We start from the raw sequence: 57421 nt of genomic DNA, 5'->3' as shown, positions 1-57421 counted from the left end.
GCACCCGCGACGTCGTCCGCGGTGAGACCAAGGCCGACAACAAGATCGTCACCCGCACCGTCGCGCCGGACCCCGAGGTGCAGGCGATCATCGACCTCGCCAAGCAGAAGTCGGGCCCGATCGCGAACAAGAAGATCGGCGACATCAGCTCGGACGTCCTCCGCGCGCAGAACCCCGCCGGTGAGTCGCCGCTGGGCAACCTCATCGCGGACGGGCAGCTGGAGGCCACCAAGGGCAACGGTGCCGTGCTCGCGCTGATGAACCCCGGTGGCGTGCGCGCCGACCTCACCTACAAGTCCTCCCCGGCCGGTGAGGGCGACGGCGTGGTCACCTACGGCGAGGCGTTCACCGTCCAGCCGTTCGGCAACATCCTGCAGACGGTCACGCTGACCGGCGCGCAGCTCAAGAACGTGCTGGAGCAGCAGTTCACCGCCGCCAGGACGTTCGTGCTGCAGCCCTCCGCGGGCCTGAAGTACAGCTGGTCGAAGACCGCGCCGTTCGGTTCGAAGGTCTCGGGCGTCACGCTCAACGGCGCCCCGCTCGACCCGAACGCGAACTACCGCGTGACGATCAACAGCTTCCTGCAGGGCGGCGGTGACGGCTTCAGCGAGTTCACCCTCGGCAAGGACATCACCGGCGGTGGCATCGACCTGGACGCGTTCTCCGCGTACCTGGTGGCCCACCCCGGTCAGGGCGCCCCGGCGCTCGACCGCATCACGCAGCTCCCGTAAGGCACGGCCGAAGGCCCTCCCGGTGGCGATCACGCCGCCGGGAGGGCCTTTTCGCGGGCCGCCCAGAAATCAGTCCTGATCATTTCCTGATCCTTTTCCGGCTGCGGCCGATTGCGGTCCGCAGTGTCGATCTCCGCAGGTCACCCGTCCGACTTCACCAATTCAGGTTCGTCGTGAGGTGTTGAGAAATGCGGCGATCAAGCGCATAGTCGAATATGAGCTGGCAGCCGGTACGTGAAGATCTGAACCGGAGGCCACGCCCAGAAGGGGTAGGTGGTGCTGTGCAGGTATCTCCTCGCTGTGGCGAAACGCGGTCTGTTGCATCCCCGCGAGCGGCCCGGCCGTAACCGGACCGATCGCGACCGTGTAGCAACTCCGAACGGGGTTTCGGGTGCCCAGGCACCATTCAGGTGTCGCTCGGCGCATCTCGACGCTGTTGAGCTCGACTTCGGTTTCGTCTCATGGCGTCACCGGTCGGGCGCCACGCCAACCGCCGTAGGCCGTAGTCGCTGCAACCACATGGGAAGTCCTCGGTGCGGTGCCCCGATGTCGGGCGCCGCACCGAGGCACGTTCAGCTCCTGGGCGCGTAAATCCCCCGAGCACGCCCGGTGCTCTATCGTTTGCCGCGTCACGGGGTCCTTGTCAGGAGGCGCGCGGTGCAGTTCAACGAAGGTGCGGAACTCGACGCTTCGCAGGTTTCCGACCAGCGGGGGGTGGGCGGCCGCGTCGCCGGCGTCGGCGGTGGCCTCGGGGTGGTCGGCCTGATCGTCTTCTTCCTGATCCAGCAGTTCACCGGCATCCAGCTGCCCACGAGCGGTCTGGAGGGCGGCAACGTGAACCCCGGCACGCAGGTGGAGTCGGGTCAGCTGGCGGAGAAGTGCAAGACCGGCGCCGACGCGAACCGCGACAGCGACTGCCGGGTCCTGGCCACGATCAACTCGATCCAGGCCTTCTGGACCGACCAGTTCTCCCGCTCCGGCCGCACCTACCAGGTCACCAGGACCAACTTCTTCCGCAGCAGCGTGAACACCCGCTGCGGCAACGCGACCTCCGCGGTCGGCCCGTTCTACTGCCCCGCGGACTCCCAGGTGTACATCGACCTGGACTTCTTCAACGAGATGCGCACGACCTTCGGCGCGAAGGGCGGCCCGTTCGTCGAGGCCTACATCCTCGCCCACGAGTACGGCCACCACGTGCAGAACCAGCTCGGCACCTCGGACCGGGTGAGCACCCGCACCGGCCCGACCTCCGACTCGGTGCGCCTGGAGCTGCAGGCCGACTGCTACGCGGGCGCGTGGGGCAACGCCGCCACCAAGACGCCGACCGCCAACGGCCAGCCGCTCATCACGAACATCACCCAGGAGGACGTCGACGCCGCGCTCGACGCGGCCGGTCGCATCGGTGACGACTTCATCCAGCGCGAGCTCGGCGGCGGGCAGGTCGACACGACCAAGTTCAGCCACGGCAGCTCCGAGCAGCGCAAGAAGTGGTTCACGACCGGCCTGCAGACCGGCGACCCGGCCCGCTGCAACACGTTCGACACCAACAACCTGGGCTGAGCTTTGCAGAAGCGCTTCCTCGTCCTGCACGACTACGGCATGGGTGGCCTGTCGTGGTGGATCTGGGCGGACTCGGCCGACCAGATCGTGCGCACGCTCGCCGAGGTCGAGGTGATCACGAACCCCGACGCGGTGCGGCAGGCGGAGGAGTGGGGGCTCGAGGAGTTCGAGCTCAGGGACGTGGACGGCGACCCGGTGCTGCGCCGCATGCGGGACGACCGCCTGCGGCAGCGCGACCAGCCGGGGTTCGGCGTGCTGGCCGGGCGAGAGCGGGTGTACCTGCGCACGTTCGACCAGGGCACCGCCTACCTGCTGGAGATCGGCGAGGACGGCCGGCAGCTGCGGCAGGTCGAGGTGAAGGCGGACGGCACGCTGCTCAGCTCCACGATGGAGGGCTGGCCGATCAACCCGCCGATCGACCTGCACGACCCGCAGTACGTGCCGATGGAGATCCCCGAACGCGAGTTCGAGGACGCGTGGTGCAGGGCGGTGCCCGACCCCGCGTACGAGGACTGAGCACCGCCCCGCTCTGGTTCAGCGGCGGGCCACCGCCAGCAGGCGGTGGTCGCCGAGGCGGAACGCGCTGCCGTCGACGTCGCCGCACAGCTCGACCGACGAGAACCCGGCCGCGTGCAGCATCCGGGTCAGCTCGGCCGCGGTGTAGACGTGCTGGACCGCGGTCGAGCGCTGCGTCCGCTCACCCGAGGTGAAGGTGAAGTCGATCAGCAACCGGCCGGAGGCCACGTCGTAGGTGTTGACGGCGACCATCTCGACGCCGTCCGCCGCGAGCCGGATCTCGCCCGGCAGAGACGGCAGCAACGACTCGGCCGCGCAGCTGTAGTCGACCACGAGCACGGGCGCCACCCGGCCCAGGTCGGCCAGGAACCGCGCGTTCTCGTCGTGCTCCAGGTACCCGAGGCTGTTGCCCATGCAGAGGGCGAGGTCGGCGACCACGCCCTCTGCTGCCAGGTCCCGCACGTCGCCCAGCCGCCAGTCCACGGCCGTGGACGACGAACGGGCGTGCGCGATGGCCTCCGCGGAGATGTCGAGCCCGGTGACCCGGTAGCCGCGGCCGGCCAGCTCGACGCTGTGCCGCCCGCTGCCGCACGGCGCGTCCAGCACCCGTGCGCCGGCCGGGGCGAACCGGGTCACGAAGTCGATCTCCGCGGTGGTGGCGGAAGGGGGAACGGCACCGCGCCAGAAGGTGTTGGCGAGATCGGTGAAGAAGGTGGTGTACCACGTCAAGGTGATGCTCCTGGTGATCGCACGGAAGATGAGCGAATGTCACCGGGCACTGCGGAGCGGCCCGGTGTGTCCGGGGCTGCCCATGGCATCGACCTTGTCTCGTAGAGCTCGTGGAGTGACCCCACCCAACCACGTCCGCGCCGTGAAGCGAAGCGGTTTTACCGACCGGCGCACGGCTCCGGGTGCGCATGGCGGGCCGTGTCGTGGCGAACACTTCCCACCACACCGGACGTTGGGGTACTTTCCCGTCGTCCTGCGGGCGCGTGCGGGGGCTCTGACGCCGGCGGACCACTCATCACATGGGGTCTTGGGGGATCCATTGTCCGAAAGATCGGTCAGCCGTGCCCTGCTCAGGTTCACGGCGCTGACCACCGCAGCCGTGCTCGCGTTCGGCGGTTCGGCCGCCACCGCGTCCGCGCAGGACGAGCCGACGAGCACCGCTCCGACCCAGTCGGAGACGACCACACCGCCACCACCTGCCGAGACGACCACGCCGTCGTCGACGCCGAGCGAGACCCCGCCGTCGGAGCCGGCCGCGAAGCCGGAGCCGACCGAGAAGCCGGAGCCGACCGAGAAGCCGGAGCCGACCGAGAAGCCGGAGCCAGTGGAGGCACCGTCCGAGACGGCCACGCCGCCGTCGAGTGACGCGCAGCCGCCCGCGGTGCAGCCGCAGGCCGAGCAGAAGGCCGAACAGGCCGCGGCCACGCCGGACCTCAAGCTCACCGTGGACTTCGACCGCGACGAGTACGAGCTGGGCAAGCCGCTCGCCATCACGGTGACGGTGCGCAACTCCGGCACCGCGCCCGCCAACCAGGTCCGGTTCGCGAGCGAGCCCGGCGAGATGTGGCTGACCACCGGCGTGGACGAGCTGGTCTCCCGCCCGAACCTGGCGCCGGGGGAGACGAAGACCATCAAGCTCGGGGCCACGGCGCAGTACAACAGCACCCGGGTCCGCCTCGGGATGCGGACCTACGCCGAGGGCACGACCGACCCGACGCCGAACGACAACTACGCGACCGACACCGCGAGGATCGCGGTGAACGGCGGCACGGCGACCGGCGTCGTCTACGAGGACAAGAACGGCAACGGTGTCGCGGACGCGGGCGAGGGCCTGGCGCACAAGCAGCTGAAGCTGACCGGCGCGACGTCCCTGCCGTTCCCGACCTTCTCCACGGACCAGAACGGCCGCTTCTGGATCTCCGGCCTGCCCGCAGGCACCTACCAGGCGAGGCTGAGCAGCAACGACATCAGCGGCCAGCAGCTCAAGGCCGGCCAGACCATCGTCGTGAGGTCCGGTCAGACCACGGAGACCGCACTCGTCACCGCGCCGCCGCTGTCGCGGTCGCTGCGGCTCACCGGCTACCGCTTCGACAAGCCGAAGTACGCGAAGGGCGAGCAGCTGGCCGTCTCGGTCACGCTGACGAACTCGGGCACCGCGCCGATCGAGCACCTCGTCTGGGTCTGCGACCCGGAGAACGACCCGACCGTGCTGGACGGCACCGGCCCCGGCTGGGCCGAGGTCTCGCCCGACGGCCAGGGCATCTCGATCCCGGCCGGGCAGAGCAGGACCGTCACCGTCACCGACGTGGTGCCGGACGCCGCCTTCCAGGCTGGCAAGGTCTACTTCGCCTGCGCGTTCAGCGTGGACGGTCGCAACGTCGACGTCCCGTCCGGCGGACCGGTCGCCGGCGACCCCGGTCTCACCTTCGGCGCCGAGGTCGTGGGCGCGTTCGGGTCGGTCAGCGGCTGGCTGAACCGGCCGGGCAACGACTCGGTCAAGCTCGTCGCCGTCGACCCGGCGAACGGCCGCGTGCTGGGCACCACCCTGACCGGTGGCTCCTACACCCTCCCGAACCTGCGGCAGGGCCCGGTCGCGATCCGGGTCGTCGGCCCGTGGTCGTTCGCCGACGGCGGCACGAGCAAGCCGGTCACCGTGGTCGGCGGCGAGAACGTGGTCGTCGACCTCACCGTCGTTCCCGGCCCGCAGGTCGCCGACCCGTCGGTCGACGCCCAGGACCTCAAGGTCTCAGTCACCTTCGACAAGGCGACCTACGACTTCAGCGACCCCGTGCAGATGACGATCAAGGTCGAGAACGCCGGCACCGGAACGAGCCCCGTGCCCGGCTGGCTGCTGCACGACTGGGCCCAGGGCGAGCCGAGCTTCGACCACATCGCGCTGCCGAAGTTCCTGAACGAGCGCTTCAGCCTGTGGCCGGGTGAGAGCAGGCAGATCACGCTCACCGGCACCATCAAAGACTACGGCCAGAACGGCCCGGCCGACCGGATCGCGTTCAAGGTGCGCGTCGCCAACGGCTGGTGCTGCGACAAGAACCCGGCGAACAACGAGGCGGAGGCCTCGGCCGCCGTCACCTGGGCGACCGGGTCCGCGACCGTCACCGTCTACGGCGACCGGGACCTCAACGGGCAGCTCGACGCGGGCGAGGAGCTCGCGGGCAGCAACGTCAACGTCGGTGGCGGCAAGCCGTACCGCAACGTGCAGGGCACCACCGGCGCCGACGGCCGGGTCCGGTTCACCGGTCTGGCAGCCGGCCGGTACAACGCGAGCAACCGGTTCAACAACGAGACCGACTGGGTCGTCGCCGACGGCGACCCGGACTTCGTCGTGAACCCCGGTGACGAGGGCACCGCGCAGATCAGGATGGTCCGCCCGCTGTCCGACGCGCTGAAGGCGTCGATCACGTTCGATCAGCCGTCCTTCCAGCGCGGCGAGCGCGTCGGCCTCACCGTGTCGCTCACGAACGAGGGCACGCAGGCGCTCCAGGTGAAGGCCTGGTGCTACGGCGGTTCGAGCCCGTACCTGGGCAACGCCACCGCGGACTGGGGTGTGCTGGCCGAGGGCGCGGCGGGCGTCGCGCTCGCGCCGGGAGCAACGCAGCAGGTGCACGTCAGCACGCCGATGCCGGCCGGGGCCGAGAACCACGGCCAGGTCGCCACCAGCTGCTCGTTCGGTCCCGAGCAGGCCCAGGGCAACCCGTTCGTGGGTGCCTCGGTGAAGGTCGTCGGCGAGACGAACACCTTCCGCGGTGTCGTGGTCACCGGCCAGTACCCGGACCAGAAGCCGGTGGCGAACGTGAAGGTCGTCCTGCTCGACCCGTGGACGAACCAGCCGGTCGCCCGCGCCACCACCGACGCCGAGGGCGGCTGGGTGTTCCCCGACCTGCCCGTCGGTCCGTACACGCCGGTCGTGGTCGGCCCGTGGCGCCTGCTCAACGACTGGTCGGAGAGTCCGCCGTTCGCCAACGTCAAGGGCGAGGAGTACCCGGCGTGGCTGTGGGTCGAGCCGGGGCAGGAGGTCGCCGACCCCGACCTCGCCACCACCACCGGTGGTGACGGAACGGGAGCCGGCGCCGGTCCCGGTGCGGCGACGGGTGGGAACGCCACCGCGCTGCCTGCCCGCAACACCGCCGCGCTCGCCGACACGGGCGTGAGCGTGCTCGGCCTCGTGCTGTTCGGTGCGCTGCTCGTGCTCGCCGGTGCGGCGCTGCGGCGCAAGCCCGCCCTGGGCTGAGCCGGGCGTTCTGACGCGGAACAACGGGGCGGTGCTCTTCGGAGCACCGCCCCGTTGTCGTGAGAGCCACAACGCGTCGTCCGGGACGGAGTGTTAGCGTCGCTAAACGTTTCTGATCCTGGGGGTGGCATGACGGTCTGGGAAGCAGTCGTGGTGGTCATCGCGGGTGTGTTCGCAGGCGGCATCAACACCGTCGTCGGCAGCGGCACGCTCGTGACGTTCCCCGTGCTGCTCGCCGTCGGGTACCCGCCGGTGGTCGCCAACGTCTCCAACTCGCTCGGCCTCGTCCCCGGCTCGCTGTCCGGTGCCTGGGGCTACCGCGAGGAGCTCAAGGGGCAGAGGTCCCGCATCGCCCGCCTGCTCCCGGCGTCGATCCTCGGTGGCGTGGTCGGCGCGATCCTGCTGGTGACGCTCCCCGACAAGGCCTTCGCCGCCATCGTGCCGGTGCTGATCGTCATCGCGCTGGTGCTCGTGGTCATCCAGCCGTGGCTCAACCGCAAGCTCGCCGACCGGCGCGGCAACGGGGACGGCGGCGTCCTGCTGTGGCTCGGCGTCTTCGCGGCCGGCATCTACGGCGGCTACTTCGGCGCGGCGCAGGGCGTGCTGGTCATGGGCATGATGGGCGTGCTGCTCAACGAGCACCTGCAACGGATGAACGCGCTGAAGAACGTGCTGACCGCGTTCGTGAACCTGATCGCCGGCGTCCTGTTCATCTTCATCGCCGACGTCGCCTGGGAAGCCGTGCTGCTGCTCGCCATCGGCTCCGTGGTCGGCGGTCAGATCGGCGCGAAGGTGGGCCGCAAGCTGTCGCCGACGGTGCTGCGCGGCGTGATCGTCGTGGTCGGCGTGGCGGCCATCGTGCAGCTGCTCACGAAGTAGCCACGGGCCCCCGCCGGACGGCAGGAGCCCGTGGCCCGGTCAGTTCAGGCAGCTCACGCCACGAACGCGCGTGCCGCGGCCAGGAACGCGTCGTTCTCGTCCGGCTCACCGATCGTCACCCGAGCGCCCTCGCCGACGAACGCGCGCACGACGACCTTGTGCGCCAGGCAGTGCTCGTTGAACGCGGCCGTGCGCTCGCCGAGCGGCAGCCACACGAAGTTCGCCTGCGACTCCGGCACGTCGTAGCTCATCGCCAGCAGCTCGCCGCGCACCCGCGTCCGCTCCGCCACGATCGCCCGGCAGCGGATCATCAGCTCGTCCTCGGCGTCGAGCGACGCCATCGCCGCCACCTGGGCCAGCGAGTTCACGGAGAACGGCACGTACACCTTGCGCAGCACCTCGGCGACGGCCGGCGGCGCCACCGCGTAGCCGACGCGCAGACCGGCGAGACCGTAGGCCTTGGAGAACGTCCGCAGCACCGCCACGTTGTCGCGGCCCTGCGCCCACTGCTGCTTGGCCAGCTCGACGCCGTCGGGGATGTGCGCGTCGTCGACGAACTCCTTGTAGGCCTCGTCGATCACCACGAGCACGTCGGAGGGCACGCGGTCGATGAACGCCTCGATCTCCTCGGTGCGCAGCGCCGTGCCGGTCGGGTTGTTCGGGTTGCAGACGAACACCATCCGGGTGGCCGGGGTGATCGCCGCCGCCATCGCGTCCAGGTCGTGGACGTGCCCGGCGGTCAGCGGGACCCGGACCTGCCGCGCGCCCGCGACGTGGGTGACGATCGGGTACGCCTCGAACGACCGCCACGCGAACAGCACCTCGTCGGACGGGGTGCAGGTGGCCTGGATGAGCTGCTGGCACAGGGTCACCGAGCCGCAGCCGATCGCCAGGTGGTCGGCAGGGACGCCGAGCTTGTCGGAGAGGCGGCCGGTGAGCTCGACGCAGCCGGAGTCCGGGTACCGGTTGATGCCGGTGGCGGCCTCGGCGACGGCCTTGACCACGCTGGGCAGCGGGCCGGCGGACACCTCGTTGCTCGCGAGCTTGATGGCGCCGGGGATGGTCCTGCCGGGCACGTAGGAGGGCAGGGACGCCAGGTCAGCGCGGGTTCGCACGGTCATGCTCCCGATCCTCGCATTGCTCCGTCCGATTGGTCACGTTGACTGGAGTTCACCCCGTCGTGCGAGGGTGGGTTCATGACCACTACCCGTGTCGAGACGCTTGCCCTGACCGACGGCCGTGAGCTGCGGGTGACGATCGCCGAACCCGACGGTGCCGTCCGGGGCGGTCTGGTGGTGCTGCACGAGGCCCGCGGCATCACGACGCGGGTGAAGTCGCTCGTCAGCGGTCTCGCCGCGGAGGGCTGGCTCACCGTCGCACCGCACCTGTACGAGGCCGACCGCGTGCACGGCGACGACATCAGGGACCAGGTCAGCAAGCTCTCCGGTGACCGGCTGCTGGAGGACACCGACGTCGCGTTCGTCTGGCTGGGCCAGCAGGGCGTGAGCGCCGACCGGATGGGCGTGCTCGGCTTCGACGTCGGCGGCACCGTCGCGATGGTGGTGGCCGCGAGTCGCACGATCGGGGCGGCCGTCACCGTGCAGGCGCCCGGCGTCCTCGAACCGCTCTCGGACGGCCTGCCCGCGCTCGTCGACGTGGCCGGCGACCTCTCGTGCCCGTGGCTCGGAATCTACCGCGAAGGCGAGTCCGAGGAGGTCGACAAGCTGCGGGATGCCGTAGCGAGCTCGGAATCCGCGTCTGACGTGGTCCGTTTCGGGGCATCGAGTGACGAAGCGCGGGCTCGCGCGTTGAACTGGTTCGACGCACATATGAGGTAAGAGTCTTTACGGCGGATTGGAACCGAACCGTCGTCCGGGTACATCTAAGGAGTGCTTCGGACGGCTGACTGGGTGTAGCGCTGCGTAACACCCAGTGCTGCGGTGACGACCAAGCAGTGCAGGGGGTTGTGAGGATGGCTGAAGGCACCGGGACAGGCACGCAGACGGGCGCGGAGACGCCCGCTGTGAGCACGGCGACGACCACACCGATCACCGCGGACCAGCTCGCGGCGGCGAAACCGGCACTCCAGACGGAGATGCTGGTGGACAAGGCCGCGGCGAGCTACGCGGCGGCGAAGCTGGACCACGCCGCGGACAGCGGGCGGCTGCAGCTCGACGCCGGCGCGGCAGAGGCGTTGATCAAGGCCGTCGACGACGCGCGCGACCAGGTGATGGCGCTGTGGGAACGGGCCAAGAACCAGCTGGCGACGCCGCTGCAGTTCGGCGACAACCCGGTCGCCCACGCGATCAGCGCGCGGTTCCGCGACATCGCCGTCGGTGAGGACTCCGGTGCGGTCAAGGCGCTGCTGGACCTCTACGACGTGCTCGGCGACATCAGCAACGCGCTGAAGAAGAACCGCGACGAGACCCAGCGGGCCGACGAAGAGGCCGAGCGGCAGATGAAGAAGCACGGGGGTTCGTGGTGAGCCAGAGAGGGCACGGCGGCGGCAACGGCGGCCATGGCGGCGGGAACGGTCATGGCGGCAACGGCGGTCACGGCCACGACGGCAAGGACAAGTGGGACCGCGAGGACATCCACGAGCCGGTCGACTGGATGACCTACACCCACGAGCAGCTCTACAACATGGTGCACACCGGCGTGAACCTGGAGAGCGCGAACGCCGCCGCCACCAGCTGGAACAAGATCGGCGAGGAGATCGCGGGCGTCCGCGAGAACCTCCTCAAGGCCGTCGAGGACTCCACGGTCGGCTGGGAGGGCGAGTCGGCGCGGCTGGCCCGCGACGGCCTGACCGAGGTCACCAACTGGGTGCACGACACCGCGAGCTACGCGCAGAAGGTGTCGTCGGCGATCACCACCGAGACCAGCAACGTCGAGGCCGCGCGGGCCGCGATGCCGCCACCGCCGAAGGCGCCGGAGCCCCCGGTCCCGACGGACGCGGTCGTGGAGCCGCGTCCGGCGCTGGTCTCGCGGCTGCGCGAGCCGCAGGAGTTCCACGCGGTCGCCGACCAGAGCATGTACACGCCTGAGCAGAACCGGCTCCTCGCCCAGCAGGGGTCGTTCGCGGGCTTCGGCACCGTCGGCACCAGCGCGGTCGACGCCCTCGCGGCCAACGACGCGTCGCACCGGCGTGCCGCGGACGTGATGGCGGCGTTCCAGCGCAACTCGGCCGCGGTCGACCAGACCGTGCCGTCGCAGTTCACGCCTCCCGTGAACCCGGTCAACCCGGTGCTCGCCGACTCCACGACCGGCACCCGCACGCCCTCGACCCCGGACGCCACGACCGCCGGCGCCGGCGGTGCCGGAGCGGTCGCGCCGACGCCCGCGCCGAACCGGGGCAACACCACCCCGTCACGCGGTGGTGGCGGCGGTGGCTTCGGAGGCGGCGGCCGCGGTGGTGGCGGTGGCGGTGGCTTCACCGGTGGCATGGGCTTCGGCCGCGTGCCCGCCGCGAACCAGGGCAACCAGACCGGTGCCGGTACCGGCACCGGCGGCGGCATGTCGTCCGGTGGCGGAGCCGGTGTGGTCGGTGACGGCCGTTCCGGTGCGGGTGCCGCGGCAGCGGCGTCGTCCGCGGCGACCGGCAACCAGACGAGGGCGTTCCAGAACCCGCTCGCCATGGGCGCCGCGCCGATGGCGGCCGGCGCACCGGGGGCCGGTGGCCAGAACGACGAGCGCGAGCACAAGAGCGCGAGCTACCTGGAAGAGGACGACAACGTCTTCGGCCTGGACCGCAAGGCGGCCCCGCCGGTGATCGGTCAGTGAACGAAAGACGCTTCACGGTCAGCACGCAGGAGTTCTTCCTGCTGTGGCAGGCCGTGCACGGCGAGGACCGCGTCGTGCCGCTCGGAACGCCCCACGTCGGGGCCACCCGAGCGGCCCGGCGGCGGCTCGCCGAGCAGAGCTCCCAGACGCTCTACGCCAGGGGGCTCGGCACCATCGACCGCCCGGACGACTACCTGCGGACGCTGGTCAGCGGCCTCGGTGAGTTCGACCGGGCGCTCGAGATCGCGTACTTCAAGGGAACCGAGCTGGCGCGCGGACTCGCGTGCGCCGGCTGGAGCGGGTCGTTCGCCGCGCGGGTGGGCGACCAGGTCCACCTGCGCGAGTTCCGCCCCAACGCGCTGGCCTCGGCCACCGTCTCGTCGTTGCCCGGCCTCGCACCGGGCAGCGGCCGTTCGGTCAACGTGCGCTGGGACGACTACCTGCGCGCGGGCGAGGCCGGTGAACGCGAAGGCGTGCAGGCGTTCCTGGACGTCCTGCGCGACGCGGGCATCCGCGAACCGGAGGCCCACACGCTGATGCGCATCGTCACCTCCCGCATCGGCGGCGGCGAGCTCGGCCTCACCGCCCGCAACCGCGACGGCGTGCCCCGCCCGACCGGCCGCTCGGTGTCCTGGCTGGACACCCGCGAGGGCCGCTACCTGCTGCGCAAGCACGACGGCTGGCTCGTGCTGGCCCCCGCCGACCAGGCCCGCCTGACCTCGGCCGTGGACGAGCTGCTGGCCGGCTGAGCCCCACACCGCCGGCCGCGTCCTTGTCCGCGAACACCACATGGACGAGGCGCGTTCCACCAGCTAGACATTGGGGCATGACCGACACCGACGTCGAACTGCTGTGGCGCCCGGACCCCACGAGGGCCACCGGGATGACCGCCTTCAGGTCGTGGTTGAGCGACCGCGGCCACGACTTCCCCGACTACGAGTCGCTGTGGGAGTGGTCCGTCTCCGACCTCGAGGGGTTCTGGGGCGCCATAGCCGCGTACTTCGACGTGTCGTTCCACTCGCCGGCCGAACGCGTGCTGGCCGCCGCGGAGATGCCGGGCGCGTCCTGGTTCCCCGGCGCCACCCTGAACTACGCCGAGCACGCGCTGCGCCGCGGCGGTGACGACGACCTCGCCGTGATCTTCCACCGCGAGGACGGCCTGACGCACTCGCTGACGTACGGCGAGCTGCGGTCCAGGGTGGCCGCCTTCCGCGCCGCACTGGCCTCCGTGGGCGTCTGTGCGGGCGATCGGGTGGTCGCACTCGTCCCCAACGCCCCCGAGGCACTGGTGGCCTTCCTGGCCGCCGCCTCGCTCGGTGCCACGTGGTCGTCCTGCTCCCCGGACTTCGGCTCCCGCGCCGTCGCCGACCGCTTCACCCAGATCTCGCCGGTGGTGTTCGTCGCCGTCTCCGGCTACGTCTACAACGGACGGTCGTTCGACTGCCGCCCGGTCGTCGAGGAGATCCGCTCGCAGATCCCGTCGCTGCGCGCGACCGTGCTGATCGACTACCTGGACAACGGCGCCACCCTGCCGGACACCCTGTCGTACGCGGACCTGCTGGCCGCCAACGAGGGCGCCGCCCTGGAGTTCACGCCGGTGCCGTTCGACCACCCGCTCTGGGTGCTCTACTCGTCGGGCACCACCGGCCTGCCCAAGGGCATCGTGCACGGCCACGGCGGCATCGTGCTGGAACACCTGAAGATGCTGGCCCTGCACAGCGACCTCGGCCCCGGCGACCGGTTCTTCTGGTTCACCACCACCGGCTGGATGATGTGGAACTACCTGGTGTCCGGCCTGCTGGTCGGCACCACGATCGTCCTGTTCGACGGCAGCCCGGCCCACCCGTCGCTGTCCACGCTGTGGCACCTGGCCGAACAGCACCGGGTCACCTACTTCGGCACCTCCGCGCCGTACGTCCAGTCGTGCCTGAAGGAAGGCCTGGAACCCGCCGCGCACTACGACCTGACGGCCCTGCGCGTCGTCGGCTCCACCGGCGCCCCGCTGACCCCGGAGGGCTTCCGCTGGATCGCCTCCGCCGTGGGCAAGGACGTCCAGATCGCCTCCGTCTCCGGTGGCACCGACCTCTGCACGGCCTTCGTCGCCGCCTCGCCCGACCGCCCGGTGTGGCTCGGCGAACTGTCCTGCCGGGCCCTCGGAGCCGCCGTCCAGGCCTTCGACGAGAACGGCACCGCGCTGGTGGACGAGGTCGGCGAACTCGTGATCACCAGGCCCATGCCGTCCATGCCGGTCTTCTTCTGGGGCGACGAGGACGGCACCCGCCTGCGCGACGCCTACTTCGACACCTACCCCGGCATCTGGCGTCACGGCGACTGGATCCGCATCACCCCGCGCGGCTCCGCCGTGATCTACGGCCGTTCCGACTCGACCCTGAACCGCGGCGGCGTCCGCATGGGCACCTCCGAGTTCTACCGCGTCGTCGAGTCCGTCGAGGGCGTCGTCGACTCCCTGGTGATCGACACCTCCGGCGTCACCGAGGGCGAACTGCTCTGCTTCGTCGTCCTCGACGGCGTCACCCTGGCGGACGTGGAACCGTTGTTGCGCAAAGAACTGCGCTCCTCGCTGTCCCCACGCCACGTCCCGAACCGCTTCGTCGCCGTCACCGAGATCCCGCGCACCCTCAACGGCAAGAAGTGCGAGGTGCCGGTCAAGAAGATCCTCGCCGGCGCCGACCCGGACCAGGCCGTCAGCCGCGACGCCCTGCGCAATCCCGAGTCCCTCCAACCCTTCCTGGAACTCGCCTCGGAATGATCTAGGTCACTCCGTTCCGCGCGACCAGCGGTTTTACGCCCCTCTCCGGTCTGGTGAACATGCTCTGACCAGCAGGTTTCAGGCAAGGAGGGGGGCGTTTTGCAACTCGGTTGAAGACCTGTGTAACCTATGTCCCGTGGCCGAGGATGGTCCCGGGAGGCTTCGCCTAGTCTGGTCTATGGCGCCGCACTGCTAATGCGGTTTGGGGTAACCCCCCATCCCGGGTTCAAATCCCGGAGCCTCCGCAAGGCCGAGCCTCTAGGGGATCGGTTATAATTGAAGATACGCGCTCGTAGCTCAACGGATAGAGCATCTGACTACGGATCAGAAGGTTGCAGGTTCGAATCCTGCCGAGCGCACTCGATCGCGGGAGCCCCTGTTTGCGGAAAGCGCAAACAGGGGCTCTCTCGGTTTTTTTGTGGGGGCCGAGCCCCCACACCCCAGCCAGGCGGCTTCGCCCCCGGACCCCCGGACTGCGTGGCGCTGGCGCGCCGATGCAGTCCCATCCCCGAGGTGGGTCCGTGCGGTCCCGTGGTGCGGAGCGTGCCATTCGTGATTGCGGGAGCCCTTGTTTGCGGAAAGCGCAAACAGGGGCTCTCTCGGTTTTTTTGTGGGGGCCGAGCCCCCACACCCCAGCCGGGCGGCTTCGCCCCCGGACCCCCGGACTGCGTGGCGCTGGCGCGCCGACGCAGTCCCACCCCCGAGGTGGGTCCGTGCGGTCGCGCGGCGCGGAGCGTGCTATTCGTGGGTGCGCCGGGGGTGGTGCCTGCGGCAGAGTTCACGGCGTGGATCAGCGCGAGATCATGCAGCGGGCGCTCGGCGTCCTGACGCTCACCTACGACGCCGAGGCGGGCGAGTCGAGCGACTACCTGCGCACGGCCCTCAAGTCGTTGCAGGAAGGCGTGTTCAGCTACGAGGTCAAGGTCGACGGCGAGCTCAACGAGGCCGGGGCCCAGGCCCTCAAGCAGGCGATGGACCAGGTGCTGTCGCAGTTCGGGTGGTTCACCGCGGGGCTGCTCTACGCGTTCCACGGGGTCGCGCAGGCCTACGAGAACGACTGCGAGGAGGCCGACGTCCAGGACGTGCTCAAGCAGCTCGCCCTCAGGCTCGCCGACTGAGCTCCGCGCGCACCCCGTCGGAGAACGGCGTCCACGCCTCGACCGCCCACGGGCCGAAGCGCAGGTCGGTCAGGGCGACGCAGGCCGCCGAGAGGTCCGGGTCGACCCACAGGAACGTGCCGGACTGGCCGAAGTGGCCGAACGTGCGCGGCGAGTGGGTCAGGCCGGTCCAGTGCGGCGACTTGCCGTCGCGGATCTCGAAGCCGAGGCCCCAGTCGTTCGGCTTCTGCATGCCGTAGCCGGGCAGCACGCCGTTCAGTCCGGGGAAGACCACCGAGGTCGCCTCGCGCACCAGCTCGGCCGAGACCAGCTTCGGCGCCAGCAGCTCCGCGGCGAACAGCGCCAGGTCGGCCGCGCTCGACTCGGCGCCCGCGCCGGCGCTGCCGACCAGCGCGGAGGAGGTCATGCCCAGCGGTGCGAAGACGGCCTCGTGCAGGTACTGCGGGAACGGGATCTCGCAGGCGTCGCCGACGAACGCGGCCAGCACGTCGAAGCCCGCGTTCGAGTAGATCCGCCGCTTCCCCGGCTCTGCCTGGACCTCCGGCTTGTCGAAGGCGTACCCGGCCGTGTGCGCGATCAGGTGCCGCACGGTGGCCCCCGGCGGCCCCGCGGGCTGGTCCCACTCGACCGCGCCCTCCTCGACGGCCACGAGCACCGCGTACGCCGTCAGCAGCTTCGTGACCGACGCGAGCGGGAACACGCGCTGCTGGTCGCCCAGCGACCCCACCACGGTCCCGCCGGACACGACGGCCACGGCCACGTTCTCGGCCGGCCACGACGCTGCCACTTCGACGCTCTGCATGGGACAGACGTTAACGTTCGGGGGTGACAGTCCGGGAACTGATCGTCCTGGGAACGGCCAGCCAGGTCCCCACGCGCCAGCGCAACCACAACGGCTACCTGCTGCGGTGGGACGGCGAAGGCCTGCTGTTCGACCCCGGCGACGGCTCTCAGCGCCAGCTGCTGCGCTCGGGCGCGGCTGCGAGCGACATCACCCGGATCTGCATCACCCACTTCCACGGCGACCACTGCCTGGGCGTGCCCGGCATCGTGCAGCGGCTCAGCCTCGACCGCGTGCCGCACACCGTCCACGCGCACTTCCCGCGGTCGGGCGCCCACTTCTTCGAACGCCTCCGGCACGCGAGCGTCTTCTACGACGCCGCGGACGTCCAGGAGCAGCCGGTCGACGCCGACGGGCTCGTGGCGGAGGGGAAGTTCGGCCGGCTGGAGGCGTACCGGCTCGACCACGGCATCGACTCGTTCGGCTACCGGCTGGTCGAGCCAGATGGGCACCGGATGCTGCCGGAGAAGCTGGAGGAGCACGGCATCCGCGGCCCGCAGGTGCGCGAGCTGCAGCGCGACGGCGTGTTCGACGGGGTGCGCCTCGCCGACGTCAGCGAGCCGCGGCCCGGCCAGCGGTTCGCGTTCGTCATGGACACCCGGCTCTGCGACAACGTCTACGAGCTCGCCGACCGGGCCGACCTGCTGGTGATCGAGTCGACCTACCTCGCCCGCGACACCAGGCTCGCCGGCGACCACGGCCACCTCACCGCCCAGCAGGCCGCCCGCGTCGCCCAGGAGTCCGGGGTCCGCACGCTGGTGCTGACCCACTTCTCCCAGCGCTACGACGACCCGGCCGAGTTCCACGCCGAGGCGGCCGCGGAGTTCGACGGCGAGATCGTCGTGGCGAAGGACCTCGACCGCGTCCCGGTGCCGAAGCGGGTCAGCGGTCCACCGCGGCCCACTGGTCGCTGACGATCTCCTCCAGCGAGGAGTGCGCCGGCGTCCAGCCCAGCGACCGCAGCCGGGAGACGTCGGCCCGCTGCGCCTTCACCTCGTCCGGGTTCGCGGGCCGCCAGGTCACGTCCACGGACCGCCCGGTGACCGCCTCGACGGTGTCCAGCACCTCCCGCACCGACGCGGACGTGCCGCCGACGTTGTAGACGGTGGACGAGCCGACCTCGCACGTCTCCAGCGCCGTCACGAAGGCCGTGGCGACGTCCCGCACGTGGACGAACTCGCGCACCGCGGACCCGTCGCCGTAGACCTCCATGCCCGGTCCCCGCCCGGCCGCCGTGGCGACCGCCCGCGTGATCACCCGAGTGGTGTCGGTGTCACCCCCTCCAGCGACGTTGAACAAACGCAGCGTGGCCGCCCCGATCCGGCCCGACCGCGCCGTCCACGCCACGAGGTCCTCGGCGGCCGCCTTCGACGCCGCGTAGGGGGAGGAGGGCTCCCGGACCGACTCCTCGGTCAGCGGCGCGTCCGACGGGCGGTACACCCCGGCCGTCGACGCGAGGAGGAACCGCTGGCCGCGCAACGCCTTCAGCAGGTTCAGCGTCCCGCCGACGTTGGTCTCCCAGTAGCCCAGTGGATCTCGGAACGACTCCCGCACCCGAGCAAGACCAGCCAGGTGGATGACGGCGTCGGCGTCCGGAACGTGGAACGGCTCCAAGACACGTTGACGGGACACCACTGGTTCATGTCCGTGAACCTGCAGCTCACGCACCACAAATCGACCCACGTACCCAGTGGCACCGGTCACCAGAACTCGCACGAGATGACCCTAAAGGTCCACCAAGGTTGGGCCGATAACACACGTGTGAGTTACCCCCATCGCGCTGTGCACACAAGCATCGCCGGACTCCTGCACGACGTGGCCGTGCAGGAGTGCAAGCGGCAGGAGTTCCTGCGCAATGTGGCCGACATCGTGGGAGCCGCACCCGCGCCCGGTCCCGCCGAGCTCACCACGCCGCTGCCCGCGATCAACCCCCGGCGCAGCTTCCTCAACCGCGTTGACCAGGTCCTCCGGGACGCGGCGCGCTCGCTGTAGAGCGGAAGATCGAACACCGATCCACCTGTGGCAGGGCCTGCGCTGACGGGCCCGCCGCAACATTCATCCGGCCGTTGCCGGACCGTGCTTCGACACGCATACCGGGTGGCTCTACGCTACGCGTCACCCGGCGATCGCCGGTCGCATCCTTCTGCTTCTTCTCAAAGCGGGTTTTCGGCGATGGATCATGTCTTCGCAGCGCTCAACGAGCGCTTGGGCGGATTGTTCGGTGACCGGTTGGTCGTGCTGGCCGGTGGTACGCGTCTGGCGAAACGCGCGCATGAGCTCCATGCGCTCGGTGCCCGCCATACGCTCGTGCTGGATACCGATGATCATGCCCCGCTTCATGATTCCGAGATCGCCCGTTGGGTGTCGCTGGGCATCAAGGGCGGCTTCGTCGCGGTCGAGCAGCGCCGTCTCGGCAAGCTGCTGACCAAGCCGAGCGCCGAGGTGCGCGGGATCCTGGGCGACTTCGACCCGGCGGCGGAGGCCGTCGTCATCAGCACGCCTTACAACGAGATCGACACCTTCCAGGGGCGTCCGGTCCTCAACGCGCGCCGCCGCGAGTGGGTCGAGCTGGAGAACAAGACCACCATCGACGCGCTCTGGGACGAGCTCTCCGCCCCGCGCGCGCCCGCGCTGGTGTTCGACCTCGACTTCGAACGCCTCTGGGGCGCCTCGGAGATCCTGGACCGCGGTGCCGGCGTCGTGTGGTCCGGTGACGGGCCCGCGATCAACGGTGGCGCGAACTTCGTGCGCCGGGTGCGGTCCTACGAGGAGGCCAAGGAGGCCTTCGACGTGCTCGCGCCCAAGTGCGAGCAGGTGCGCGTGATGCCGTTCCTGGAAGGCATCCCGGTGAGCGTGCACGGCATCGTGTTCCCCGACGGCACCGCGGTGCTGCGCCCGATCGAGATGGTCGTGCCGCGCCGCCAGGGCCAGGCCAAGTTCCTGTACGCGGGCTGCGCGTCGTTCTACGACCCGCCCGTGTGGATCCGCGACCAGATGCGCAACCTCGCGCGGCGCGTCGGCGAGCACCTGCGTTCCACGGTCGACTACCGCGGCACGTTCACGCTCGACGGCATCGCGACCGAGGACGGCTTCCTGCCGACCGAGATCAACACCCGCTACGGCGGCGCGATGGTGTGCTTCGAGGACGCCGTCCCGTCGCTGCCGCTCGCCCTGGTCCAGGTGGCCCTGGTGGCCGGCTGGGACCTCGGCGTCTCGTCGATGCAGTTCGAGGAGCTCGTGCTGGCGGCGGCGGACGGCCTGCGTTCCGGCGCGGTCGGTGCCAACGTCCGCGCGGTGCAGCCCACCGAGGTCGACGAGCGGCGGCTGGTCTTCACCGGCTGGGCGTGCCGCCTGGCGCACCAGGACGAGCCCGCGCACGCGACGTTGCGGCTCAGCCCGTCCCCGATCGGCGGCCGGCTCGACCTGGACCTGCACCGGGAGAACATGCCGGTCGGCGCGCCGGTGGCCGCGCTGACCGTGGCGGCGTTCGCCCTGGCCGACCAGGAGTGGGGGACCGGTCTCGGTGCCCTGGAGCCCGCGATCGCCGTCGAGGACACCCAGCCGCTCGACCAGCCTCTCGAACAGGAAGCCGTCATCGCCTGACGCTGCCGGCGCACGCGGGGCCCTTTCGTGCGCCAGGAGAGTACGAAAGCTCCCCGCGTGCACTCACGAGGCGCCCTCGTCGCCGGGACGTTGTCGGCGTACGCGGGGGCCTGTCGTGCGCCAGGAGAGTACGAAAGCTCCCCGCGTGCACCTACCAGGCGCCCTCGTCGCCGTAGGCGGCGGTGAGGGCGAGCTGGTAGCCGAGCAGCGCCGCGGTGACCTCACGCGGCTGGTGCGCCGGCCGCACGAGTCCCTCGCCGAGCACCTTCGGCTGCGACTCCACGAGCTCCGGTGTCCGCTTCAGCAGCGCGAGAGCGATCTCAGCGGCCTCGGCGAGCATCTCGTCCTCGTCGTCGAGCACGTCCTGCATCAGCCCCACGACGAACGACGGCAGCCGCTCCGGCACCGCGCACGCGAGCGCCACCAGGCACCCGACCCGTTCCGACGCCAGTGCCTCGAAGATCTTCGGCGCGCCCTGGGCGACGGCGTGCCGGGTCTGCGTGAGCCAGTCCGGCGCTGTCCTCGGCAGCTCGCGGCCCAGCGCGTTCCACCGCCGGTGGGTGCGCCGGCCCTCCTCGGTGAAGCCCTTGCCCGCCAACGCGAGCGCGGCCAGCAGGAAGATGACCCGGTCCCGCACGTCGGCGGCCACCTTGTACGAGGCGCCCAGCTCGACCAGGAACGGCACCGCGCAGAACGAGGCCTCCGACACCGTGTCGTCGGTCAGCAGGCGGTCGGCGAGCGAGGTGAACGCCTCCAGCCTGACCTCGGGCGACGGGTCCACCAACGCGCGCAGCAGACCGGGCAGCCGTTCGGCGCCGCCCCGGCCGTCGTAGACCTCGACCCAGGAAATCCTGTCGAGTCCGCGCAACGGGTCAGGCCGTTGCCAGGCACGCGGCAGTTCCATGCGGGAAACCTACGGGATGTCCGGCAAAGCCATGAGAAGCCGCGCCCGTACGATCTCGCCGTGTCCTTCTCGGTGGCCGACATCTTCTCCGGTGCGGGCGGGATGAGCTTCGGCTTCCACGCCCACCGCGACTTCCGGGTCGTCGGCGCGGCGGACGCGCAGATCGGCAAGCCCTCGTCGCGCCTCGGTTCGTTGCGCTGCAACGACACCTACCGGGCCAACATCGGCGTCGATCCGCTGGAGGTCGACCTCGCCCGCATCTCGCCCTCGGCGTTGCGCGAGGTCTGGGGCCTGCGCCGCGGCGAGCTCGACGTGCTGCTGGCGTGCCCGCCGTGCTCCGGTTTCAGCCGCATCACCGCCGCGAACCACCTGCGCGACGACCCGCGCAACTCGCTGGTCGGCCGGATCGCCGTCTACGCCGAGGAGCTGCGGCCCAGGACGATCCTGGTGGAGAACGCCCGCGAGCTGGTGAAGGGCAAGCAGCGCCACCACTTCGACCAGCTCGCCGACTCGCTGACCGAGCTCGGCTACGACGTCACCGGCGGCACCCACCTGCTGTCCGACTACGGTCTGCCCCAGCTGCGCGAGCGGTCGCTGATGGTGGCCGTGGACGCCGGCCTGCCCCTGCGCACGCTGCACGACGTGTGGGAGGGCCTGCAGCTGCGCCCGGCCGCCGCCACGGTCCGCCGCGCGATCGGCAAGCTGCCGCCCGTCGAGGCCGGTCTCGCGCACCCCGAAGACCCGATCCACGTGTCGCCGACCTTCTCCCAGGACCGCAGCCTCGACCGGATGCGCGCCATCCCCGCGGACGGCGGTTCGTGGGCCGACCTGCTGCGCTCACCGGAAACCGCGGAGCTGCTGAATCCCGCACAACGCAAAATCGTCGAGCAGCAGAACTGGGGTTCTCACCCGGACGTGTACGGCCGGATGTGGTGGGACGAACCGGCCCGCACCATCAAGCGCGAATGCGGCCACGTCGGCAACGGCCGTTATGCCCACCCCGAACAGCACCGCCTCTGCACGGTCAGGGAGATGGCGCTGCTGCAGGGCTTCCCGCGGCAGTTCAAGTTCGACGTCTCCATTCTCGGCAACGCCTACCGGCACGTCGGAGATGCCGTTCCGCCGCTCATCGCCTACCAGCTCGCGGGCCTGACGAAGTGGATTCTCACCGGTCAGCGCCCCGAGCCCCGCGACCTCTGCCTGCGCGGCACCTCATTGCGCCCTGGTGACATCCGTCCCACCGCCGTTACCGAATTGGTGGCTTGAGAGTGAACCGCGAGCGTTCTGGGTACGTAGCAGGACGCTGCGGAAGATAACTGTTGGGCAACGAATTTATCGTCACCTGACAAAAGCGATGCATCAGCCATCGATCCACTGTGGACCTTTTTGGCACGTTTTGGCAGCTCACGTTATGTATGATGCGATCTTCATACCTCGCTCAACCGGGTGACACCCCATCGGCTAACGTCCCGCTCGCTTCCTGTCGGTTCGGTGTCGACTTCCGGTGTCCACCGCTCCGGCCGAAGTACTCGACTTTTCCTGCGTTCGGGCTAACTTCAGCGAGCAAGGAGACCCATGGCTTCCCGGTTGAGGATCGGCGCGGCGCTTCTCGGCGCTGCCGCCCTCCTGTCCCTCTCGACCCCCGCGGCGTTCGCCGACGTCGTCGTCACGCCCATCGAGGGCGACTGGCAGTACGGCCATGACGTCTACCTCGTGCCCAAGGTCGGCAACACCCCTCCCCGGCACAACGACGAGTTCAGCACCGGCCTGATCGGTGTCAAGCTCAAGGAAGACGGCAAGGAAGGCCGCTTCCAGGCGTACTGCGTGGAGCTGCCGACCGACCTGGAGAAGGGCAAGCCCCTCCAGGAGGTGCCGTGGGACAAGCACCCCAACCCGAACACCAAGTTCAAGGACAACGCGGGCAAGGTCCTCTGGATCCTGACCAACTCGTTCCCGACCAAGTCGGTCAAGGAAGTCAACGACAAGTTCGGCGACGGCAAGAAGCCGTACGACGACCGCGAGATCATCGCGGCCACGCAGGCGGCGATCTGGCACTTCACCGACGGCGCCCAGCTCGACGAAGCCAGGGAGCTCGCCGGCGGTGAGAAGGGCGGCGGCGCCGACCTCGTCAAGCTGTACAAGAAGTTCCTCGCGGAAGCCCAGGACCTGAAGAACGACCAGCCGAAGCCGACGCTGCAGGTCGAGCCGGCCGAGGTCAAGGGTGTGGCCGGTGGGCTGCTCGGCCCGTTCACGGTCACGACGACCGCGGGCGAGATCACGCTGACCGCGAAGCTCCCCAAGGGCGTCACGATCACGGACAAGGACCGCAAGCCGCTCGCCGTCGCGAGCTCGGGTGACGAGCTGACGGCCAAGGCCAAGGACACGGCCGAGAAGGTCACCGAGTTCTACGTCGACGTGCCCGGCGACGCCAAGCCCGGCAAGGTCGAGCTGACGGTCAAGGCGGAGGCCTCGCTGCAGGCCGGTCGGCTGTTCGTGTCCGAGGACAAGAACCAGAAGACCCAGTCGCTGGTGATCGCGAAGGCCTCCGAGGTGAAGGTCGAGAAGCCGGCCCGTGCCGAGTGGACCGCGGGGACGACGGTTCCGCCGACGACCACGACGACGACCACCACGACCACCACCCAGCCGACCACGACGACGGTCCCGCCGACCACGACGACCACGGCCCCGCCGGCTCCGGGTGGTGGCACGGACGAGGACCTCGCCTCGACCGGTGCCTCGATCCTGTGGCCGCTCGTGGGTGGCCTCGTGCTCATCGGTGGCGGTGTCGCCGCGCTGTTCGTGGTGCGGCGCAAGAAGGCCGGCGCCTGATCTGAGCGCCTGACAGACGAACGCCCCCTGGGTCCGCGCCGGTCCAGGGGGCGTTTGCTGTCTCATGGGCCGGAACCGGTCAACGCCGGGCCAGCCCCACCACGCTGATGTCCCCGTCGGCCACCGCCACGTCCCGCTGCGACGAAGCGCCCGAGAAGATCGCCCTGGCCGGGTCGCGGAAGTTCGCCACCACCTCGACGCGCTGCACCGGCTTGGCCGTCGGGATCACCGTCTCGGCCTCCCAGGTCCGCCCGAACCGCACGAGGTGGGTCAGGACGTTCGGCTTGCCGTCCTCGGTCGCGTAGACGCGCCAGGTGAGCGGGTCCACGGGTTCGATCTCGCGGGTGCGCAGACCGCGGGCCACCTCGCGGGTGTCCCAGCTCCGGCCGTTCCACGTCGAGAGGTGGTTGCGGAGCGGGCCGCCGTCGGGGTCGCCGGAGAACCACAGGACGAACGGCCGGCCCAGCACCGTGCCGACCTGCTGGACGTAGTCGGGGGACTTGACGTTGTTCGGGACGGTCAGCGGGGTCTCCGCGACCTTCAGGAACGACTCCTGGTCGGCGTCGTCCACCTGGGTGCCCAGGTCACGGCCGGACGCCGAGTAGAAGTGCAGGTCACGGGGGTCGAACCAGGTGTAGTAGATGTTGCGGTGGTAGCGGTCGTGCTTGTGGCCCTCGAAGCCGCCGCCGGCGAGCGTGTAGGCGATGCGGACGCGGCCAGAGTCCTCCAGGCGGAGCTGACCGATGTAGATCTCGTTCATGTTGTCGGCGCGCGCGGTGGAGCCGATGGCGAACGGGTGGCCGGTGAGCTCGGTGGAGCTCTTCCACGTCTTGCCGTTGTCCTTCGACACCACGTAGAGCATCGGGCGGGTGTCGGTGGGGACGTTCGGGTCGAGGTCGCCCGATGTCTCGCGGTAGAACACGTAGATCGTGCCGTCACGGGTCACGAACGGCATCGGGTACGTGGCCGCGTTCTTGGAGATCACGGTTTCTGCCCACGTGCCGTCGGCCGAGTGCGGCCGGGGTGAGCGGGACATGCGCAGCTCGACGTTGTGCATGCCGCGGAAGACCAGCAGGTGGCCGTCGCGGGCCTGGACCACCGTCGGGTAGTTGTGGGCGTCCGAGTCGCCGTCGGCGATGCGGTGCGGGGGCGACCAGGTGGCCGCGCGGTGGTCGTACGACTGGACGTAGCTGTCCTCGTACTGGCCCGCCCACGAGATGAACGTCTTGCCGGCCTTCCGGTCGTTCACCCCGCCGGCGACGGGGCGGCGGTCGCTGCGGGCCGCCACGTTCGTGGCCGTGGTCGTCACCGCGAACTCCGCCTTCCCGGGCTTCCCGGCCGTGGCGTTGGCCGAGGGGACTGCGACGAGCGGCAACAGCAGTGCTGCGGACATAACTCCACGCAGGAGCCGTGTCATGGGGCGATCCTCCTGGTTCTGGCCGCGACGGCGGCCGACCAGGCGGCGGCGTGGCACATCATGGTTGCGCCGGGCCGACTTGTCCAGGTGCAGTCAGCGTGATCGCGCCTATCACCACGCGGGGGCTCCTCGGGTACCCTGCGTCAGGAGCGGAGGAGCACCACATGAACTTCGACGAGATCAAGAACAAGGCCCTGGACCTGGCTCAGCAGCACCACGAGCAGGTCGACAAGGGTGTCGACGCGGCGGCTGACTTCGTCGCGCAGAAGTTCGGTCACGAAGAGCAGGTCGACTCGGTTGCCGAGAAGATCAAGGACATCCTTCCAGGTGGATGAGTGAACTCCTTCAACGCCACTGACGCGGGGCGGGTCACCTCGAACGGGGAGACCCGCTCTCCTTCTGCACGCCGGCCCGAGATGATCACCTGGCAGGGGCTCCACGAGCCCCGGCTGGAGCAGGTCAGGCTGCTGCTGTCGAACGACCAGCGCCTGCGCGCCTCCGGCCGGCTGGTCGCCGCCGGGCCGGACGAGCAGTTCAACGCCTCGTTCGAGGTCTCCGTCGGCGAGAGCGGCCAGGTCAACCGGCTGCTGCTGCGCACGGCCACGGTGCTGGAGGAGCGGCAGTGCTCGCTCAGCCGCACCGAGGACGGTGCCTGGCTCGTCGACCACGGCCAGGGCGCCAAGCGCGAGACGTTCAACGACGCGCTCGACGTCGACGTGCAGTTCTCCGTGCTGTTCAACGCCATCCCGATCCGGCGGCTGGACCTGCACCGCGAGGAGGGCGAGCACAACCTGCCGGTCGTGCGGGTCTCGCTGCCCGACCTCACGGTGCGCGCGGTCACCCAGACCTACAAGACGATCTCGGTCGGCGACGAGGTCTCGGTGGTGCGCTTCAAGAGCGGCGGGTTCGAGCAGAACATCAAGGTCGACCAGAACGGCCTGGTGCTCGAGTACCCGTTGATCTCGAAGCGCATCTGACCGGTCAGAACACCTCGGCGAGCGGTTCCGGGTCGATCGCGGGCTCGGCGGCCCTGACGCGGAACCGTTCCGGCGCGGGCCGCCGACCAGGCCCGCGCGGTTCTGGCGCGCCCCCGAAACCCGGCGACTAGACCCGCACGGCCACCGCGACGCCCTGGCCCACGCCGACGCACGCGGCAGCGATGCCCACGCCGCCACCGCGTTGCCGCAGGTGGCGGCACACGTCGATGATCACTCGCGGCATCGAGGCGCCGAGCGGGTGCCCGTAGGCGATGGCGCCGCCGTGCACGTTGACCTTCTCCTTGTCGATCTCCGGCAGGTGGTGCAGCACCGACAGCGCCATGGCCGCGAACGCCTCGTTGACCTCCCACAGGTCGACGTCGGCCGCGTCGAGGTGCAGGCGCTTCAGCAGCTTCCTGATCGCTGACACCGGCGCCACGGTGAACCGGTGCGGCTCCTCACCGGTCGTGGCGCTGCCCAGCACCTCGCCCAGCGGTTCCACGCCCAGCTCGGCCGCGAGCGCCTCCGTGCCGAGCAACGCGGCCAGCGCGCCGTCGTTCAGCGGCGAGGCGTTGCCCGCGGTCACCGAGCCGGTGTCGGAGAACGCGGGCTTGAGCTTGGCCAGCTTCTCGGCGCTCGTGTCGGCGCGGACGTTCTCGTCGCGGCGCACCGCCGTGCCGTCGGGCAGCTGCACGGGGAACGCGAACCCCTCGTGCACGCCTGCGTCCCACGCCGCCGCCGCACGCCGGTGCGACCGCAGCGCGAAGTTGTCCATCTGCTCACGGGTGATGCCGAGCTCATGGGCGACGGTCTCCGCGGCCAGCCCCAGCGGCACCGTGTAGTGCTTCGGCATCCGCGGGTTCACCAGCCGCCAGCCCAGCGCCGTGGACACCGTCTCCAGCCGGTCGGGGAACGCCCGGTCCGGCCGCGCGGTCACGAACGGCGCCCGGCTCATGCCCTCGACCCCGCCCGCGATCAGCAGGTCGGCGTCCCCGGTGACCAGCGCCCGCGCGCCCTGGATGATCGCCTCGCCACCGGACGCGCACAGCCGGTTCAGCGTCGCGCCCGGCACGCTCACCGGCAGCCCCGCCAGCAACGCCGCCATGCGCGCCACGTTGCGGTTGTCTTCACCCGCGCCGTTCGCGTCGCCGAGCAGCACGTCGTCGATGCGCGCGAGGTCGAGGCCGGGGTAGCGGCGCAGCAGGTCCACGATGGGCAGAGCGGCGAGGTCGTCCACCCGGATGCCGGACAGCCCTCCCCGGTACCGGCCGAACGGCGTGCGGGCTGCGTCGAGGATCAAAGCGCGGGCCATTGGTCCATCTTGGGGTCTACGGCTTCAGCAAGAAGGGAACGTAACCCGTTTCGGGGTGTGCCTCCGGGTCGGTGCTGAACGCCCTGACCTCGATCGCGTGCGGCCCTTCCGTGAGCGAGGCGGTGTTCAGCGAGATCCGCCACCGGCCCGCGCCCGCGGGCCCGTCCGCCGTGGTGGGGACGGTCGCGATGTGAGTGCCGTCGAGCCTGACCTCGAACCCGGCGAGACCCGCGACCGCCGCGTCCAGCGCGGTGATCCTGATCTCCAGCACGACCCGGCCCCTCGCGAGCGCGGCACCGTTCTGCACGGGCTGACCACCCGAGTCGAGCACCTCGGCGACGGGGTCGGCCAGCGACGGGCGGGCGTCCACGAGCGGGCTGCCCGAGTCGCGCTTCGAGATGCCGGAGACGGGGCCGGTGAGCTCGACGTCGGTGTGCGTGACCTGGACGCGGTCCGCGGTGAGCAACCCGACGTTCAGGGTGTCGGTGAACGCCTCCCGCGGCAGGTCGGCCACGGCCGCGTACTCGGCGCCGGGCTTCCACTGCTGGCCCTCGACAGCGGGCCGCAGCGGCACCTCGACGTCGTTGACCTCCACCCGGTCGACCGGCGGACCCTCCCCGGAGGGGATCAGCGCGAGCCGCAGCTGACCGGCGGTGACGTCCGGGATGCGCTTGACCGGCGCGGGTGCCGCGTCGACCCGGACGTTCGGCGCGGGCACGTTCGGGGGCGCCTCCGCCGCGGCGGCGCGGAAGCCGATCAGGTCGATGCCGGCCCTCACCCGGTCACCGGCGAGCGCGGCGATCCCGGCGAGAGCGGTCGCCTCCCGCCACGGCGGCACGAACGGCGAGGTCGCGACCACCTCGCCGTCGCGGTGCACCTGGACGCCGCTGGGCCCGACCACCAGCTCCCAGCGCACGCTCGTGCCCGGCACGGCGGCGGGAACCGGCTTGGTCGCGGTGCCGCCGGGGACGAGCTCGACGACCGAGTTGCCGGCCGCGTCGGTGCTGACGGTGGCGCGGACGGCGTTCGGCAGCACCGGTTCGCCTTGCACGCTCACCGGACCGGGGACCAGGTCCAGCAGCAGCCTGCCGCCGCTGCCGGGGGCGTCGGTCTCCACGACGAACCGGCTCTCGTCCGGCCCGCGGACGAACGGCGTGCGGGCGCGCAACGACACCGCGCGCGTGCCGCAGCTGCTGCTGATCACGAGCCGGTCGTGGTCGTCGTCGTCACCGGAGGTCGCGCGGGCGCAGTCGGTGCGCTTGCCGAACCGCCAGCGCCCCTGGTCCGGCTCGTCGGTGCCGTCGAACCGGTCGACGAACGAGTACTGCGCGGTGTCGGCCCGCGGCGTCGCCCTCGTGCGGGCGGGCTCGGAGTACTGGCCGAACGAGTCCACCGCGCGGATCTCGACCTCCTGCTCCTGGTCGTTGCGCAGACCGTTGAGCTGGGTGCCGGGACGGGTCACGAGCTTGCGGTGCTCACCCCAGCGCACCTCGTAGGCGGGGGCGTCACCGGTCCACGTGAGCTGCACGCGGTGGTGGCCGGGGCGGGCGGTGACGGCACCCGGCGCGGCGGGACGGCCCTGCGGGCCCGGCACGAGCGCGAGGTCGGCCGCGAACGGCTTGAGCTTCGTCGGCGGCGGCGGGAGCTCGGGCGTGGTCGGGTCGCCGGTGTCCCTCAGGAGGACGACACCGACCACCAGGGCCAGGCCCGCGACGGCGAAGGCGACCCGCTTCATGTGGTCACGCTAAGGCGTTGTGCGCAGCTCGAACACGGTTTCGGTGGTAACGGGTTCGCCATGATCGGCCGGAAGGACGCTCAGCTTGAGCCGGGGGCGGGCACCGAGGTCCGCGGCGTTCAGCCAGAACTCGTGCCGGCCGGGAACGGCGCCGCCCTGCTCGTTCGTCGGCAGTGCCACGACGCGCTTGCCGTCGAGCTCCAGCTCGATGCCGCGGTGGCCGATCGCGTTGATCTCCGCGGTGACGAGCACGCGCCCGGTACGGGGCAGCTGCTGCGGTGGTGTAGTGCCGTCCTCGTGCATGACCTGGAGCCGCGGCGGGCCGGTTCTCATGCCGCCCGGCCGGTCGGGCAGCCGGGGCAGCGTGCCGGGGCGGCTCTCCGGTTTGCGGAACACCACGAGCTGCGCGTCCCGCGGCGCCTCGACCCCGCGGTCGCCCAGCGGCAGGTCCACCACCGACGGTTCCTCGCCCCTCAACGTCACGAGCTTCGCGGCGATGGCGTCGTGCGGCACCTCGACCGTCGCCGGGAGGACCTCGGTGGGCACCGCCCGTTCCTCGACGCCGCCGACCCCGAACGAGTCGAGGAAACCGCCGCCGTCGATCCGGATCCGCGGGTGCGCCAGCGGAGTGGTGAGCACGACCGGCTCACCCGCGACCACCACGCCGTCGCGCACCGCCAGCACCGCGTCGGGCAGCACCCGCAGCTCCCAGCGGTGCCGCACACCCGCCACGAGCCCCGTCAGCGGCGCGTCGCCCAGCTCGACCTGCCGGTCGCTGCGCGGCAGGTCGGGATCGGCGACGATGCGCGTGCCCTGGGTGGTGATGTCGAGGCTGACCGCGCCCTTCGGCTGGAACTCCTGGTCCTTCAGGAAGTGCCACGGCGCGGGCAGCAACGTCAGCCGCACGTGGCTCGACTCGACCGCACCGGCGACGCTGATGATCGCCCGCCCGGTCGCACCGTCCCGGCCGGGCACCCCGAACCGGATCGGCGTGTTCGACTGGAACATCGCCGTGCCGCAGTCCACGTCGACCCGCTTGCCCCGGCCGAACGGCCGCAGCCCCAGGCAGTTCTGCTCCGCCTCGACCCGCCACTTGCGCGGGTCCAGCGCCTCCGGCCCGTCGAACCGCTCGGGCTGCCCGACGAGCTCGTCGTCCCACCGGTCGTCGTAGAGGTCCTGGGGCGTGGCGGTGATCATCAGCGGCTCCGAGCGCCGTCCGATCGCGTTGACCGCGCGCACCTCGACCCTGACCTCCTGGTCCGGCCGCAACCCGGCGAGCTCGACCTCGGGGTTCGGCACCAGCTGCTCGTTGCCGTTCCACCGCACCTCGTAGGCCGGTGCGCTGCCGGCCCAGCTGACCTGCACCGCGTCCGCGTCGAGCGCCTGCGTCCGCGGACTGGCCGGCTTGACCGGCTCCTGCTGCTGCACGACCCGCACCCGGTCGTCGACCTCGCGCTTCAGGTTGTCCGGCGCATCGCTCGCCCGCAGTGCGACCACGGCGGCCACGACCAGCGCGAGCCCACCGAGCCCACCCGCGAGCGTCCGTCGATCCACCCGGCGACCTTACGACGTTTCCGCAGCGGCGGTGCTTCCGTTCAGCGCAACCACACGCCCACCCCGGGACCCCAGGTTGCGCAGCGCCGCGAGCGCCCCCGGCTTGCTCAGGTCGAGCGTCACCGCCGCCTTCGCGGGCTGCTCGACCAGCGCTTTCCTGCCCTCGTGCCCGGCCTCGATCGTCTTGGCCAGCCCACCGGTGCTCGCGAGCGACCCCCGTGCCGCCCCCAACCGCCCCAGCGCGTCGTCCACCGCCATCAGCAACGCGTCCCGGTTCCCCTCGCACATCGCCCTGACGAGCTCCGGCCGGCTCCCCGCGACCCGCGTGCCGTCACCGAAGCTCCCCGCCGCCAACGCCAGCGCCAGCGGCCCGCCACCCGCGCCGACCGCGGCCAGCACCGCGGCCAGGATGTGCGGCAGGTGGCTGATCCGCGCGACCGCCTCGTCGTGCTCCTCCGGCGTGGTCGGCACGACGTGCGCCCCCAGGTCCAGCGCCAACCGCATCACGTCGACCAGGTGGTCGTCCGCCTCCTCCGGCGTCACCACCCAGGCGGCGTTCTCGAACAGCCCCGCGCTCCCCGCGTCCCACCCGCTGCGACTCGTCCCCGCCATCGGGTGCCCGCCCACGAACCGCACCTCCGGCGCATACCGGTGCACGGCGTCGTGGACGGGCCCCTTCACGCTGGTGACGTCGGTGAGCCGGGTGTTCGGCGGAACCTTCCTGAGCAGGTCGGGCAACGCGGGCAACGGCACCGCCAGCACGACGAGCGCCTCGGGGTCGCGCCGGAGGGCCTCCTCGACCCCGACGACGTCGAACCCCTCCGCCCGCGCCCGGTCCGCGTCGTCCCTGCTCGCCGTGGCACCCCACACCGTGCGCCCGGCCGCCTTGGCGCCCCGCAGCACGGACCCGCCGATCAGTCCCAGTCCGATCACGCACACGTCTCGCACACCGCACATCATTCCGTGCGAGGCGGCTTCGGACGACAACGCCTCGTCAGGCCCCGCCGCCAAGTCGCCGCAGGACGGACTTCGCGCCCTGCGCGCTCACCCGCGTGACCACGACCGCGCCGGCCAGGGCCGTGAGCGTGATCATCAGCGCCGACTGCGGATCTTGGCCGCGCTCGATCAACCATCCGGTGAAGGCAAAGGTCATCGCCACGATCAGGGCGTGCGCGATCGTGAGTGGTTGTGCCACGGCAAAGCTCCTGTTTCCCGAAACGGTCGAGCAGTCGCTCGACTGAGAAACGAAGTCTTGCAGCGGTGGAAGTGCGAGACGATCGGCCATAGGCGGGGACTTGAATTCCGATTGACACCACCAGGTGGGTGATCTTGCCGCTTGGATCCGGCTTTCAGTGCAGGTCGACAGCGTTCCCGGCCTCGAAAAACATCCGGTTGGGTTAACAAGCTCCATTCCGTTCGGCGTGGAAACGACTGTCGATCGTTCTCCGCGGTGCGGTCGTGGACAACCGCACCGCGGAAACGGATTTCCCTCCGAGCCGTGCCTACCGGAGGGCGTCCAGTGCGAACGCCGCGTACATCGCCACCCCGTGCTCCATCGACGCCTCGTCGAACAGCACCCGGTTCGAGTGGTTCGCCTCCGCCTCCTCCACGTCGACCCCGCGCGGGCAGCCGCCGACGAACGCCAGCGCACCCGGCACCCGTTGCAGCACGTAGGAGAAGTCCTCCGCACCCATCAGCGGGTCCGGCAGCGGCTCGCTCCACGACGGGCCCATCGCCGACGCGGCGAGGTCGAGCACGTGCTGACCGACCGCGTCGTCGTTCACGGTCACCGGGTAGCCGGGCACGATGCTGATCTCCGCGCGGCACCCGTGGGCGGCCGCCGTGTGCTTCACGACCTGCTCGAGCTCGGTGTGCACCTGCTTGCGGGTGAGCTCGGACAGCGTCCTGATGGTGCCGTCGAGGGTGGCGACCTCGGGGATGATGTTGGTGGTGGTGCCGGCCCTGATCTGGGCCACCGTGACCACCGCCGGCTGGTGCGCGCTGATCCGCCTGCCCAGCATCGTCTGGATCGCGCCCACCATCGCCGCCGCGGCGGGCACCGGGTCGACGGCGTTGTGCGGCATGGCGCCGTGGCCGCCGCGGCCCTTCACGTGGATGTGGAACGTGTCGGCCGACGCCATGATCGGGCCCGGCCGGCAGGTGATCACGCCCGAGCGCAGCTTCGACGTGATGTGCAGTGCGAAGGCCTTCTCCACGCCGTCGTCGAGCAGGCCTTCCTCGATCATGTACCGGGCACCGTGGTAGCCCTCCTCGCCCGGCTGGAACATGAACAGCACCCGGCCCCGCAGCGCGTCGCGGCGGTCGGCGAGCAGGCGGGCGGAGGCCGCCAGCATCGCCACGTGCGTGTCGTGGCCGCAGGCGTGCATCGCTCCGTCCACTTCGGACGCGAACGGCAGGCCGGTGTCCTCCTGCAGCGGCAGGCCGTCCATGTCGCCGCGCAGCAGCACCGTGGGCCCCGGCTGCTCGCCCTCCAGCACCGCGACGACCGACGTCGTCGACTTGCCCGTGGTGATCTTCAGCGGCAGGCCCTCCAACGCGTGCAGGATCGCCGCCTGCGTCTTGGGGAGCTGAAGGCCCTGTTCGGGGTGGCGGTGCACCTGCCGCCGCAACGCGACCGTGCGCGGCTGGAGCGCGCGGGCCGCCTCGAGCAGTCCGGCGAAACGGGGTTCCGGTGTGGTTGTGCTCATCCTCCGATGGTCGCACCACCTCGGCTACCGGGAAGGTCGTCTGAGCCCTACGGTGTGCACATGACACAGCAGGAGCCGGTCAACGGCTTCGCGGTCGCGGTCGTCCGGGAGGACGGCCGCTGGCGGTGCAGCAGGATGGACAGCTCCGCGCTGTCGGAGCTGGACGCGGCGATCACCCAGCTGCGGCAGCTCAGGTCGACCGGTGCGGCCTTCGGCCTGCTGGCCGTCGACGACGAGTTCTTCATCGTCCTGCGCCCGGTCCCCGGCGGCGTGGCCCTGCTGCTGTCGGACGCCGCCGCGGCACTCGACTACGACATCGCCGCCGACGTCCTCGACCTCCTGCGCGTCGAACCGCCCGACGAGGAGGACACCGAGCTCTGGCCGGAGGGCGACCTGGGCGTCCTCGCCGACCTCGGCATGCCCGCCCACGAGCTCCAGATCATCGTCGACCAGGTCGACCTCTACCCGGACGAGCAGCTCCAGATGATCGCCCAGCGCATCGGCTTCATCGACGAGTTCGTGCAGCTGCTCGACACGATCCAGGCGTGAACGACGACGAGGACCTGGTCCGCAGGGCCGTCCGCGCGGCCGCGAACGCGGGCACCGACGTCCCGATCGGCGCCGTCGTGTTCGCCCCCGACGGCACCGTCCTCGCCGAGGCCTGCAACGCCCGTGAAGCCCTCGGCGACCCCACCGCCCACGCCGAGGTCCTGGCCCTGCGCGCGGCAGCCGCGGCGTACGGCGACGGCTGGCGCCTCGACGGCTGCACCCTCGCGGTGACGCTGGAGCCCTGCACGATGTGCGCCGGCGCCCTCGTGCTGGCACGTGTCTCCCGCCTCGTCTTCGGCGCCTGGGAACCCAAGACGGGCGCCGTCGGCTCGCTGTGGGACGTCGTGCGGGACCGCCGGCTCAACCACCGGCCGGAGGTGCGCGGCGGTGTGCTCGAAGACGAGTGCGCTGACCTGCTGGAACGCTTCTTCCGGACCCAGCGTTAAACCCCTGGATCCGACTGTGTATTGTTCTTACCGGTGGCGTGTCCGAGCGGCCGAAGGAGCACGCCTCGAAAGCGTGTGAGGTGAAAGCCTCCGTGGGTTCAAATCCCACCGCCACCGCTGCTCAGAGCCCTGATCACCACTTCTGGTGATCGGGGCTCTGACGTTTCGTCTCAGTTGTCGTCTCAGTCGTGGCCGCTGGGCCGGTACTGGTAGCCCTGCCGCGCCCTGGTCATCGTCCGGTTCGTCGGGTGCATCGGCAGGCTTCCAGAGCAGTCCACCGACCCGTTGAGCAACGTCGCGGCGGATCGCTGACGTGATGTGCTGGTAGCGGGCAGCCATCGCGGTGTTCGACCAGCCCATTCCGCAGGTCCGCCAGCAACCGGATTCCTGGTGATGTCGGGGTGGCGTTCGCCATCGTCACGAAGTGGAGGCACGCGGCGCGCGCTTTCTCCGGCCAGTCACCTCCGGCGGCTTCTGCGATGGCCAACAGCGGTTCCCAGATTTCGGTGGACCGGTCGGTGACGCCCTCGGGCATCTCCGGCACGGCCGCGCCGACCTGTTCGCCTACCGATTCGATCCACGTGGCGGGTGCGTCACGGATCGGGACGGATTCCGCTTCCACCCGCCGTTCGCGGAATGCTTCCACGATCTCGTCGGCGCGACGTCGGCGCATGTGCACGGTGATGGTAAACGGGTGCTAATCCTCGGAGCAGGAAGCAGCGGTAAGGCGGTCGCACGGCGGCTTGAAGCGTTCGACGCGGCCACAACGCTTGTAGCCAGTACGGCACGGGAAGGTGTGCACGCGCCTGTTGAGCTTCCGAACCTGATTCCGGGGTCACCAAATCGTAGTAGTGACAGCTCCGCTGAACGATGACACACACAAACTCGTTGACGCGAGATTCCTGTCAGCAATGGATGATTATGCATTGCTAATCAATGCCGGTCGCGGTCAGATTGTCGACACAGCAGCGCTGGTGATCGAGTTGCAAACCGGCCGCTTGCGTGCGGCGTTGGATGTGACGGACCCTGAACCACTGCCGCCTGGTCACCCTCTTTGGAAGTGTGCAGGCGTAATGATCAGCCCGCACTCGGCACGTACAGTTCCGAGCACTAACCGACTCTGCTACCTGGTTGCTGCTGAGCAGATCAGGATGTTCACCGCCGGGGGCACGCCGTCGAACGCCGCGCCTAGGTGATGCGGTGGCCCTCCCGTCTCCAGGCTCGGTAACTGCGGTAACCGTACAGGTCAGGCGGTTACCGATCGGAGTGCGGTTACCGATCGAATCGGTAACCGGCACCTCATGTGGGTGGCGATTGAGCACAACACAAGACGGCTGTAACCGGAAGGGGCACGCTCTTCCGGTTACAGCCGTCTTGTCGCGTGGTGGTCCACTGTCGACCAGGTCGAACGGCGGTCGGTTACCGCCCTCATCGGTAACCCTATGATCAAAGGTAACCGTCTGACCTGCATGATTACCGAAGTTACCGTAGTTACCGATCCCTGAGGCAGGTGCGGACGGTGTCGGGCGAGATGCGAACTGGTTCGGTGTCGCCCACGGGGGAGCGTGCTTCATGCAATCGCATGTCGAGCTGTGCGGGTCCCGGCCGGGTTGACGATCAGATCGGTAACCGCACCTCGATCGGTAACCGCCTGAACTGCACGGTTGTCGCAGTTGCCGGGGCACGGTTCTACCGTCCGTTGCAAACTTTCGGGGCCGACTGAGCCGATTGGGTAGAGATCGTTCGGATTTCTGAAATTAGCGCAAAAATAGTGGAAAGTGATTACTGCTGCCCGCACGGTGCGGGCGCTGAAACGGGGAACAGTGATGGCTCGTTTAGCTTTGTTGACCGTGCTTCCACTTATCGCGGCTGCGGCATTGCTGGGTACCGGAACGGCTTCGGCGTCGGCGGTGGCCGGCGAAGTGTCTCCGATGGCGTCCTGCGAGGGGACCCCTAGTTGGCAAGGGGCGACATGGACGTGGCGCTGCACAGCGGACATGCCCGGCACCGAGTTCCGTGCGGTGAATCTGTGCCCCAATGGGGACTATCACTACGGCGCGTGGGTCTCTCAAGGCCCGGGTTACGTCTCGGTGGCCAAGTGCGGGAACCCGGCGGTCCAAACGGGCTACCAGTTGAGGTAGCGATCGGAGGGTTGCAGGTGGGGTGACCGAAGTCGGCCAGCGCCACTGTTACCAAATTCCAGGCCGGCCGCACGAGTGAGAAGTGCAGCAAGCGGGATGTCTACAATGGACATTAGTGGTGACGGGTCTTCTCAGTTGTCGTGCGTCCAGCTCTGTTCAGCGCCGTTCGCTGAACTCCCTGGATCATGTACTAATAGGGTCTGAGCTGCGGACACGAACTCTGAGGAATGGTGATGGACGGACGGTCGCAGACCTCGAAAGCGTGTGAGGAGAAAGCCTCCATGGGTTCAAATCCCACCGCCAAAGCTGGAAGGCGAGTGCTCACGACGAGCGCTCGCCTTCTTGCTTTGGCGGGTGTCTTGTGGGGGCGTGCCCCCACACCCCGCCCTGGGGGCACGCCCCCAGGGCCCCGACCAGGTGCAGAGTCATGGCGGTGGGGCGGGTTCGTCAGAACCTCACTGCGGCCAGGAACTTCTCCAGCAGTGCGGCGTCGCCGGTCACCTCGAAACCGTCGACCGGCCGCCGCTGGTACAGCGCCAGCACCACCTCGAACGCCGGCCCGCTCAGCGACGCGTCAGCCGCCACCTCCCCGTGCCGGAGCGCCACGGGCGCCTCACCGCGCAGGTCGACCAGCCACTCCTCCGCGCCGGTCGCCGTGAAGCGCAGCACCCCGGACCCGAGCAGCGCGGACGCCTCCGGCCGGAGGGTGAAGATGAACGGCAGCAGCGTCGTCATCCACTCCCACAGCGCGTCGCAGGTCACCCGCTCGCCGACCTCGAACGGCAGCCCGAGCGCCTGGCACGCGTCGAACCGGTGCACGACGGTCTCGTGCGCCATCCGCCGTCCCCAGAACCGCGGCCCCGCCATCCCGGCCATCACCGCGATCGGCTCGTCGACCCGCACCCCGGACATCCGGTCGGCCAGCAGCTGGGCGCCTTCGAGCAGCCACGGGCCGAGCTCCGCGGTCGTCTCCCCGGCGTAGCCGGACACCGAGTGCGCCTTGCTGAACGACCGGTCGGTCTCCTGGACGCGCCGCTCGACCATCTCCGCGACCCAGCGGTGCGCGTACCCGAGGTGGCGCAGCAGCTGGTTGACCGTCCAACCGGGACACGACGGCACCGGCGCCGACAGGTCGGCGCCGTCCACCGCGGACACCAGCAGCGACGTCTCGGAGACGATCGTGGCCAGGCGCTCGTCGTAGCTCAGGGACCCCACGGTCAGAAACGTACGCCCCGCACCAGCAGGTCGAGCAGCGCGCGGTCGCCGAACACCTCCAGCCCCTCCACCGGGCGCCGCCGGTACATCGCCAGCACCAGGTCCACGACCGGGCCGCGCACCGCCACGTCCGCCTTCTCGTGGCCCTCCCGCACCACCGGCGCCGCACCCGTGAGGTCGATCACGAACTCGGCCTCGGCGTCCGTCGCGTGCAGGTGCACGGTGCCGGTCCCCACCAGGGCCGCCGTCTCCTCCGGCCACCGCGTGAACGCGTAGGGGACCGCGAGACCGGTCCACTCGCGCAGCGTGTCCTGGGCGATCTCGGGGTCGAGGTCGAACGGCAGGCCCAGCGCGTTCAGCGCGTCCCACCGGTGGACCGCGGTCTCGTGGGTCATCCGCCGCGACCACACGCGGGGGCCGGGGTGGCCCTCGACCGGCGCGATCATCTCGTCGGGGTCGACGGAGCGCAGCACCTCGGCCAGCGAGGCGGCTCCCTCCCGCAGCCACGGGATCAGCACCGAGGCCTGTTCACCCACGTACGAGGACAGGTGGTGGGCGCCGTTGCGGGAGAAGTCGATCTCCGGCAGCCTCTCCCTGAGCATGACGTCGGCCCAGCGGTGGGCGTGGCCGAGGTGGCGCAGGAGTTGGTTCAGCGTCCAGTCCGGGATCGACGGGACGGGAACGCGCAGGTCAGCGCCTTCGAGGGCAGCGGTCAGCAGTGCGGTCTGGTTGATGATCTCGGCGCAGCGGCGCTCGTAGCTCGGAATCCCCACACCTGTGAACATAGGGACGCCGGCCGGTGCCTGGGAGGGGCCCACCGGCCGGCGTTCCGAAAACGAGCATACACCATGATCGAACACTTGTTCGAGTGATCATTGCTGGGCCAACTGGTTAACCGTTAGTGACAACAGCTTCCAAACACCACTCGATCGAGGAAGGATGCGGCGGTCCGCCGCATCCCCTGGAGGAAGTTTTGAGACCCACCCTGCCCGGTGTCGGGACAGCGGTGGTGGCGCTCGTGTTCGCCGCCGTCCCCGCCGTTGCCGCACCCAGCTCCGACGCGCTGATCTCCGAGGTCTACGGGGGCGGCGGCAACTCCGGCGCCACCCTCACGCAGGACTTCGTCGAGCTCGCGAACAAGGGCACGGCCCCCGTCGGCCTGGACGGCTTCAGCGTCCAGTACATCTCGGCGAGCCCCGGCGCCTCCACGCAGTGGGGCGTCACCCCGCTGACCGGCAGCATCGCCGCCGGCAAGACCTTCCTGGTCGCCCAGGCCAAGGGCACCGGCGGCACGGTCGAGCTGCCCACCCCCGACGCCACCGGCACCCTCGCCATGAGCGCCACCGGCGGTGCCATCGCGCTCGTCTCCGGCACCACGCCGCTGACCTGCAAGACCGCCGCCGACTGCGCCGCGGAGCCGCGTGTGAAGGACCTCGTCGGCTACGGCACCGCCGTCGTGCGCGAGGGCACCGCGACCGGTGCGCTGAGCAACACCACCTCGGCGGCCCGCAAGACCGGCCTGCCCGACACCGACGACAACTCCGCCGACTTCACCGTCGGCGCCCCCACCCCGACCAACTCCAAGGGCGAGACCCCGGGCGGCGGCGACCCCGGTCCCGGCCCCGACCCGGACCCCACGCCCGGCGACAAGCGCATCCACGACATCCAGGGCGTCACGCGCATCTCGCCGCTCGTCGGCCAGAAGGTCACGAACGTCCCCGGCGTCGTCACCGGCACGCGCGCCACGGGTGACCGCGGCTTCTGGATCCAGGACACCAAGACCCCGGACGCCGACCCGCGCACCAGCGAGGGCGTGTTCGTCTACACGGCAGGCTCCGCGCCGACCGTCGCGGTGGGCGACGAGGTGCTGGTCAGCGGCACGATCGCCGAGTACCGGCCGGGCGGGGAGACGGGCTCGAACCAGACCCTCACCGAGATCACCGCTCCGACCACGACCACGCTGTCCAAGGGCAACGCGGTCCCGGCGCCGGTCGTCGTGCAGAACATCCCGGCCGGCTACCTGCCCGCCCCCGGCGGCAGCATCGAGCAGCTCCCGCTGGAGCCGGAGAAGTACGGCCTCGACTACCTCGAGTCGCTCGAAGGCACGCTGGTGCAGGTGAACGACGCCCGCGTCGTCGGCCCGAGCAACTCCTTCGGCGAGGTCTGGGTGACGGTCAACCCCGACCAGAACCGCAACCAGCGCGGTGGCACCACCTACACCGCGTACGACCAGCAGAACAGCGGCCGCCTGAAGATCAAGACCGCCGGTCAGCTGCCCGCCGCGAACGTCGGTGACGTGTTCGCCGGCGCGACCGTCGGTGCCGTCGAGTACACCAACTTCGGCGGCTACACGCTGGCGGCGCTGACCCTCGGCCAGCACGTCTCGTCCAACCTGCAGCGCGAGATCACCGAGCAGCAGAAGGAGTCCGAACTCTCGGTCGCGACCTACAACGTCGAGAACCTCGACCCGTCCGACCCGCAGGAGAAGTTCGACCGGCTCGCCGACGGCGTGACCACCAACCTGCGCAGCCCGGACGTCGTTGTCCTGGAAGAGATCCAGGACAACAACGGCGCGACCAACGACGGTGTCGTGGCCGCGGACCAGACGCTGCAGAAGTTCTCCGACGCGATCGTCGCCAAGGGCGGCCCGCGCTACCAGTGGCGCCAGATCGACCCGGAGAACCTCAAGGACGGCGGCGAGCCCGGCGGCAACATCCGCGTCGGCTTCTTCTTCAACCCGCAGCGGGTGTCCTTCGTGGACCGTCCCGGCGGCGACTTCAAGACGCCCGTCCAGGTCGTGAAGAAGAACGGCCGTGCCGCGCTTTCCGTGTCACCGGGCCGGATCGACCCGCTGAACGACGCGTGGGCCAGCAGCCGCAAGCCGCTCGCCGGCGAGTTCAAGTTCCGCGGCCGCACGGTCTTCGTCGTCGCGAACCACTTCAACTCCAAGGGCGGCGACGAGGCCGTCCACGGTCGCAACCAGCCGCCGAGCCGCACCTCCGAGGTGCAGCGCGGCAAGCAGGCGGCGTCGCTCAAGGCGTTCACCGAGCAGATCCGCGCGATCGACAAGGGCGCCAACGTGATCCTCGCGGGCGACCTGAACGACTACCAGTTCTCGCCCGCGCTGAAGGCGTTGACCGGTGACGGGAACCTCAAGGCGCTGATCGAGACGCTGCCCGTGAACGAGCGGTACAGCTACGTCTTCGAGGGCAACTCGCAGACGCTCGACCACCTCGTGATGAGCAAGAACATCACGCGCTTCAGCTACGACGTGGTCCACGTCAACGCCGAGTTCGCCGACCAGGCGAGCGACCACGACCCGCAGATCGTCCGCCTCCGCCCGTCCACGGGTGACGCGAGCGTCGACCGGATCGTGTTCACGCTCGAAGACGTCATCGACTGCCTCAAGAAGTAACCCGCTCCACCTGCTGCCGTCGCCGCGTCATCCAGCTGACGCGGCGGCGGCAGCGGCCGTCGCGGCCGCGACACCGGCCTGGATCGCCTGGATGGCCTTGCGCACGGCGTCACCGGCCCAGTTGCCGGCTGCGATCTCCCCGGCCCGCCGCTTCAGCTCGCGCTTGTCGCCCTCGAACACCCGGTGCACCGCGTTCGCCGCGTGCAGCAGCGTGATCAACGACCCCGTGCGCGCATCCGCTCCGCGGTACCCGTGCACGACCTCGCCGACGGCCTTGCGCACCTCGTCGTCCGCGCGCTCGTCGGTGATCACGTAGCTCCTGCCGGGAAAGATCCCGAGCACCCTGCGCGCGTCCACCCGCACGGCGCCACGGGCCTCCAGGTCCGCGAGCACGTTGTCGCGCACGCGTTTCCGCAGCCGCTCCACCGCCTTCCGCGGTGACATCGGCTTGTCGATCCGCGCGACCGACTCCCGCAGCAACGGGTCCGCCAGCGGCGCCGGGTCGACGACCTGGAGCTTCTTGCCGGTCGGTTCGAACGCGACCCGCCCCGAGCTCACCAGCTCGATGAGCACGGCACCGGCGAGCGCGTTGTCCGCCGACGCCGAGTCGACGTGCAACTTCCCGTTCTGCCGGTTGATGAACAGCAGCATCAGCTCTTCGTGCAGCACCATGCCACCGTAACGCGAGAAGGGCGCCGAACGGTGAGGTTCGGCGCCCTTCTGCGAAGAGAGCGGAGGATACGGGATTTGAACCCGTGAGGGGGTGAACCCAACACGATTTCCAGTCGTGCGCACTAGGCCGCTATGCGAATCCTCCGTGGAGAACCTTACCGGACGGGTGTCCCACGGCCCAAAACGGGGGGTCTCGACCACCTCGCCGAAAAATCTTCTGAGGCCGTGTCGATCTGGCGGGTGCCCGCTCGTCGTGATCCCGTAGACCCGGACCGAGGAGGACTTCCGTGAAGTACATGCTGTTGATCCACGCCGCCGCCGACCAGGAGGCCAACTGCACCGTCGAGGACTGGATCGCCTACGAGAAGGAGATGAAGGACGCGGGCGTCCTGGTCTCCGGGCACTCGCTGGCCGACCTCGTCACCGCGACCACCGTCCAGGTCGGACCGGACGGCCGGCGCAGCGTCACCGACGGGCCGTTCGCCGAGACCCGCGAGGTGCTGGGCGGCTACAACGTCATCGACGTGCCCGACCTCGACGCGGCACTGGAGTGGGCGGCCAAGTGCCCCGGCTCGCGTGACGGCGGCGCCGTCGTCGTGCGGCCGATCGCCGAGTTCGACCTCTGAGTTCTCGATGAACGTCGAGCAGGTGTTCCGGGAGGAACGCGGCCGGCTGCTCGCCACCCTGGTCAAGCGCTTCGGCGACCTCGACCTCGCCGAGGAGGTCACCTCCGACGCGATCGAGGCGGCGCTGCGGCACTGGCCGGTCGACGGGGTGCCGGACCGGCCCGGCGCGTGGTTGCTCACGACCGCGCGCCGCAAGGCCGTCGACCGGCTGCGGCGCGACCGGGTGCACGCCGCCCGGCTCGCGCTGCTGCAGGTGGAGGTCGACCGCGCGGACCCGCCGAAGGGCGACGCGCTGCCGGACGAGCGGCTGGAGCTGTTCTTCACGTGCGCGCACCCGGCGCTGGCGGAGGAGGACCGCGGGGCGCTCGTCCTGCGGTGCCTCGCCGGCTTCACGACGCCGGAGGTCGCGCGGGCGTACCTCGTGCCCGTGACGACGATGCAGCAGCGGATCGTGCGCGCGAAGAAGAAGATCAGGGAGGCGCGCATCCCGTTCCGCGTCCCCGACCCGCACGAGCTCCCGGAACGCCTGCCCGGCGTGCTGCAGGCCGTCTACTCGATCTTCACCGAGGGCTACGCCGCCCAGCGCGCCGACCTCGCGGAGGAGGCGGTCCGGCTCGCGCGGATCCTGCGCGGCCTGCTGCCCGACCGCGAGGTGACGGGCCTGCTGGCGTTGATGCTGCTGGTCCACGCCCGCCGGGACGCGCGCGCCGAGCTGCTGGAGGACCAGGACCGCTCCCTCTGGGACCGCGACATGGTCGACGAGGGCAGCGCGCTGGCCGAGCAGGCGCTGACCGGCGGCCACGGCCCGTACGGCGTGCAGGCCGCGATCAACGCGCTGCACGACGAGGCACCCGACTTCGCCTCGACGGACTGGCCGCAGATCGTCGCGCTCTACGACGTGCTGCTGAAGCTGGCGCCGTCGCCCGTGGTCGCGCTGAACCGGGCCGCCGCGGTCGCGATGCGCGACGGTGCCGCGGCGGGCCTCGCGTTGCTCGACGAGCTCGCCGCCGAACCCAGGCTGCGCGACTACCACCCGTACCGGGCCGCCCGCGCCGACCTGCTGCACCGCCTGGGCCGTTCCGCGGAGGCCGCCCAGGCGTACCGCGAGGCCATCGCACTCGCGGGCACCGCGTCCGAACAGGACTTCCTGCGCCGCAGGCTCACCGCCGTCGAGGAGAAACCGTGATCACGAAGTGGTTGTCCACAGGTGGGGACAACCCTGTGGGCAACTCGAACATGCGTTCGAAGAACTAGATCGGTTACACTTGCGTCGGACCTCGTGCGGCACACATCTCGCGAACCTCCCCAGGGCCGGAAGGCAGCAAGGATAAGCGGGCTCTGGTGGGTGCACGGGGTCCCCTTTTTGTGTCGGTGCTCCCCGGTACTGTCTGCGGCGTGGCGCTCGCTCTGTATCGCAAGTACCGTCCGGCCACGTTCTCCGAGGTCGTCGGCCAGGAGCACGTGACCGATCCGCTGCGTGTCGCACTGTCGGCGGGCCGGGTGAACCACGCGTACCTGTTCAGCGGTCCACGCGGCTGCGGCAAGACCTCGTCGGCCCGCATCCTGGCCCGCTCGCTGAACTGCGTGAAGGGCCCGACACCCGACCCGTGCGGCGAGTGCAACTCGTGCATCGGCCTCGCGCCGAACGGCACCGGCAGCGTCGACGTGGTCGAGCTCGACGCCGCGTCCCACGGTGGTGTGGAGGACGCCCGCGACCTGCGCGACAAGGCCTTCTACGCCCCGGCGGAGGCCAAGTACCGCGTCTTCATCATCGACGAGGCGCACATGGTCACCACGCAGGGCTTCAACGCCCTGCTGAAGATCGTCGAAGAGCCGCCGGACCACCTGATCTTCATCTTCGCCACGACCGAGCCGGACAAGGTCCTCCCGACCATCCGCTCGCGCACCCACCACTACCCGTTCCGCCTGATCCCGCCCGGCGTGATGCGCAGCCTCCTCGAACGCAACTGCGCCGCCGAGGGCGTCGCCGTCGAGCCCGCGGTGTTCCCCCTGGTGATCCGCGCGGGCGGCGGCTCAGCCCGCGACACCCAGTCCGTGATGGACCAGCTCCTCGCCGGCGCGGGCCCCGAGGGCGTGCGGTACGACCGCGCCATCACCCTGCTCGGCGTCACCGACTCGGCCCTGATCAACGACGTGGTCGAGGGCCTTGCGGCCGGCGACGGCGCCGCGGTGTTCGGCACCATCGACAGCCTGGTCGAAGCGGGCCACGACCCCCGCCGCTTCGCCTCCGACCTCCTCGACCGCCTCCGCGACCTCGTCCTGCTCTGCGCGGTGCCCGACGCGGCCGACCGCAACCTCGTCTCCGCCCCGGCCGACGAGCTGGCGACCATGTCGTCCCAGGCCGAGCGCATCGGCCCCGCCGCACTCACGCGTTACGCCGAGATCGTCCACACCGGCCTGGTCGAGATGCGCGGCGCCACCGCCCCCCGCCTGCTGCTGGAGCTGCTCTGCTCCCGCATGCTGCTGCCCTCGGTCTCCCAGTCCGAGGCCGCACTCCTGCAACGCCTCGAACAACTCGAACGCCGCCCACCCGCCGCCATCGCGGCCGGTCCCGGCGACCCGTCGGCTGCTCCGGCCGGCGGTCCGGTGTTCACCCGCAGGTCCCAGCAGCCCGCCACTCCACCTGCGGCACCCGCGCCGGTCGCGACGGTTGCGCCGCCGGTTGCTCAGCCCGCTCCTCCCGTTGTCGAGCCTGCTCAGCCCGTTGTCCAGGCCGTTGCTCCGCCCGTTGCCGCTCAGCCCGTCGCTGTTCAGCCAGAACCTGCTGCTGCTCCCGCTGCCGCGGCGGTTCCTGCTCCGTCGGAACTCTCGACCGCTCCCAGCACCGGCGCGATGGACGCGCCGGCCGTGCGCCGCATCTGGTCCGAACTGCTGGCCGCGGTCCGCTCCAGCAGCCGCAGCACCGAGGCGATGCTGACGAACGCGATGGTCAGCGAGGTCGACGGCAACGTCGTCACCATCGCCCACACCTCCGCCCCCCTGGCCCGCCGCCTGGCCGAACCCCGCAACACCGAGGCCATCGCCGCAGCCCTGTCCGCCGTGCTCGGCGGCACCTGGCAGGTCCGCTGCATCCACGGCACCCCCGGCGCCACCACCCAGGCCTCCGGCCCGGCCAAGGCCCCCCGTCCCGCCCCGACCCGCCCGAGCCAGTCGTCCGCACCGCCGCAACCCCCGGCCCGCCCGCAGCCAGAACCCCAGTCCCGCCCGGCCCCGCGCCCACCGGTCGACGACGTCCCACCCCCACCGGAACCCCCGGAGCCCGACGAGCCCCTCCCGCCAGAGCCGTACGACGAAGAGGCAATGCTCGCCGAGGCCGCCCGCCCAGCCGACCCCAACGCAACGCCGGTCGCGGCCCTGGACCCGGAGGCCAAGATGTTCCAGCTCCTGGCCGACGAACTGGGCGCCCGCCCGCTGAAAAAGGCCTGACGGGTTCCGCACGCGCCACCCGACCGGGTGAAGCTTGTCCTGATCCACGCCTGGGCTCGTCTTGTAGGTGTCCGGATCACACCTGCTCCGGCGCCCGCAGGTATGGAAGCGCGCGGAGGGGGCGATGCTCGTGGTCGAGCCGAGATGGCGGCATCGGTGAGGCCGCGGTGCTCAGCCGGTGTCGTGGGTGAGGACAGCCCGTGGGGGCGGCCGGCGTGCGCACCCGGTGTGGTGGCTGGGGGGTAGGCCGCGGGAGCGGTGGCCCGCGCGGCACCGCGCACCAGCGTTCCCGGCACCTGGACCACCCGCGCACCCACGCTGGCACCGTGGCCACCGCACGTGCCGCCACCGCACGCACCGCCCACCGCACCGCACCGCACCGCACCGCACGCGCCGCCGCCCCACGCGCCGCTCACCGCACCGCACCGCACGTGCCGCCGCCCCACGCGCCGCACTGCGCGTGCCGCCGCCTCACCGCGCGTGGGGCCACCGCATGTGCCGCGCGCCGCCCACTTCACGCGCCGCCCATGCGCCGCCACCCCACACGCCGCCCGATTCCACGCGCCGCCCACCCCACCAGGCCCCCACCCCACCCAACCCCCACGAGGGGCGAGCCCCACCCACCGACGCTGCGCGCCGTACGCTGGACCCCACTCCCAACCCACCCGAGAGGACCAGCAGGTGCAACCCGGTTTCGACATGCAGGCACTGCTCCAGCAGGCCCAGAACATGCAGCAGCAGATGGCCACCGCCCAGCAGGAGCTGGCCGAAACCGAGGTCGCCGGTTCCGCGGGCAACGGCCTCGTCACCGCGACCGTCACCGGTGGCGGTGAGCTCATGAACCTCACCATCGACCCGAAGATCGTCGACCCCGAGGACGTCGAGACGTTGCAGGACCTGGTGATCGCCGCCATCAAGGACGCGAACACGAAGGCCCAGCAGTTGGTGGAGCAGAAGCTCGGTCCGCTCGCGCAGGGCGGCCTCGGCGGATTGCTCGGGTAAGTCGCGATGTACGAGGGGCCGGTTCAGGACCTCATCGACGAGCTGGGCCGGCTGCCCGGTGTCGGCCCGAAGAGTGCGCAGCGCATCGCCTTCCACCTGCTCGCGACGGAGCCCGCGGACATCGAGCGGCTGCAGAGCGCGTTGCAGAAGGTGAAGGAAGGCGTTGTGTTCTGCGACGTCTGCGGCAACGTGAGTGCGGAGACCACCTGCCGCATCTGCCGGGACCCGAAGCGGGACCTGACGCTGGTGTGCGTGGTCGAGGAACCCAAGGACGTGCTCGCGGTCGAGCGGACCAGGGAGTTCAGGGGGCGCTACCACGTGCTCGGCGGGGCGCTCGACCCGCTCAGCGGGGTGGGGCCGGACCAGTTGCGGATCAGGCAGCTGCTCACGCGGATCGGCACGCCGACCAACGGGGTCGACATCTCCGAGGTGATCATCGCCACGGACCCGAACACCGAGGGTGAGGCGACGGCCACCTACCTGGTGCGGATGCTGCGGGACTTCCCGGGGCTCACGGTCACCAGGCTGGCGAGCGGGTTGCCGATGGGTGGCGACCTGGAGTTCGCGGACGAGCTCACGCTGGGGCGTGCGCTATCTGGGCGCCGGAGCATGTGACGAACCATCCACCGCGGTTGGGCAGCACCAGGCTGATCGCGGTGGATGGTCCTTCCGGCGCGGGGAAGTCCACCTTCGCGCAGCGGCTCGCCGAGCAGCTCGGGGCCCAGCTCATCCGCACCGACCACTTCGCCACCTGGGACGATCCCGTCACGAGGTGGTGGCCGCGGCTCGTGCGGGCGCTCGACGAGGTCGCGGAGGGCAGGACCGGTCGTTACCGCACGACCGACTGGTCGCAGGGGTTCGCGCGGCCGGAGCAGGGGGAGTGGGTCGAGGTCGAGCCACGACCGGTGCTGGTCCTGGAGGGGTTCTCCGCCGCCAGGAAGGCGAACCACCGCGCCAGCACCGCGATCTTCGTCGACCACGGCACCGAGGAGGCCCGGCTGGAACGCGCGGTCGCGCGGGACGGTGAGCGGCACCGGGAGCACTTCCGGCGGTGGCAGCAGTTCGAGCGCGGCTGGTTCGCCGTCGACGAGACGCGGGACAGGGCCGACTACGTGGTCACGGCGAGCTGATCGCGCACCACGTCGGCCTCCGGTGAGCCGATCGCGTTGAACACCTCAAGCGCCGACTCCCAGTACTTCCTCGCTGCCGCAACGGATCCCGACGCCAGTGCCGCGTCACCGGCCAGGCCGAGCGCCCGTGCGAAGACCCAGCGGTGGCCGGACGACTCGCCGAGTGCGGACGCGCGCAGGGCGCATTCGAGGGCCTGGGGGGCGTCGCCCGTGTCGAGGTGGATGCGGCCCAGCACGAGCAGCACCTCCATCTCGGCGCTGCGGAACTGCGACCGGCCCGCCTCCACCAGCGCCGAGGTCGCCTGCGCCAGCGCCTCCTCGTAGCGGCCGACCCCGCGGTACGCGGCGGCCAGACCGCGGCGGGCGAGGATCATGCCCCACGAGTAACCGGTCTCGGTCGCGCTCGCCAATGCCGCCGAGAACTGCGTCAGCGCCTCCTCGTAGCGCTTGGCACCTTCGAGCGCGCGGCCCAGCAGGTTCGTGGCGTCGCACGAGCTCTTGACGTTCTCCAGGTCAGCGGCGATCTCGATGGCCGCACGGGCGTGCGTCGCCGCTTCTTCGTACCGGCCGCGCATCAGCAGGGTGATGGCCATGCCTTCGTGCAGCGTGTGTCCGAACGTGCGGGCCGCGGAACGTTCGTACAGCTCGCCCGCGCGCACGAAGTAGTCGGCGCCGAGGTCGGCTTGGCCGCGCATCGCGTACACCTCGCCCAACGCGCGCATGACGTGCGCCTGGGTGATCCACGAGTCGAGCCGCGTGCCGGCTTCGAGGGCCTCCTCGAAGTTCGCGGCGGCCCGGTCGAGCTGGCCGAGCTGCATGTAGATGCCGCCGAGGTTGAACAACGCGGTGGCCTGCAGCTGGTCGGCCTGGACCCGCCTGGTGATCACCAGCGCGCGTTCAAGGTGGTCGGCGGCGTGCTCCAGCTCGCCGAGGTCGATGTAGACGCCGCCCGCGTTCGACAGGACCGCGGCCTCCGCCTGCGGCAGCGAGATGCGCGGCACCAGCGCGATGGCCTGCTGGTAGTAGCCGAGGGCGTTGCGGAGCTGGCCGGTCACCCAGTAGAGCGTGCCCAGCGACGACAGCATCGCGAGCTGGCCGAGCTCGTCGCGGGGTGCGCGGGCGCCCAGCAGGCCCGCCTTCGCCGTCTCCCGCCACTCCGCGGCCAGGCCCTGCGTGTGGAAGTAGCCGCGCAACGCGTCCGCCAGCAGCCACGGCGAGTTCTCCGGGTCGCGTTCCACGGCGTGCGCGACCAGCGCCACCAGGTTGCCGCGTTCCACGTCGAGCCAGCTCAACGCCTCGGTCGAGGTGCTGAACGCCCGCGGCACCACCCCGTCGAGCGGGTCGGGGCGGGGGAAGCGGAACAGCGTCGACTTGAGCGCGGCCGTCGCGTTGTCGACCGACCGCACCGCCCAGTCCACCAGCCGCCGCAACGCCAGGCGCGCGTCGACCTTGCCCTCCTCGAACGCCAGCCGCTCGGCCGCGTAGTCGCGCAGCAGGTCGTGGAACTGGTAGCGGGACGGCGCGTGGTTCGCGATCAGGTTGGCCGTGGCCAGGCGGTCCAGCCGGCGGCGGGCGTCCTGCGGGGTCAGCCCGGACAGCGCGGCCGCCATCTCCGGTGTGAAGTCGGTACCGGGCACCAGCGACAGCAGGCGGAACATCTGCGCCAGCTCCGGCTTCAGCGCCGTGTAGGAGAGGTCGAACGCCGCGTGCACCGCGACCCGCTCGTCGCCCTCCACGGCCAGCGCGGCGAGCCGGTTGCCCGCGCGCAGCTCCTCGACGTAGTCCGCGATCGACAGCTCCGGCCGCGACACCAGGTTCGCCGCCGCGATCCGCAACGCCAGCGGCAGGTGCGCGCACAGCGCAGCCAGCTCCGCGGCCGCGTCCTCCTGCGCGTCCACCTCGGCGGCGCCCACGATGCCCGCGAGCAACGCCCTGGTCTCCGGCCAGTCGAGCACGTCGAGCCGCACGTTCGAGGCCGCGTGCGACACCGCGAGCCCGCGCAGGGTGTCCCGCGAGGTCACCAGCACCGCACAGCCCGGCGACCCCGGCAGCAGCGGCCGGATCTGCTCGGCCGACGACGCGTTGTCGAGCAGCAGCAGCACCCGCTGACCGGTCAGCGTCGAGCGGAACATCGCCTCCTGCTCGTCCTGGTCCAGCGGCACCTGGTCGGGTTCGGTGCCCAGCGCCCGCAGGAACCGCGGCAGCACGTCGACCGCGCTCAACGGCGGACCGGGGGCGTACCCGCGCAGGTTCACGTACAGCTGGCCGTCCGGGAAGTCCGACCGCATCCGGTGCGCCGCGTGCACGGCCAGCGCCGTCTTGCCCACGCCCGGCGGACCGGCGAGTGTGACGACCGGCACGCCCTGGGCGGTCCGGAGCAGGGCGATGATCAACGCCACGGCCTCGTCGCGGCCCACGAAGTCGGGGATGTCGGCGGGCAGCTGCGACGGCACCACCCGCTCGGGCTTCGCCGCCACGACCGCGGCACCGGAGACGGCGGGCGCCACCGCGTCGATCGAGCCGGAGAGCACCTGGCCGTGCACCCGCCGCAGCTCGTCACCGGGGTCGATGCCCAGCTCGTCACCGAGCAGCCGGGACACCCGCTGGTAGGCGGCCAGCGCCTCGCTCTGCCGGCCGGAGCGGTACAGCGCCACCATCAGCTGCGCCCAGAACCGCTCGCGCAACGGGTGCTCGCTGGTCAGCCGGGACAGCTCCGCCACCAGCTCGCCGTGCCTGCCCAGCTCCAGGTCGACCTCGACCCGGCGTTCCAGCACGTGCAGGCGGCGTTCGTTCAGCCGCGGCACCTCGTCGCGGTGCAGGATCTCCGACGGCACGTCGACCAGCGCCGGACCCCGCCACAGACCCAGTGCGGCGGTGAACGCGGCCGAGGCGGCCGGCAGGTTCCCCGCGGCGCGCTCCTGCTCACCCTGCTCGATCAGCGGTTCGAAGCGCATCAGGTCGATGGTCTTCTCGTCCACGTCGATCAGGTATCCGTCTGGCACGGTCCGAATGGGCACGGACGGACCGAGCAGCTGCCGCAACCTCATCACGTACGTCTGGAGCGTCGCGCGGGCCCTGGCCGGCGGCTCGTCGCCCCACACGTTCCCGGCGAGCTCGTCGACCGACACCGACGTGCCGGCGCGCAGCAGCAGTGACACCAGCAACGCGCGCTGCCTACCCGCTCTCACCAGCAAAGGTTCGGAGTCGACGAGCACTTGCAGAGGGCCGAGCACGCGGAACTCGACGTGCCTGCTCATGCGCCCTCCTCCGCGTGTCGCTGTTGTTTCTACAGCCTAGGAGAGCGTTCGACGCATCTGGCGTGCTCACGTTGGGTCAGCGCGCATGCGCCGGACGTATCAGAATGCCTGGTCTAGTGGCCGGATCGTGACCTGGACTACCTCGGGAGGGGTATGAACAACGGTTATGGTCGGCGACCACACCGTGAGATGTGCGGATTGTCCAAGGGGTGTTTGATGGTCCACTCAGTAACGGCTCGCCGCCGTTGGGTAGCCGCGATCGGCTTCCTCAGCGTCAGCGCGCTGGCCCTGTCCGGTTGCGCGCAATCCCAGCGCGACTCAGGGGGCGGCGGCCAGCAGGGCGGCACGCTGACCTTCGGTGCCGCAGGCGCGCCGAAGCTGTTCGACCCGTTCTACGCGACCGACGGCGAGACCTTCCGGGTCGCCCGTCAGATGTACGAGGGTCTGGTCGGCTTCAAGCCCGGCACCGCCGAGGTCGAGCCCGCGCTCGCCGAGAAGTACGAGCCCTCCGCTGACGGCAAGACGTGGACGTTCACCCTCAAGGAGAACGTGAAGTTCCACGACGGCACCGCGTTCAACGCCGAGGCGGTCTGCTTCAACTTCGAGCGCTGGTACAACCAGAAGGGCGCCGGCCAGTCCGACGCCGTCTCCCAGTACTGGCTGGACAACTTCGGCGGGTTCAAGGGCACGCCGGACAAGCCCTCGCTGTACAAGTCCTGCACGGCCAAGGACGCCAAGACCGCGGTCATCGAGCTGAACGAGGTCACCTCGCAGTTCCCGTCGGTCCTCGGCTTCACGTCGTTCTCGATCTCCAGCCCCGACGCGCTGAAGAAGTACGACGCCGACAACGTCCAGGCCGCAGGTGACTCGTTCACCTACCCGGCCTACGCCACGGAGCACCCGACCGGCACGGGCCCGTTCAAGTTCAGCAAGTACGACAAGGCCAACAACACCGTCGAACTCGTCCGCAACGACGACTACCACGGCACCAAGGCCAAGCTGGACAAGATCGTCTTCAAGATCATCCCGGACGAGACCGCCCGCAAGCAGGCGCTCAAGGCCGGCGACATCGACGGCTACGACCTGCCGAACGCGGCGGACTGGGCCGGTCTGAAGACCGACGGCTTCAACGTGGCGATCCGCCCGGCGTTCAACGTGTTCTACCTGGGCATCAACCAGAAGAACAACCCGAAGCTCGCCGACCTCAAGGTCCGCCAGGCCCTGATGTACGCGATCAACCGCGAGCAGCTGGTCAAGTCGCAGCTGCCCGAGGGCGCCAAGGTCGCGACGCAGTTCATGCCGGACACGGTGAACGGCTACAACAAGTCGATCCCCGAGGTGAAGTACGACGTCGAGAAGGCGAAGGCGCTGCTCGCCGAGGCCGGTGCCACCGACCTGACCCTGAAGGCCTACTGGCCGTCCGAGGTCACCCGCCCGTACATGCCGTCCCCGAAGGACCTGTGGGGCGCCATCGCCGGCGACCTGCAGAAGGCCGGCATCAAGCTGGACGTCGTCACCAAGCCGTGGAACGGCGGCTACCTGACCGACGTCGACAACGGCATCCCGGACGTGTTCCTGCTCGGCTGGACCGGTGACAACGGCACCGCCCACAACTGGGTCGGCACGTTCTTCGGCCGCACCGACAACCGCTTCAACACCGGTGTGTCGGCGTGGGGCGCCTCGCTCGCCTCCGACCTCGCCAAGGCGAACTCCGAGCCGAACGAGGGCAACCGCACCAAGCTGTACGAAGAGGTCAACAAGAAGATCATGGAGGAGTACCTCCCCGCGATCCCGATCTCGTACTCCCCGCCCGCTCTGGTGTTCAAGTCGGACATCAAGGGTGTCGTCCCGAGCCCGTTGACCGACGAGAGGTTCGGTTCGGCCTCCAAGGGCTGAGTCGACCAGCTCCCACCACAAGAGAACAACGGGGTAGCTCACAGTGCTCCGCTACACCATTCGACGGCTGGTCCAGCTGGTCGGCGTGGTGCTGGTGCTCTCGCTGCTGCTCTTCGCGTGGCTGCGCGTACTCCCAGGAGGGCCGGTCTCGGCCCTCCTGGGAGACCGCTCCACACCGGAGAAGGCGGCGGAGCTCACCAAGCAGCTCGGCCTCGACCAACCGATTTTCGTGCAGTACTTCAAGTTCCTCGGTCGCGCGGCGACCGGCGACTTCGGCGTCTCCACCGGTGTCCAACCCGGTGACTCGGCGCTCGACATCTTCCTCCAGCGGTTCCCCGCCACGCTCGAACTGAGCTTCTTCGCGATCCTCATCGCGATCGCGGTCGGCGTCCCGCTCGGTTACCTCGCCGCGAAGCGCCGCGGCGGCTGGTTCGACAACCTCAGCGTCGTCGGCTCCCTCATCGGTGTCGCCGTTCCGGTGTTCTTCCTGGCCTACGTGCTCAAGGGCGTGGCGTCGTCCACGCTCGGTCTGCCGTCCAGCGGCCGCCAGGACGCCATCGACGCCACCCGCGTCACCGGCTTCTTCACCCTCGACGGAATCCTCACCGGCGAGTGGGACGCGACGTTCAACGCGCTGGAACACCTGATCCTGCCGGCCGTCGCGCTGGCGACGATCCCGTTCGCGGTGATCTTCCGGATCACCCGCGCCGCCGTCCTCGACGTGCTCGACGAGGACTTCGTGCGCACGGCCGAGTCGAAGGGCCTCACCGCTCCGGTGATCCGCCGCCGGCACGTGCTGCGCAACGCGATGCTGCCGGTCGTCACCACGATCGGCCTGCAGACCGGTGCGCTGCTGTCGGGTGCGGTGCTCACCGAGAAGGTGTTCTCGTTCCCCGGTGTCGGCGAGGCGCTCGCCATCGGGTTCGAACGGCGCGACTACCCGGTGCTGCTGCTGTTGATCATCATGGCCACGAGCGTCTACGTCGTGGTCAACCTGCTGGTCGACCTCTCGTACGCGCTCATCGACCCGCGCATCAGGACGAGGTGAGACCGTGGCACTGGGAGTGACCAAGAAGGAAAAGATCGACGGTCTCGCGGAGAGCTCGGGCACCTCGCTCGCCGCCAGCGCGTGGAAGAGGCTGCGCCGCAGCCCGGTGTTCCTCACCGGCGCGGTGATCATCGGCATCTTCATCGCGGTGTCGCTGCTCTCGCCGTGGCTCGCGCCGCACAACCCGGCCGACCCGATGCTGATCGACCAGGTCGTCAAGGCGCGCAACGAGATCCCGCCCGCCCAGCCGGGCCACCCGCTCGGCGGCGACCTGCAGGGCCGCGACTTCCTGTCGCGCCTGCTGATCGGCTCGCAGCAGACGCTGATCGTCGGCATCGGCGCGACGGTCATCGGCCTGACCGGCGGCCTGATCCTGGGCACGCTCGCGGGCGCGCTCGGCGGCTGGGTCGACTCGCTCGTCATGCGCGTCGTCGACGTCATGCTGTCCCTGCCGTCGCTGTTGCTCGCGTTCTCCATCGCGGCGATGTTCGCGCGGCCCAGCCAGTTCACCGTGATCCTCGCGGTCGCGATCGTGCAGATCCCGGTGTTCGCCCGGTTGCTGCGCGGTTCGATGCTGGCGCAACGGCACAGCGACCACGTGCTCGCGGCGACGGCGCTGGGCGTGAAGAAGGGCGCGATCGTGTTCCGGCACATGCTGCCGAACTCGCTCGGTCCCGTGATCGTGCAGTCCACGCTCGTGCTGGCCACCGCGATCATCGAGGCGGCGGCGCTGTCGTTCCTCGGCCTCGGCAACCCGGACGACCGGGTGCCGGAGTGGGGCCAGATGCTCGGCGACGTGCAGAAGGTGTTCGACACCCACCCGCACCTCGCCGCGTGGCCCGCGGTCTGCATCATCATCGTCGCGCTCGGTTTCACCCTCATGGGCGAGACGCTGCGCGAAGCCCTCGACCCGAAGAACAGGCGGTGAGTCGTCGTGGCACTGCTCGAAGTTCGTGACCTCTCCGTCGTGTTCCAGCGCAAGGGCGAACAGCCGTTCACCGCGGTCGACGGCGTCAGCTTCGACGTCGAACCCGGTCAGACGGTCGGGCTCGTCGGCGAGTCGGGCTGCGGCAAGTCGGTGACCTCGCTGGCGATCATGGGACTGCTGCCCAAGCGCGGCGCCAAGATCACCGGTTCGGTGCACTACGACGGCACCGACCTGCTCAAGCTCTCCGACAGGGAGATGCGCGACCGCCGCGGCCGCGACCTCGGCATGGTCTTCCAGGACCCGCTGTCGTCGCTCAACCCCGTCGTCCCGATCGGCCTGCAGGTCACCGAGGTGCTCGAACGGCACCGCGGCCTGGCCCGCAAGGAAGCGATGATCGAGGCGAAGGACCTGCTGGACAAGGTCGGCATCCCGGACCCGAACCGGCGGCTCAAGGAGTACCCGCACCAGCTCTCCGGCGGCATGCGGCAGCGCGCGCTCATCGCGATCGCGCTGGCGTGCCGGCCGAAGCTGCTGATCGCGGACGAGCCGACGACGGCGCTGGACGTGACCATCCAGGCCCAGATCCTCACGCTGATGAAGGAACTGGTGCAGGACCTCGACACCGCGCTCGTGATGATCACCCACGACCTGGGTGTCGTCGCCGGCCTGTGCGACGAGGTCAACGTGCTGTACGGCGGCAAGGTGGTCGAGAAGGCCATGCGGCACAAGCTCTTCTCCGAGCCGCGCCACCCGTACACGCACGGCCTGCTGGCGTCGATCCCGCGGCTCGACGCCCCGCGCGGCGAGAAGCTGACGCCGATCAGGGGCTCGGTCGCCGACAACATCCCGTGGACGAGCGCCTGCGCGTTCGCCCCCCGGTGCCCGAACGCGCTCGACGTCTGCCGTGCGGAGACGCCCGCGGAGGTCGACAAGCTCGGTCGCCTGCTCCGCTGCCACAACCCGGTGGTCCCGGGCACCCCGGCCGCCGAGGAGGTGTCGGTATGAGCGAGACCCTGGTGTCCGTGCAGGACATGAAGGTGCACTTCCCGATCAAGCGCGGTGTCTTCTTCGACCGCACGGTCGGCCACGTCTACGCCGTCGACGGCGTGGACCTGGAGATCCGGCGCGGCGAGACCTACGGCCTGGTCGGCGAGTCCGGCTGCGGCAAGTCCACCCTCGGGCGGGCGATGCTGCGGCTGAACGAGCCGACCGCGGGCAAGATGGTCTTCGACGGACAGGACTTCTCGGCCCTCAAGGGCGAGGAGCTGCGCAAGATGCGGCGCCGGATCCAGATGGTGTTCCAGGACCCGCTGTCCTCGCTCGACCCGCGCCAGTCCGTGGAGTCGATCCTGGTCGAGGGCCTGCGGGCGCACGGCCTGGACAAGGGCAAGGAGGAGACCGCCAAGCGCTTGCGCGAGCTGCTCACCGCGGTCGGTCTGCCGACGTCGGCCCTGCGCAAGTACCCGCACGAGTTCTCCGGCGGTCAGCGGCAGCGCATCGGCATCGCGCGGGCGCTGGCGCTGGAGCCGGACCTGATCGTCGCCGACGAGCCGGTGTCCGCGCTGGACGTGTCGGTGCAGGCGCAGGTCGTGAACCTCCTGGAGGACCTGCAGGAGCAGTTCGGCCTGACCTACCTGGTGATCGCGCACGACCTGGCGGTCGTGAAGCACATCTCCGACCGGGTCGGCGTGATGTACCTCGGCGGGCTGGTCGAGGAGGCCGACTCCGAGGACCTCTACGCCGAGCCGCTGCACCCGTACACGCGGGCGCTGCTGTCGGCGATCCCGGTGCCCGACCCGGTCATCGAGGACCGGCGTGAACGGATCCTGCTCGCGGGTGACCTCCCGTCGCCCGCGAACCCGCCCACCGGCTGCCGGTTCCACACCCGGTGCCCGTGGCGGCAGCAGACCCGCTGCGACACCGAACGCCCGGTGCTGCGCGAGCTCAAGCCCGGCCACAAGGTCGCGTGCCACTGGGCCGAGCAGATCCGCTCCGGCGAGATCCAGCCGCACGAGGTGAAGCCGGTCCTGGTCGAGGAGGGCGACGGCCTCTCCCCGGACGTCCCCCTGGTCGGCCCGGCCTCCGTCACAGAGGCGCTCAACCCCTAGCTCCGATGTCACGCGGGGGCCCCGCGTTCCCTTCCGGGGAACGCGG

General features: G+C 70.4%; 51 protein-coding genes, 4 tRNA genes, 1 other RNA gene and 1 pseudogene (1 of these 57 cut by a window edge). 37 read left to right on the top strand and 20 right to left on the bottom strand.

The window, feature by feature from the left end; genetic code table 11:
- The 3 genes from AB0A63_RS29060 to AB0A63_RS29050 all read left to right on the top strand — a co-directional run.
- On the top strand, positions 1–731 hold the final stretch of the coding sequence (locus tag AB0A63_RS29060) for a 5'-nucleotidase C-terminal domain-containing protein (protein ID WP_360396941.1). The gene continues 985 nt to the left of window position 1, outside the view; 731 of the gene's 1716 nt are visible here — the last part of the coding sequence; the start codon falls outside the window, past its left edge; the stop codon is at positions 729–731.
- Between the two features lie 657 nt (positions 732–1388).
- On the top strand, positions 1389–2291 hold the full coding sequence (locus AB0A63_RS29055; RefSeq protein WP_360396940.1) for a neutral zinc metallopeptidase: 903 nt from the start codon (positions 1389–1391) through the stop codon (positions 2289–2291).
- 3 nt (positions 2292–2294) lie between these two features.
- On the top strand, positions 2295–2807 hold the full coding sequence (locus tag AB0A63_RS29050; RefSeq protein ID WP_360396939.1) for a hypothetical protein: 513 nt from the start codon (positions 2295–2297) through the stop codon (positions 2805–2807).
- A gap of 18 nt (positions 2808–2825) precedes the next feature.
- Here AB0A63_RS29050 and AB0A63_RS29045 read toward each other — a convergent pair whose 3' ends face one another.
- Entirely contained in the window at positions 2826–3536 is a 711-nt protein-coding gene (locus AB0A63_RS29045; protein ID WP_360396938.1) for a class I SAM-dependent methyltransferase, read from the bottom strand.
- A gap of 319 nt (positions 3537–3855) precedes the next feature.
- Between AB0A63_RS29045 and AB0A63_RS29040 the strand changes: the two genes are divergently transcribed.
- Together AB0A63_RS29040 and AB0A63_RS29035 are read left to right on the top strand one after the other, a co-directional pair.
- Entirely contained in the window at positions 3856–7065 is a 3210-nt protein-coding gene (locus AB0A63_RS29040) for a hypothetical protein (protein ID WP_360396937.1), read from the top strand.
- Positions 7066–7194: 129 nt separating this feature from the next.
- Complete coding sequence (locus tag AB0A63_RS29035) at positions 7195–7944, top strand: sulfite exporter TauE/SafE family protein (RefSeq protein WP_360396936.1); 750 nt, start codon at positions 7195–7197, stop codon at positions 7942–7944.
- Between the two features lie 53 nt (positions 7945–7997).
- Here AB0A63_RS29035 and hisC read toward each other — a convergent pair whose 3' ends face one another.
- On the bottom strand, positions 7998–9065 hold the full coding sequence (hisC, locus tag AB0A63_RS29030; protein ID WP_360396935.1) for a histidinol-phosphate transaminase: 1068 nt from the start codon (positions 9063–9065) through the stop codon (positions 7998–8000).
- 75 nt (positions 9066–9140) lie between these two features.
- Between hisC and AB0A63_RS29025 the strand changes: the two genes are divergently transcribed.
- From AB0A63_RS29025 to AB0A63_RS28990, 8 genes are all read left to right on the top strand, one after another.
- The gene (locus tag AB0A63_RS29025; protein ID WP_360396934.1) at positions 9141–9782 is read left to right on the top strand and encodes a dienelactone hydrolase family protein; all 642 of its coding nucleotides are present in this window, start codon (positions 9141–9143) and stop codon (positions 9780–9782) included.
- 134 nt (positions 9783–9916) lie between these two features.
- Positions 9917–10429 carry a hypothetical protein gene (locus tag AB0A63_RS29020; protein WP_360396933.1) on the top strand — a complete coding sequence of 171 codons (513 nt, stop codon included), beginning with the start codon at positions 9917–9919 and terminating at the stop codon, positions 10427–10429.
- The gene (locus tag AB0A63_RS29015) at positions 10423–11727 is read left to right on the top strand and encodes a PPE domain-containing protein (RefSeq protein ID WP_360396932.1); all 1305 of its coding nucleotides are present in this window, start codon (positions 10423–10425) and stop codon (positions 11725–11727) included. Before AB0A63_RS29020 ends, AB0A63_RS29015 begins: the two co-directional genes overlap by 7 nt.
- Complete coding sequence (locus AB0A63_RS29010) at positions 11724–12476, top strand: ESX secretion-associated protein EspG (RefSeq protein WP_360396931.1); 753 nt, start codon at positions 11724–11726, stop codon at positions 12474–12476. The genes AB0A63_RS29015 and AB0A63_RS29010 overlap by 4 nt, the downstream gene beginning before the upstream one ends.
- A gap of 77 nt (positions 12477–12553) precedes the next feature.
- Complete coding sequence (locus AB0A63_RS29005; RefSeq protein ID WP_360396930.1) at positions 12554–14497, top strand: acetoacetate--CoA ligase; 1944 nt, start codon at positions 12554–12556, stop codon at positions 14495–14497.
- Positions 14498–14652: 155 nt separating this feature from the next.
- Positions 14653–14742, top strand: a tRNA-Ser gene (locus tag AB0A63_RS29000).
- 41 nt (positions 14743–14783) lie between these two features.
- Positions 14784–14856: transfer RNA gene (locus AB0A63_RS28995), tRNA-Arg, on the top strand.
- A gap of 426 nt (positions 14857–15282) precedes the next feature.
- Complete coding sequence (locus AB0A63_RS28990; protein ID WP_065915332.1) at positions 15283–15615, top strand: hypothetical protein; 333 nt, start codon at positions 15283–15285, stop codon at positions 15613–15615.
- On the opposite strand, the gene AB0A63_RS28985 is transcribed toward AB0A63_RS28990, so the two are convergent.
- Positions 15599–16417 (bottom strand): serine hydrolase domain-containing protein, encoded by an 819-nt coding sequence (locus AB0A63_RS28985; RefSeq protein WP_360396929.1) that lies wholly within the window; start codon positions 16415–16417, stop codon positions 15599–15601. The two genes, AB0A63_RS28990 and AB0A63_RS28985, sit on opposite strands and share 17 nt — an antisense overlap.
- A gap of 23 nt (positions 16418–16440) precedes the next feature.
- On the opposite strand from AB0A63_RS28985, the gene AB0A63_RS28980 reads away from it, so the two are divergent.
- Entirely contained in the window at positions 16441–17370 is a 930-nt protein-coding gene (locus AB0A63_RS28980; RefSeq protein WP_360396928.1) for a ribonuclease Z, read from the top strand.
- Here the strand turns inward: AB0A63_RS28980 and AB0A63_RS28975 are convergent.
- Positions 17339–18160, bottom strand: coding sequence for an NAD-dependent epimerase/dehydratase family protein (locus AB0A63_RS28975; protein ID WP_360397100.1), 822 nt, complete (start codon positions 18158–18160; stop codon positions 17339–17341). The genes AB0A63_RS28980 and AB0A63_RS28975 overlap by 32 nt on opposite strands.
- A gap of 78 nt (positions 18161–18238) precedes the next feature.
- Here AB0A63_RS28975 and AB0A63_RS28970 point away from each other — a divergent pair, with 78 nt between their 5' ends.
- Positions 18239–18448, top strand: coding sequence for a hypothetical protein (locus AB0A63_RS28970; RefSeq protein ID WP_360396927.1), 210 nt, complete (start codon positions 18239–18241; stop codon positions 18446–18448).
- A gap of 123 nt (positions 18449–18571) precedes the next feature.
- Here AB0A63_RS28970 and AB0A63_RS28965 read toward each other — a convergent pair whose 3' ends face one another.
- Positions 18572–18784, bottom strand: a complete 213-nt coding sequence (locus AB0A63_RS28965) for a hypothetical protein (protein ID WP_360396926.1) — start codon at positions 18782–18784, stop codon at positions 18572–18574.
- Positions 18785–18817: 33 nt separating this feature from the next.
- On the opposite strand from AB0A63_RS28965, the gene AB0A63_RS28960 reads away from it, so the two are divergent.
- Positions 18818–20059, top strand: a complete 1242-nt coding sequence (locus AB0A63_RS28960) for a hypothetical protein (RefSeq protein WP_360396925.1) — start codon at positions 18818–18820, stop codon at positions 20057–20059.
- 151 nt (positions 20060–20210) lie between these two features.
- On the opposite strand, the gene AB0A63_RS28955 is transcribed toward AB0A63_RS28960, so the two are convergent.
- Positions 20211–20963: a hypothetical protein gene (locus AB0A63_RS28955; RefSeq protein ID WP_360396924.1), complete on the bottom strand. Its 753-nt coding sequence runs from the start codon at positions 20961–20963 to the stop codon at positions 20211–20213.
- Positions 20964–21023: 60 nt separating this feature from the next.
- Here AB0A63_RS28955 and AB0A63_RS28950 point away from each other — a divergent pair, with 60 nt between their 5' ends.
- Both AB0A63_RS28950 and AB0A63_RS28945 read left to right on the top strand, forming a co-directional pair.
- Positions 21024–22229 (top strand): DNA cytosine methyltransferase, encoded by a 1206-nt coding sequence (locus AB0A63_RS28950; RefSeq protein WP_360396923.1) that lies wholly within the window; start codon positions 21024–21026, stop codon positions 22227–22229.
- A gap of 309 nt (positions 22230–22538) precedes the next feature.
- Positions 22539–23792: a thioester domain-containing protein gene (locus tag AB0A63_RS28945; RefSeq protein WP_360396922.1), complete on the top strand. Its 1254-nt coding sequence runs from the start codon at positions 22539–22541 to the stop codon at positions 23790–23792.
- 79 nt (positions 23793–23871) lie between these two features.
- On the opposite strand, the gene AB0A63_RS28940 is transcribed toward AB0A63_RS28945, so the two are convergent.
- Entirely contained in the window at positions 23872–25185 is a 1314-nt protein-coding gene (locus AB0A63_RS28940) for a BNR-4 repeat-containing protein (protein ID WP_360396921.1), read from the bottom strand.
- A 188-nt stretch (positions 25186–25373) separates the two neighbouring features.
- Between AB0A63_RS28940 and AB0A63_RS28935 the strand changes: the two genes are divergently transcribed.
- Both AB0A63_RS28935 and AB0A63_RS28930 read left to right on the top strand, forming a co-directional pair.
- Positions 25374–25544: an antitoxin gene (locus tag AB0A63_RS28935; RefSeq protein WP_360396920.1), complete on the top strand. Its 171-nt coding sequence runs from the start codon at positions 25374–25376 to the stop codon at positions 25542–25544.
- The gene (locus AB0A63_RS28930; protein WP_360396919.1) at positions 25545–26186 is read left to right on the top strand and encodes a putative glycolipid-binding domain-containing protein; all 642 of its coding nucleotides are present in this window, start codon (positions 25545–25547) and stop codon (positions 26184–26186) included. It begins immediately after the preceding gene.
- A gap of 127 nt (positions 26187–26313) precedes the next feature.
- Here AB0A63_RS28930 and AB0A63_RS28925 read toward each other — a convergent pair whose 3' ends face one another.
- The 6 genes from AB0A63_RS28925 to AB0A63_RS28900 form a co-directional block, all read right to left on the bottom strand.
- A complete protein-coding gene (locus AB0A63_RS28925) occupies positions 26314–27498 on the bottom strand; it encodes a thiolase family protein (protein ID WP_360396918.1) in 1185 nt (394 codons plus the stop codon).
- A gap of 16 nt (positions 27499–27514) precedes the next feature.
- Positions 27515–29233, bottom strand: coding sequence for a hypothetical protein (locus AB0A63_RS28920; protein ID WP_360396917.1), 1719 nt, complete (start codon positions 29231–29233; stop codon positions 27515–27517).
- 9 nt (positions 29234–29242) lie between these two features.
- Positions 29243–30787: a fibronectin type III domain-containing protein gene (locus AB0A63_RS28915; RefSeq protein WP_360396916.1), complete on the bottom strand. Its 1545-nt coding sequence runs from the start codon at positions 30785–30787 to the stop codon at positions 29243–29245.
- A 9-nt stretch (positions 30788–30796) separates the two neighbouring features.
- Positions 30797–31735 carry a prephenate dehydrogenase gene (locus AB0A63_RS28910; protein WP_360396915.1) on the bottom strand — a complete coding sequence of 313 codons (939 nt, stop codon included), beginning with the start codon at positions 31733–31735 and terminating at the stop codon, positions 30797–30799.
- A 46-nt stretch (positions 31736–31781) separates the two neighbouring features.
- Positions 31782–32072: a hypothetical protein gene (locus AB0A63_RS28905; RefSeq protein WP_360396914.1), complete on the bottom strand. Its 291-nt coding sequence runs from the start codon at positions 32070–32072 to the stop codon at positions 31782–31784.
- Positions 32073–32289: 217 nt separating this feature from the next.
- Entirely contained in the window at positions 32290–33495 is a 1206-nt protein-coding gene (locus AB0A63_RS28900) for a M20 family metallopeptidase (RefSeq protein WP_360396913.1), read from the bottom strand.
- Between the two features lie 60 nt (positions 33496–33555).
- Here AB0A63_RS28900 and AB0A63_RS28895 point away from each other — a divergent pair, with 60 nt between their 5' ends.
- From AB0A63_RS28895 to AB0A63_RS28885, 3 genes are all read left to right on the top strand, one after another.
- Complete coding sequence (locus AB0A63_RS28895) at positions 33556–34044, top strand: tRNA adenosine deaminase-associated protein (RefSeq protein WP_360396912.1); 489 nt, start codon at positions 33556–33558, stop codon at positions 34042–34044.
- Positions 34041–34490, top strand: a complete 450-nt coding sequence (locus AB0A63_RS28890; protein WP_360396911.1) for a nucleoside deaminase — start codon at positions 34041–34043, stop codon at positions 34488–34490. Before AB0A63_RS28895 ends, AB0A63_RS28890 begins: the two co-directional genes overlap by 4 nt.
- Positions 34491–34522: 32 nt before the next feature.
- Positions 34523–34607, top strand: a tRNA-Ser gene (locus AB0A63_RS28885).
- Positions 34608–34851: 244 nt separating this feature from the next.
- Here AB0A63_RS28885 and AB0A63_RS28880 read toward each other — a convergent pair.
- A pseudogene (locus AB0A63_RS28880) lies at positions 34852–35175 on the bottom strand (DUF3631 domain-containing protein); the annotation flags it as partial.
- 166 nt (positions 35176–35341) lie between these two features.
- Between AB0A63_RS28880 and AB0A63_RS28875 the strand changes: the two are divergent.
- Complete coding sequence (locus AB0A63_RS28875) at positions 35342–35686, top strand: NAD(P)-dependent oxidoreductase (protein ID WP_360396910.1); 345 nt, start codon at positions 35342–35344, stop codon at positions 35684–35686.
- A gap of 374 nt (positions 35687–36060) precedes the next feature.
- On the opposite strand, the gene AB0A63_RS28870 is transcribed toward AB0A63_RS28875, so the two are convergent.
- The 3 genes from AB0A63_RS28870 to AB0A63_RS28860 all read right to left on the bottom strand — a co-directional run bounded on the left by AB0A63_RS28870 (position 36061) and on the right by AB0A63_RS28860 (position 38619).
- Complete coding sequence (locus tag AB0A63_RS28870; protein WP_360396909.1) at positions 36061–36489, bottom strand: hypothetical protein; 429 nt, start codon at positions 36487–36489, stop codon at positions 36061–36063.
- A gap of 589 nt (positions 36490–37078) precedes the next feature.
- Positions 37079–37846 carry a maleylpyruvate isomerase family mycothiol-dependent enzyme gene (locus tag AB0A63_RS28865; RefSeq protein WP_360396908.1) on the bottom strand — a complete coding sequence of 256 codons (768 nt, stop codon included), beginning with the start codon at positions 37844–37846 and terminating at the stop codon, positions 37079–37081.
- Between the two features lie 2 nt (positions 37847–37848).
- Complete coding sequence (locus tag AB0A63_RS28860) at positions 37849–38619, bottom strand: maleylpyruvate isomerase family mycothiol-dependent enzyme (RefSeq protein ID WP_360396907.1); 771 nt, start codon at positions 38617–38619, stop codon at positions 37849–37851.
- A gap of 200 nt (positions 38620–38819) precedes the next feature.
- On the opposite strand from AB0A63_RS28860, the gene AB0A63_RS28855 reads away from it, so the two are divergent.
- Positions 38820–41261, top strand: a complete 2442-nt coding sequence (locus AB0A63_RS28855) for an endonuclease/exonuclease/phosphatase family protein (RefSeq protein WP_360396906.1) — start codon at positions 38820–38822, stop codon at positions 41259–41261.
- Positions 41262–41288: 27 nt separating this feature from the next.
- On the opposite strand, the gene AB0A63_RS28850 is transcribed toward AB0A63_RS28855, so the two are convergent.
- Both AB0A63_RS28850 and AB0A63_RS28845 read right to left on the bottom strand, forming a co-directional pair.
- Entirely contained in the window at positions 41289–41933 is a 645-nt protein-coding gene (locus AB0A63_RS28850; RefSeq protein ID WP_360396905.1) for a GPP34 family phosphoprotein, read from the bottom strand.
- A gap of 60 nt (positions 41934–41993) precedes the next feature.
- Positions 41994–42078 (bottom strand) — tRNA-Ser (locus tag AB0A63_RS28845).
- A 142-nt stretch (positions 42079–42220) separates the two neighbouring features.
- On the opposite strand from AB0A63_RS28845, the gene AB0A63_RS28840 reads away from it, so the two are divergent.
- The 7 genes from AB0A63_RS28840 to AB0A63_RS28810 all read left to right on the top strand — a co-directional run bounded on the left by AB0A63_RS28840 (position 42221) and on the right by AB0A63_RS28810 (position 48138).
- Positions 42221–42559: a YciI family protein gene (locus AB0A63_RS28840; RefSeq protein WP_360396904.1), complete on the top strand. Its 339-nt coding sequence runs from the start codon at positions 42221–42223 to the stop codon at positions 42557–42559.
- A gap of 7 nt (positions 42560–42566) precedes the next feature.
- The gene (locus tag AB0A63_RS28835; RefSeq protein ID WP_360396903.1) at positions 42567–43745 is read left to right on the top strand and encodes a sigma-70 family RNA polymerase sigma factor; all 1179 of its coding nucleotides are present in this window, start codon (positions 42567–42569) and stop codon (positions 43743–43745) included.
- A gap of 82 nt (positions 43746–43827) precedes the next feature.
- An RNA gene (gene ffs, locus AB0A63_RS28830) (signal recognition particle sRNA small type) lies at positions 43828–43924 on the top strand.
- A 30-nt stretch (positions 43925–43954) separates the two neighbouring features.
- Positions 43955–46006 (top strand): DNA polymerase III subunit gamma and tau, encoded by a 2052-nt coding sequence (locus AB0A63_RS28825; RefSeq protein ID WP_360396902.1) that lies wholly within the window; start codon positions 43955–43957, stop codon positions 46004–46006.
- A 699-nt stretch (positions 46007–46705) separates the two neighbouring features.
- Complete coding sequence (locus AB0A63_RS28820) at positions 46706–47008, top strand: YbaB/EbfC family nucleoid-associated protein (RefSeq protein WP_360397099.1); 303 nt, start codon at positions 46706–46708, stop codon at positions 47006–47008.
- A 6-nt stretch (positions 47009–47014) separates the two neighbouring features.
- Positions 47015–47623 (top strand): recombination mediator RecR, encoded by a 609-nt coding sequence (gene recR / locus AB0A63_RS28815; RefSeq protein WP_360396901.1) that lies wholly within the window; start codon positions 47015–47017, stop codon positions 47621–47623.
- Positions 47624–47664: 41 nt separating this feature from the next.
- The gene (locus AB0A63_RS28810) at positions 47665–48138 is read left to right on the top strand and encodes an AAA family ATPase (protein WP_360396900.1); all 474 of its coding nucleotides are present in this window, start codon (positions 47665–47667) and stop codon (positions 48136–48138) included.
- On the opposite strand, the gene AB0A63_RS28805 is transcribed toward AB0A63_RS28810, so the two are convergent.
- Positions 48117–51395, bottom strand: a complete 3279-nt coding sequence (locus AB0A63_RS28805) for a BTAD domain-containing putative transcriptional regulator (protein WP_360396899.1) — start codon at positions 51393–51395, stop codon at positions 48117–48119. The genes AB0A63_RS28810 and AB0A63_RS28805 overlap by 22 nt on opposite strands.
- 216 nt (positions 51396–51611) lie before the next feature.
- On the opposite strand from AB0A63_RS28805, the gene AB0A63_RS28800 reads away from it, so the two are divergent.
- The 5 genes from AB0A63_RS28800 to AB0A63_RS28780 are packed head-to-tail and all read left to right on the top strand — an operon-like array spanning position 51612 to position 57375.
- Complete coding sequence (locus AB0A63_RS28800) at positions 51612–53291, top strand: ABC transporter substrate-binding protein (protein ID WP_360396898.1); 1680 nt, start codon at positions 51612–51614, stop codon at positions 53289–53291.
- 43 nt (positions 53292–53334) lie between these two features.
- Positions 53335–54339 (top strand): ABC transporter permease, encoded by a 1005-nt coding sequence (locus AB0A63_RS28795; protein WP_360396897.1) that lies wholly within the window; start codon positions 53335–53337, stop codon positions 54337–54339.
- Positions 54340–54343: 4 nt separating this feature from the next.
- Positions 54344–55267 carry an ABC transporter permease gene (locus tag AB0A63_RS28790; protein WP_360396896.1) on the top strand — a complete coding sequence of 308 codons (924 nt, stop codon included), beginning with the start codon at positions 54344–54346 and terminating at the stop codon, positions 55265–55267.
- Positions 55268–55273: 6 nt separating this feature from the next.
- Positions 55274–56272, top strand: a complete 999-nt coding sequence (locus AB0A63_RS28785; RefSeq protein WP_360396895.1) for an ABC transporter ATP-binding protein — start codon at positions 55274–55276, stop codon at positions 56270–56272.
- Complete coding sequence (locus AB0A63_RS28780) at positions 56269–57375, top strand: oligopeptide/dipeptide ABC transporter ATP-binding protein (protein ID WP_360396894.1); 1107 nt, start codon at positions 56269–56271, stop codon at positions 57373–57375. Before AB0A63_RS28785 ends, AB0A63_RS28780 begins: the two co-directional genes overlap by 4 nt.
- Positions 57376–57421: the final 46 nt, after the last annotated feature.

The organism is Lentzea sp. NPDC042327, from assembly GCF_040647275.1.
Classification (GTDB): Bacteria; Actinomycetota; Actinomycetes; order Mycobacteriales; family Pseudonocardiaceae; genus Lentzea.
This window is presented reverse-complemented; position numbering and strand designations above follow the sequence as displayed.

Excerpts from the sequence above, each read along its gene's own strand:
- AB0A63_RS28905 (WP_360396914.1), bottom strand. The coding sequence starts at position 32,072 with ATGGCCGATCGTCTCGCACTTCCACCGCTGCAAGACTTCGTTTCTCAG.
- recR (WP_360396901.1), top strand. The coding sequence starts at position 47,015 with ATGTACGAGGGGCCGGTTCAGGACCTCATCGACGAGCTGGGCCGGCTG.
- AB0A63_RS28800 (WP_360396898.1), top strand. The coding sequence starts at position 51,612 with ATGGTCCACTCAGTAACGGCTCGCCGCCGTTGGGTAGCCGCGATCGGC.
- AB0A63_RS28920 (WP_360396917.1), bottom strand. The coding sequence starts at position 29,233 with ATGAAGCGGGTCGCCTTCGCCGTCGCGGGCCTGGCCCTGGTGGTCGGT.
- AB0A63_RS28895 (WP_360396912.1), top strand. The coding sequence starts at position 33,556 with ATGACACAGCAGGAGCCGGTCAACGGCTTCGCGGTCGCGGTCGTCCGG.
- AB0A63_RS28835 (WP_360396903.1), top strand. The coding sequence starts at position 42,567 with ATGAACGTCGAGCAGGTGTTCCGGGAGGAACGCGGCCGGCTGCTCGCC.
- AB0A63_RS28935 (WP_360396920.1), top strand. The coding sequence starts at position 25,374 with ATGAACTTCGACGAGATCAAGAACAAGGCCCTGGACCTGGCTCAGCAG.
- AB0A63_RS28955 (WP_360396924.1), bottom strand. The coding sequence starts at position 20,963 with ATGGAACTGCCGCGTGCCTGGCAACGGCCTGACCCGTTGCGCGGACTC.
- AB0A63_RS28780 (WP_360396894.1), top strand. The coding sequence starts at position 56,269 with ATGAGCGAGACCCTGGTGTCCGTGCAGGACATGAAGGTGCACTTCCCG.
- AB0A63_RS28945 (WP_360396922.1), top strand. The coding sequence starts at position 22,539 with ATGGCTTCCCGGTTGAGGATCGGCGCGGCGCTTCTCGGCGCTGCCGCC.
- hisC (WP_360396935.1), bottom strand. The coding sequence starts at position 9,065 with ATGACCGTGCGAACCCGCGCTGACCTGGCGTCCCTGCCCTCCTACGTG.
- AB0A63_RS28805 (WP_360396899.1), bottom strand. The coding sequence starts at position 51,395 with ATGAGCAGGCACGTCGAGTTCCGCGTGCTCGGCCCTCTGCAAGTGCTC.
- AB0A63_RS28900 (WP_360396913.1), bottom strand. The coding sequence starts at position 33,495 with ATGAGCACAACCACACCGGAACCCCGTTTCGCCGGACTGCTCGAGGCG.
- AB0A63_RS28940 (WP_360396921.1), bottom strand. The coding sequence starts at position 25,185 with ATGTCCGCAGCACTGCTGTTGCCGCTCGTCGCAGTCCCCTCGGCCAAC.
- AB0A63_RS28820 (WP_360397099.1), top strand. The coding sequence starts at position 46,706 with ATGCAGGCACTGCTCCAGCAGGCCCAGAACATGCAGCAGCAGATGGCC.
- AB0A63_RS28870 (WP_360396909.1), bottom strand. The coding sequence starts at position 36,489 with ATGTCCGCTGTGCAGCGCCACGTCCATGTCGCCCCTTGCCAACTAGGG.
- AB0A63_RS29020 (WP_360396933.1), top strand. The coding sequence starts at position 9,917 with ATGGCTGAAGGCACCGGGACAGGCACGCAGACGGGCGCGGAGACGCCC.
- AB0A63_RS29005 (WP_360396930.1), top strand. The coding sequence starts at position 12,554 with ATGACCGACACCGACGTCGAACTGCTGTGGCGCCCGGACCCCACGAGG.
- AB0A63_RS28925 (WP_360396918.1), bottom strand. The coding sequence starts at position 27,498 with ATGGCCCGCGCTTTGATCCTCGACGCAGCCCGCACGCCGTTCGGCCGG.
- AB0A63_RS29025 (WP_360396934.1), top strand. The coding sequence starts at position 9,141 with ATGACCACTACCCGTGTCGAGACGCTTGCCCTGACCGACGGCCGTGAG.
- AB0A63_RS28985 (WP_360396929.1), bottom strand. The coding sequence starts at position 16,417 with ATGCAGAGCGTCGAAGTGGCAGCGTCGTGGCCGGCCGAGAACGTGGCC.
- AB0A63_RS29035 (WP_360396936.1), top strand. The coding sequence starts at position 7,195 with ATGACGGTCTGGGAAGCAGTCGTGGTGGTCATCGCGGGTGTGTTCGCA.
- AB0A63_RS28965 (WP_360396926.1), bottom strand. The coding sequence starts at position 18,784 with ATGATCATCGGTATCCAGCACGAGCGTATGGCGGGCACCGAGCGCATG.
- AB0A63_RS28850 (WP_360396905.1), bottom strand. The coding sequence starts at position 41,933 with ATGGTGCTGCACGAAGAGCTGATGCTGCTGTTCATCAACCGGCAGAAC.